Raw genomic sequence first — 57,671 nt, forward strand, 5'->3', positions numbered from 1 at the left:
CCTCCGAACTGGCCGAGCGCGGTGTCGCCGGCAAGTGGGAGAAGGAAGAGGGCAAGATGCCGGACGGCGCGTGCATCATCGCTGCGATTACCAGTTGCACGAATACCAGTAACCCCCGCAATATGGTGGCCGCAGGCCTGATCGCCCGTAACGCAAACAAACTGGGCCTGACTCGCAAGCCCTGGGTAAAGACCTCCCTGGCGCCGGGCTCCAAGACGGTAAAAATGTATCTGGAAGAAGCCAGCCTGATGTCCGAGCTGGAAGAACTCGGCTTCGGCGTAGTGGCTTTCGCCTGCACCACCTGTAATGGCATGAGTGGCGCACTGGACCCGAAGATCCAGAAGGAAATTGTTGATCGGGACCTGTATTCCACCGCCGTGCTCTCGGGCAACCGAAACTTTGACGGCCGCATTCACCCCTACGCCAAGCAGGCTTTCCTGGCATCACCGCCGCTTGTGGTGGCGTATGCGATTGCAGGCACCATCCGCTTCGACATCGAGAAAGATGCCCTGGGTCACGACAAGGATGGCAACCCTATCACCCTGAAGGACATCTGGCCGGATGATGCGGAAATTGATGCCATCGTGAAGTCCAGCGTGAAGCCGGAGCAATTCCGCAGCACATACATTCCGATGTTCGACATCACCCGGGATGCGCATGCCAACACCAACCCGAACTACGACTGGCGCCCCCAGAGTACTTACATTCGCCGCCCGCCGTACTGGGAAGGTGGCATGGTCGGTGAGAAAACCCTCAAGGGAATGCGCCCGCTGGCGGTGTTGCCGGACAACATCACCACCGACCACCTGTCGCCGTCCAACGCGATCCTGATGGACAGCGCAGCCGGTGAATACCTGCATAAAATGGGTGTGCCGGAGGAGGACTTCAACTCCTACGCCACCCATCGGGGCGATCACCTGACGGCACAGCGTGCTACCTTCGCCAACCCGAAACTGTTCAATGAAATGGTGCGGGACGAGAGCGGCAAAGTGAAACAGGGCTCGTTGGCGAGAGTCGAGCCGGAAGGCAAGGTGACCCGTATGTGGGAAGCCATCGAAACATACATGGAGCGGAAGCAGCCACTGATCATCATCGCTGGCGCCGACTATGGTCAGGGTTCCTCCCGTGACTGGGCAGCCAAGGGTGTGGCCCTGGCGGGTGTGGAAGCCATTGTTGCCGAAGGCTTTGAGCGGATTCACCGCACCAACCTCGTCGGCATGGGCGTTATGCCTCTGCAGTTCGAGGAAGGCACCACGCGGCAAACCCTGGGTATTGATGGTACCGAAACCTACGACGTGGAAGGCACCGCTGGTCCTCGTGCAGAACTCACGCTGGTTATCCACCGCAAGAACGGCAGCACCGAACGTGTTCCTGTCATCTGCCGTCTGGATACAGCGGAAGAGGTGTCTATTTATAGCGCCGGTGGTGTGCTTCAGCGCTTTGCCGAGGACTTCCTGCAATCGGAGGGCGCCGCATGACCCAGGCGCCCCAGATCAAAGTCCCCGCCACCTACATGCGTGGTGGCACCAGCAAGGGCGTGTTCTTTCGGTTGAAGGATCTGCCGGAAGCGGCACAAGTCCCGGGCAAAGCCCGGGATAACCTCCTGCTGCGTGTGATCGGCAGCCCGGACCCTTACCAGAAGCAGATCGACGGCATGGGCGGTGCTACCTCCAGCACCAGCAAGACCGTGATCCTGGCCGAGCCGACACAACCGAACCACGACGTGGACTACCTCTTTGGCCAGGTATCCATCGACAAGCCCTTTGTAGACTGGAGCGGGAATTGCGGCAACCTGACCGCCGCCGTCGGCGCATTTGCCATCAATGGCGGTTTTGTTGCTAAAGAGCGCATTCCGGAGAATGGCATTGCCACGGTTCGCATCTGGCAGGCCAATATCCGGAAAACCATCGTAGCCCGCATTCCCATCACCAATGGAGAGGTGCAGGAAACCGGTGATTTCGAACTGGACGGCGTGACCTTCCCGGCTGCCGAAGTGCAGGTGGAATTCATGGACCCCGCCGATGGCGAAGGCGCCATGTTCCCCACCGGCAACCTGGTGGACGACCTGGAAGTACCCGGTGTCGGCACCCTCAAGGCCACCATGATCAATGCCGGCATTCCCACCATTTTCCTGAATGCAGACGACATTGGCTACAAGGGCTCGGAGCTGCAGGATGACATCAACGGCAATCCCGAAGCCCTCGCGATGTTCGAAAATATCCGCGCCCACGGTGCCGTCAAAATGGGACTGATTCAGTCCGTGGAAGAGGCCGCCAACCGCCAGCACACGCCCAAGGTGGCGTTTGTGGCAAAACCGTCTGACTATGTGTCTTCCAGTGGCAAAGCCATTGGGGCAGGAGATGTGGATGTGCTGGTACGAGCCCTTTCCATGGGTAAGCTCCATCACGCAATGATGGGGACTGCCGCCGTTGCGATTGCCACCGCAGCTGCCGTACCGGGAACCCTGGTTAACTTAGCCGCTGGCGGCGGTGACAGAACCTCCGTGACCTTCGGTCACCCATCCGGCACTTTGCAGGTTGGTGCAGAAGCCAGCCAGGTCAACGGCCAGTGGGCAGCCACCAAAGCCATCATGAGCCGCAGTGCGCGAGTGCTTATGGAAGGCTGGGTAAGGGTGCCCTTGATCTAATTGTGACGTTGGTTGCGACAGGTTTCACGGTTCCGGAATTAAGCGCTTGTAAGCTCTTTGGATAAAAGAGATAAACGCTTAAATTTCAAAGGAATGTGAAAAATGTCGCAACCATTCGGTCCGTCTGGCCTTCCTCTTATTGTTTGTTCAATCCTCTTTGCATTGGTTGGATGCGGTGACGGTGGCACCTCCTCGTCATCGAGTTCCTCGCAAGCCGGGCAAGACAACTCTGACCCCGGAGTGACGGCGAAATCCCTGCCCGAACTGGATGGCTATATTGAGTACGACTACTCGTTGCGAGGCACGAACGAAAACCCACGGGTTTATCGTCGTAATCTTAAGTCCCACTCGCTGGCTTATGTGCAGGCAGGGGGTAAGGTGGGTGGGCAGGTGTTTGCAGGGGGTGTCTTCACCAACGATTTTTTCGCTCCAGCTGCCGTAACTGCAAGCTCAACCAGTGTGTCGATTCACAGCCGCGTTGACGGAACAAGTGTCAAACTGTCGAACATTGGTGATGGGCAGGAACCTTGTTCCGTTCAGGGTTTCGTCAACAGCGATCTGTCTACTGGACTTGTCAATCTGACAATGTCCGGTGGCAATCTGACATGCGATCTGACGGTCGATTCCGACGACACGCATTACTGGTGGACGTTGGGTGCCAACACCTTTGAAGTCTGGGAAGCGGATGGTCTGTCTTCCTATACAGATGTATTCTTTAATGGCGAAGGCGATATCGATTTTGTGGTCGCCAATAACTATGCCGAAAAGACGATCATCCTGTACGGGGAATCGGGCGCTGAACTGCAAAGCGTGACGGGAAGCACCTGGGTACCGAGAATCTATCCCATGGCGGAGCCTGGTCTCACACGAGATGAGACGTTTGTGGGTGTGCTCAGTGACGGCGAGTTTTTGATTACATCAGTTGCAATGCTGTTGGACTCCGGTCTGGCAGGTGCGCAACCTGTGTTATCCGGGCTTTCCGAGGCTGCCAGATTGGCGTCACTCTCGTTGATTGAGGACGATAAATACACGATCATTGCGGACAATGGCTTGTTGTATAAGGTCGATGAAATTAATCGGTCTGCCTCATTTCTTGCTGATTTCTCAGATAAAATTGCGGATGGTTGGGCGCTCACCGATGTTGTTGTTATTAGCGACAAGGCCATCGTCTTAATGACGTCTTTTCAGGGTGCTGATCGCGCAGATCCTGTCAGTGAAGTCTATAACGTTGATCTTGGCTCGGGAGAGGTCGACTTGCTTCTAGCGGCGGAATCCACGTTTGTTGCCTCTCGAACAGAATCACTGCTTTTCATCAATTTCCTTGATTCCTCAGGGCGTAACAGAACCCTGATTGTAGGTCGGCCCGGTGGCCCGGTCGTGCCGAACGCGGAAACTTACTATGCAACGTCAGTGAACCTGGCTCGTGGCGGAGACCAATTGAAGGTATTGGCGATGACGTCTTCCGTAGAGAGAGGGGCGCTAAGCCCGGCGGGATTACTCAACCCGAACATATGGGTAGTCAACGAACATACCGGGAACGCAACAAGCAAGGTAATGACGCTACCTTACAACTGTTACTCTATGGATGCCTTTTATGCGATCAATAACCATCTCAGTGTCGTGTCTTTCTGTGAGGACGGGTTCGCGATAGAAGAGCTGGAGCTAGAGCGAGGGACGTTGAGTTTCGTGACATCCGATGCACGGGTCATAAACTGAGGGGCAATTGTTGAGAGCTAGAGGCCAACGTTCCGGCTCCGCAAAACACCTTTTTGGTTCGCGGAGCCGGAGAGTGCTACTTACGCCTTGCGACTACGGCGACGCAGTCCAAAGCCCAGGGCGCCAAGGCCCAGTAGCGCCAGGGTGCCGGGCTCCGGAACCGGGTTGGTCGGAGTGATCGGGCTACCGGCGTCGAAATCGTTGTTGTCAGTATCGCTCAGGAAGCTGAACATGCCTGAGAACAGGCTGCCTCCGAAATCGATAGCCATGGTTGTGAACAGGTCGTCGTAAAATACACCGTCGACGGAGAGTTTGTCGGAATATTCAACGTTCACGGTTGTGCCGTCCGCCAGGTCGCCAGCGTTGGACAGCTGGAATGGTTTGCCCTGGAAAGAGTCTGGTGAACGAAAGTCACCACCGAGGATGTCAAAGATTGTATTCCCGGGGCGTCCATTCAGAACAATACTGGTTACGTCCTGCACCGTATTGAAGGTGAATGGAGAGCTGAACGTGTTGCCGTTCACCGATAGACTCCAGCCACTGCCAACGGCTTCACCGTATGCGGAGGAGCCCACAGTACCATCGAAAGTGACCGTTTCGCAGGCTGCACTGGCGAAACAGGTCGTTACCTCCATCCCATCCATCAGTGAACCGTCGGTTGTATATTCAGACAGCATTTTGGTGTCGTAGAGATCGCCATCAGAGTTGACGACGTTTACGATCGGAGCTGCGTAGGCGTTCCCAGCCATTGCAGCGGCCAGTCCCAGGCCCATGACTACTTTGCGGTTAAATCCTTGCATACTTCATTCTCCTTGCGTTTTCTAAGATGTCCATATTCACCCTGTATATCCTGCAGAGTGGTCTCCGGGCTGCGGTTAAAGCAAGAAAAGAACCAGTTAAGATGTTATCTCTTTAAAACAGTCGGTTGTCATTTTTCACGCGGTCTGATTATCGGGGCGAATTCGAAAAGTGTATAAAAAGTCAACGTTTAAGAGCTGGAAGGCTGTATACCGGCTGGTGCGATGTACTAACCTGTTTGGCACGACCGCTTCCCGTTCCCGATGCATAATCGGGAGCCACAACCAATGGGGAATTCGCCATGAGTGCCAATGCTGATCAAAATATCCGCCCTGACTATGACGACGTGTTGCAGGCAATCGCGGACTATACCCTTGGCTACCGGATAAAAAGTAAGGAAGCCTGGAATACCGCGCGCAATTGCTTGATGGACACCATCGGCTGCGGACTTCTGGCCCTGCGTTTCCCTGAATGCACCAAGCATCTGGGGCCGCTGGTCGATGGCACCGTTGTACCCCATGGGGCTCGCGTTCCGGGCACACCTTACAAGCTCGATCCGGTAAAGGCTGCCTGGGATATTGGCTGTATCGTGCGCTGGCTGGACTACAACGATACCTGGTTGGCGGCGGAGTGGGGGCATCCCTCGGATAATCTGGGGGGCATACTGGCTGTGGCGGATCACCTTTCCCAGAAGCGAGTGGCGGAGGGCAAGGCGCCCCTGACCGTGAGGGATGTCCTGGAAGCGATGATCATGGCCCATGAAATCCAAGGGGTGCTTGCGCTCGAAAACTCGTTTAACCGAGTGGGACTGGATCACGTTGTGCTCGTCAAGGTGGCCTCGACCGCTGTTACCGCAAAACTGATGGGTGCGAGTCGCGATCAAATGCTGTCGGCCTTGTCCCATGCATGGGTGGATGGCCAGGCGCTGCGAACCTACAGGCACGCGCCAAACGCCGGTTCCCGCAAATCCTGGGCAGCTGGTGATGCAACTTCCCGCGCCGTGCGGTTGGCAGATATCGCGATGCGCGGAGAGATGGGGATCCCAAGTGTGCTCACGGCGCCTCAATGGGGTTTCTACGATATCCTGTTCAGCAAGACCAACAAAGACCAGACGCTTAAGCCGGAAGACAAGCGCCAGTTTACTTTACCCCAGGCATTTGGCGCCTACGTGATGGAAAACATTCTGTTCAAAATATCCTTCCCAGCCGAGTTTCATGCCCAAACCGCGGCGGAAGCGGCAGTGATACTCCACCCAGAGGTAAAAGACCGCCTGGATGAAATTGAGCGAATTGTCATCACCACCCATGAATCTGCCATCCGTATCATCTCGAAACAGGGCAAGCTGGCAAACGCGGCCGACCGGGATCACTGCCTTCAATACATGGCTGCTGTGCCGTTAATTTTCGGGGGGCTAACCGCGGAGCATTACGAAGACAGCTTCCATGAGGCCAACCCCCTGATCGACCAAATCCGGGACAAGATGGAGGTGGTGGAAGACGAACGATACACCCGGGAGTACCTGGAGGCAGATAAGCGCTCAATCGCTAATGCGATTCAGGTGTTTTTCACCGACGGTACCAGCACAGACAATGTTGCGGTTGAATATCCCATCGGCCATCGTCGTCGCCGAAAGGAGGGTATTCCCCTGCTTGAGGATAAATTCCGCCATAACCTGGCGACCCGATTTCCCGGCCAACGCTGCGAAAAGATCTTTCAGCTGTGCAAAGACCAAACGGAATTGGAAGCTACTCCGGTGCACGAGTTTGTTGGCATGTTTGTCATCTGAACGGCCTGAAGCGCCGTGCTTAAAGGTGCGAAGCAGGGCTGTCGGAAAACTTTACATAGAAGCGGTGTGGTCATTCCTAACTAGCTGAAAAAACGCCGTTTAAGGCCGTGGCACGCGTTATGCAGCGTTCACTCCATATCAAGACGATTCTGTCAGCTTATATGGAGTACTGATATGAACACACTAAAAACCGTCGGCGCCATAGGGGTTCTCCTCGGCGCTTGTACCTGGGCCGGTGCCGCGCCCATCCTCAACATCAGTAGCCAGGGAGCTGCAGCAGCTGCCGCCGCAGAACTGGACTTTCTAAGCACCGCTCATTCCGGCTATCTCACCGAAACGTTCGACGACAATACCTTTTACACCGTTGGAAGCCAGGCCGGCACCATCACTTCGTCGGTCGGTGTTGGCGACTTTACCAGCGCGGTCCCCGGGTCAGGTGGGTTGTGCGATAGCGGTCCCTACAACTGCAACGACGGCCTTGCCGTATTAAACGCGAGCGCCAGTCCTTTCAGCGGTCGCTATGCCATATCCGGGAACAATTGGCTCGACAGTATGGATGCCCGCCAGATGGTGATTTCTCCGGCGGCCGGTTTCAATTCCATGGGTTTTTACATAACAGACCCCAACGATGCTGGTGGACGCTTCTCGATTGGCGGAGTCGATTTCAGCTTCAACGACATATTTGGGTCCGCTCTTGGCAACGGCAGGGTTTATTACGTCAGCCTCTATGACGCGGCGGGATTGGGGGATGTCAGTATTTTTTCCAACAACCCCGATGATGGGTACGGCATCGACAATGTAACCGTCGCCAACGTCACAGAGCCGGGTACGCTGGCTTTGTTAGCGCTGGGACTGCTGGGAATCGGACTTTCGCTTTCGCGGAAGTCTAAGCGGAATCGCTGAAGGGCAGTGGTGGTGTGTCAGAAAACTTTACGCACTCCCAGAATCGATAGTTCAACTTCATGTTTATTAAAGAAAAAAATAGCTGGCACGACATGTGCTTTGAGATGGTTGGTTGATTAGAATCATAAGATGTAAACAAGGAGCAGTAAAATGAAAATGACTTCAAAGCTGATTGCAGCGGCGATGCTTGCGGGAACGTTTTCGGTAGCTCAGGCCGCTCCGATGGACGTTTTCGACCTGAAAACAGACAGCGGCGCAGACGTATTCACCGACACCCTCGGCGAAGGCGCTTTCTACGACAACGGTGCTTCTTTCGCAAAATTGAACGATGTTGATGGTACCCAGGATTCAGCCGGCGCTTTCCTGCTGTTCGAATTTGCAGGCTTTGCGAACATCAACAACTTCGGCATCTATAACCTGAACGACACCAACGAAACACTGCAGGTGTTTTCAGGGTCTGAAGGCTCTGGTGGTCGCCAGGTAGAGTTTGATCTGGACGCTGGAACAGCTTCCACACACTACGGAACGGCCAACATTGGTTCTACGTTTGGCTTCTACCTCCAGCGCGGCAACACCACGTTCTATTCAGATGCCAGCCTGAATGGCGGCGTTGACATGACGCGGATCTTTGACGTGACTGGCAGCCAGAACAGCAGCTTCTTTGGCAGCTCATTGATTGTGGCCTTCGAAGACCTGATTGACGGTGATTTCGATTACAACGATCTCATCGTTGGTATTTCAGACGTGCAAGCGGTACCCGAGCCGGGAACGCTCGCTCTGTTTGGTCTTGGCCTGCTGGGCCTGGGCATGACTCGCCGTCGCAAGTCAGCCTGATTCAGCGAAGCAATGGAACACCCTGCCTTGATTTAGAGGGCGGGGTGTTTTGCGTTTCTGGCGACGGATTGCCGCTAGTCGTCTACGTCGCTGATTGCAGTATCATTAAAATGCAGTAAACTCTGTTCATTGTCAGATCTGCAGCATGGGATGCGCAGGTGCGTTTACAGTGAACAGCAAAAGGAGTTGGCGTGGCCCACGTCAGATTGTTCAGGCACTACATTCATGTCCCCTTCGTTATCCTGGGCCTTATCGACTTCGTCGTACTGGTCGTAAGCTTTTCGCTTGCCGCATTTTTTCGCCACTTCGGCGAAGTGTCCTTCTTTATCGACAGCTATATATTCCTGCTGCCTTCCGCTGTTGTTTTTAGTCTCGTCAACTTGGTGGTCATGATTGCACTCGGCGTTCATCAGTCCCGTCTGGAAGAGGGCATGTCCGGGATGATGTTGAGGACCATTTTCTCGCTCATAATCGGCGTTCCGGCGGTGAGTGTTCTGTTTATTATCGGTAACGACTGGCTCTGGTATCTCGGCTTTACGGATCTGCTCACTTCGGCCTCGGTCTTCGGATTTTTCCTGTTGGGAATCTGTCGCTGGGTCTTCTTTGCAATGGCAGGGAAAGATGCGTTCAAGCGAAAAGTTCTGGTGCTTGGTGCGGGTTTCAGGGCTCGGCAGCTTCTTGAGGATCTTACAACGCCCTTCAATCGCAAGGGCTTTATACTGACGGGGTTTGTGCCGATTCCGGACGAGCCAACGCAAGTGAGCGAGGAACACCTTCTACAGCTCCCGACCACACTTCAGCAGTACATGCTCAATCACCCGGTCAAGGAAATCGTGGTTGCCGTCGACGATCGTCGAAAAGGGCTGCCGATGGAAGACCTTCTGGAATGCAAAATGCTGGGTGTTCGTATTGTGGATGGGGCCAGTTTCTATGAGAGAGAGTCACGGAAAGTCGCGCTGGAGATGGTAACCCACGGCTGGCTGGTGTTCTCGGACGGCTTCAAGGTGTCGTCCGTTTACGGCTTCGGCAAGCGGTTTCTGGATATCCTTGCAGCAGGGGTGTTGTTGTTGGCAGGCCTGCCACTGATGATTCTCACGGCGATTGCCATCAAGATTGAAGACGGTATAAAGGCTCCCGTGTTTTACAGCCAGGAGCGAGTGGGCCTAAACGGTAGTGTATTCCGGGTTCACAAGTTCCGGTCAATGATTACCGATGCGGAAAAGAACGGCGCGGTGTGGGCCAGCCAGAACGATGCACGTGTCACCAAAGTGGGGGAAATCATCCGCAAGATACGCGTTGATGAACTGCCACAGATCTTCAATGTACTAAACGGCACCATGGCTTTTGTGGGTCCTCGCCCCGAACGGCCCGTCTTTGTTGAGCAGTTATCAGAGAAAATTCCGTTCTACAGCGAGCGCCACAGGGTAAAGCCAGGTTTGACCGGTTGGGCCCAACTTTGTTTTGCCTATGCGGACAATGAAGAAGATACCCGGGAAAAGCTTCGTTACGATCTTTATTACATCAAGAATCAAAGTTTATTACTGGATTTGTTGATTATAATTCAGACAGTAGAAGTGGTATTGTTTAAGAAAGGATCAAGGTAGTTTCGGGACCCGTTTTTCCGAGACATGGAAACAGGCAAGGAATTGTAGAGAGGACGAACAATGTCATCCAAGTATTCACTCCTGGGATTGGTTTTCTCCCTGACTGCAGTCATTCTTGTGTCGGGCTGCGCCGGCCCGAACACCTCCTCACCCGAGCAGATAAAACGTGCCCTGGCCGTTGATACGGTTAACAGCGTTGATGAATATATTCTTGGCGCCACGGACGTGGTACGGGTTTCCGTATGGCGCAACGAAGACCTGAGCATATCGGTGCCTATCCGTCCCGATGGCAAGATCTCAGTGCCGCTGGTGGGCGATGTGCAGGCATCCGGCCGAACACCCGATGCTCTTGCAAATGATATCGAAACGAAGCTTTCCGCCTATATTCGGGAGCCACAGGTCAGCATCGTTGTTACCAGTATGGGGAGCCATGAATACTCAGATCGAGTGCGCGTGACGGGCGCGGTTCAGCAACCAACGTCGGTTCCTCATCGGGCGGGCATGACCGTGCTTGATATGGTGCTCACTTCAGGTGGTGTTACGCCGTTTGCGTCCCCGAATAATTCTGTGCTTTACCGGGCAGTGGAGGGTGAGGTGGTCGCCATTCCAATCAAACTGGACGAAATCCTCTCTCGCGGTGACATATCGACAAACTACAAATTACGGCCGGGAGATATCCTGACCATACCTGAGAGAAGCCTTTAACCCGGTACCGGGTAAGATGGTTGTTCCCGGTTGGGCTTTTTGAATAACGGACTATTGCTATGGCACTTCCTTTAAACCAATTACCGAAAGAGATCGTTCGGGAAGTACGGTCTCGTAAATGGCTGGCACTGCTTCTGTTTGCAGTCGTCAGCTTTTCGGTGTTGGCTGCCGGTTTCGTCTGGCCTTATAAGTATCAGTCTGAAGTTGTTATTTTTGTCGACGACAGAAATATCATCCAGCCGCTCATGGAAGGCAGGGCCGTTGCCACTGAAGTAAGCGAGAAAGTGTCTGCGGCCAGGGAACTGCTGGGAACACGGAGTGTGCTGGAAGGTATCGCCACAGACACGGAGATTTTTGGAGACAGCGCCGCCAACCTGCCACCCGAACAGCTTGAGGAACGTATCAACGGATTGAAGTACAGCCTGTCCGTGGCACAGCGAGGCGACAATTATTTCAGTATCGGTTATTCATCCTCTTCCGCCCTGAAGACCTTCCGGGTGGCACAGAAACTCGGCCAGGCATTTATTGAAGAAAACGCCAGACGCAAGCGCGAAGAAAGCCGCTCGGCCTACGATTTCATCGACAAGCAGGTAAAAAGTTACGAGCAGCAGATTGGCCAGGTGGAAGAGCGCCTCAAACAGTTCCTGTCCGAAAACGTAGATGGCACAGAATCGGACGCCAACGCCCGTCTGTCGAACCTGCAAAGTCGCCTGGAACTGGCCCAGCTGGAAAAAGAAGAGCTTGAAACCCGGGCACAGTCGTTCGAACGTGAGCTCAGTGGTGTCAGTCGAACGCTTCGGCAAGGTCGTACCGTTGATGCCTATCAGGAGCGAATCAATTCCATGGAGGAGCAGTTGGATTCGCTGCGGCTGCGCTATCACGACACCTATCCGGATATCGTTATTTTGCGGGAGCAGCTTGAAGAGCTGCGTAAACAGAGAGCCAGGGCGCTTGAAGATCAAGAGCTGTCCGGTGGAGGTGGCGGCAACGAGAGTGTGCCCAACCCGGTTTATCAGGAAGTCCGTTCCAAGCTGGTTACAACGAGCACCGACCTTGAAACCGTAGAGACCCGAATCAGCTCGATCCAGAGACTGATTGCTGAACAAAAGAAACGGATGGAGCGCATTCAGGAAAACAAGGCGCAGTATTCGGAACTGACCCGCGATATGGAAGTGAACAAGGAAATCTATAACGACCTGTTACAGCGCCGGGAAAAAGCCCGTGTTTCGATGCATCTGGATATTGAAGGCCAGGGTCTCAGTTACAAGATTACCGAAGCAGCCCAATATCCGACGAGCCCTACGGGGCCCAAGTTTTCAATGTTTGCCTTGGCAGGACTTCTGCTCGGCGCAGTTGCACCCTTCGGTGCCATTGCCGGACTGCTTCAGGTGGACCCCCGCATACGCTCTCGCGAACAACTGGAAGACGTTCTTGATATTCCAGTGCTGGAGCACTTGCCAGAAGTGCGGACGCCTTTTGAAAAGCGGCGGGATCGTAAGGTCACCGTGGCCGTGAGTGTTATGGCGGTACTGGTTGCCGCCGCTTACGTCGCGGTAGCACTGGCTTCTGTGTTTGGAGTGATCTAATGGCCGATTCCAGAGCAGACCAGGGAAAAGAGACACAAAACGAAGGAAGCGTTCTTTCCGATTTTGAGAAATGGAAATCTGAAAAAATGAACAGGGAGACTGAGAATAGCAGCGGTGCCGCGCCGGCAGGTAATAGTCCGGAGGTTGTCGCCCGTGGCGAAGATCGCTTCTCCGAATGGGACGACTCGCGGATGCTGGTGCCCAGTTCACTGGAGCTCGGTGCAGGCAGTGTCGACAAATACGTTATCAGCAAGCAGATTGTACGGATGCAGGAGCCACGCCGCCTGACACCGGATGATCTCGAAGAGCGACGGATTGTTTATCCAGAGTCCCGAAATCGGAAACTGGTCAACCATTTCCGAAACCTGCGCACGAAACTGCTGGAGAAATCCGGTGGCAATAACTTCACGCTGGTGGTCAGTGGCGCACGGGCCGGGGCAGGGTCGTCGTTTGTAGCACTTAACCTTGCAGCCGCGTTCGCATTCGACGAAGCAAAAACGGCGTTGATCATCGACTGTAACCTGAGGGAGCCTGCGCTTCATTCCACGCTGGACATCGTTCCCGAGTCAGGGTTAACGGATTTTCTTGACGACCCCGACTACGATATAGCGCGCATTCTGTATCCGACCGGAATTCCCAGGCTCCGTTTGATTCCAGCGGGTAGTCGTCGTGAAACACCCAGTGAGTTCTTTACATCCTTCCGGATGAAACAGTTCCTCCAGGCGGTGCGCCGTCGCTACCCCGACCGCTTTATCGTATTGGATACTGCGCCCATCACCGAGTCACCAGACGCGCGCATCCTGACAGAGCTTTGCGATTACGCCATGCTCGTTATTCCTCATGCCGGCATGACTGCCGAAGGCATCGAGCAGGCCGCAGGCTCCTTCAATTCCGAAAAGTTTGTCGGAGCGGTGATCAATGGCTAACCCAATCGGGCCATGGACGCGCTCGTCATTATCGGTTCCTGGCATACTGTTGAGTTGCGTGGTAGCCAGCCAACTGGCCGTTGCAGAGCCCCTGAGCCTCTCCGGGGGCCTGACAAACCGATTCAGCGACAATACTACCCGGGATGCCGACAACGAAATCAGTGATACGGAAACCCGAGTCAGCCTCCGGTTGTCGCATCAAAGCGACCCAGGCCAATGCCAGTCAGATACGTTTGCAGACATCGGTTATGGCATCTGGCATGACAAGACCTATGATCCTGAGACCTACACAACGCTTGATTTTCTGGGCAGTTGTGAGCTTTTTCAAGGATTCAGCTGGGAGGTAGCCGATAACCTGCGGGATGTCGAACAGGACTCCCGTGGCACGGAAACGCCGGACAATACCACTAGAAAGAATGTATTCCGCACGGGCCCGACCTACGTTTTACCGCTGGGCAAGGTCGATCAGCTTCGTTTTTCCGCGCACTATGAACAGGCGGAGTTCGGCGAACCGGAGGAAGCCGACAGTGATCGGTACATCGCTTCGGTGGCCTGGAATCATCTGTTCAGCCAGTCGTTATCTGGTGGTATCAGTGTCACCACCAATCGGGCGGAGTTCGATACCGGCGCGGAGATAGACACCGATGTCATCAGCTTGGATTTCTCGCAAACCTGGCCAACGACTCGTTTGTCGGGAAGCCTCGGTGTGAGCGAAATCGAGAGCAGTTTCGGTGGTAATAGCCAGTCGAGTGATGGTGTTGTTGGGAATGTATCGCTGGAGCGGGATATCAATCCAGTCACCATTTTTTATCTGGATGGCAGTCGCGAGCTGACGGACCAGACCTCGGATTTTGACATCCGATTCGGGGATTTCGTATTCGACCTGCGGGAAATCAGTGAAGTCGAAGTCACCGCTGTTGATACCGGAATCAGAAGACAGTTCAGTGATGGAGCACAGCTCAACGTCAACGCCTTTGCCAATCGTGCAGACTATATTCGAACGAATGAAACCGAAGACCGCCTGGGGCTGGCCATCGGTTATCGCCGGCCCGTCCTTCCGTTGTTAACGTTGCAGTCCAACATTCGATACCAATACGAAACCTTCGAAGAAGACAACGTCGATGAGGAGACAGCCAGCCTGGACGTCGGGCTGACTTATGAAGTAACGCGGGATTTGAGCGTTACAGGCAGGGTTGGCCACACCTCCAGAAGCAGCGATTTTAGTCCTAGTGAATATGAAGAAAACTGGGTGCTGGTGGGTCTGGATTACCGCTTCTTATGATCGGTTGTAAACTTGGTATCGTTATCAAAACCGGAGTATCTCGGACGTGAAACAGAACGCCCTGACAATTGATGTCGAAGACTATTTTCAGGTAGCGGCACTCGCCGAGGCCGTCAATCGTGACGACTGGCCAACCATGGAATACCGGGTTGAAGCGAACACGGAACGGTTGTTGGAACTGTTTTCCGAGCGTGATGTGAAAGCCACGTTTTTCACGTTGGGTTGGGTGGCCGAACGCTCTCCGAGTCTGGTGAAAGAGATCCAGAAGGCGGGGCACGAAATCGCCAGCCACGGCTATAGCCATCAACTGGTGTATACACAGACACCGGACGTGTTCCGGGAAGAAACTCGTAAGTCCAAGCGTATTCTTGAGGACATCACCGGCGAACCGATCACCGGCTATAGGGCCGCGAGCTATTCAATTACAGCGCAGTCCCGCTGGGCTCTGGATATCCTCTGTGACGAGGGATTCACCTGGGATTCGTCGATATTCCCGGTTCACCATGACCGCTACGGAATGCCGGGAACACCGCATGAGCCCTATCTGCTGCAGGCGCCCAACGGAAAAACCCTAACGGAGTTTCCACTGTCGACTTGCCCGATTGGCAAGTACAGACTGCCCATCGCAGGGGGTGGGTATTTCCGGTTGTTCCCGTATTGGCTCAGCCATTGGGGATTGGGCAAGATTAATCGGGCAGGGCAGCCATTTATATTCTATTTGCACCCCTGGGAAATCGATACCGGCCAGCCAAGGCTGAACGTGAAGGCATTTTCCCGTTTCCGACACTACAACAATCTGGATAAGTGCATGCACCGGCTTGAACGGCTGCTCAGCGATTTCCATTTTGGTTCCGTGTCGGACGTGCTTTCCGGTATGGACATTCCCACCAGGGCGGTCGCTGTCTAAGCGTTGTTTGAGGATTTTAAGGATAGCGCAATGGGAATGGAGACACCTATCCCCAGCCTGGAGGCCTCAAAGGCGCGGTTGGATGACTTGAAGGGCACCAAAGGCCGACTGAGTCGCCTTGTAGGCGAGGCACGCAAAGACGGAAACAGCGCGGATGAGCTGATCGCCGAGCTTCAGCAGGTATCCGGTGAGATAAAGCGTCTTCAGAAGCAGGTCAAAAAGCAGCTCAACGGAGCCCAGACCCAGGAAAAATGGGCCCCACAGCCCATCACCATTCCCCCCGCCATTGGAAATACCACGACGGCGCAAGCCGTTGTCGTGGAGCCCTGCCCAGATTCCGATCTGCATCATGCGGACGCCTACGTTGCCCGGCATCCGGCCGCGTCAGTTTGGCATAGGCCTGGCGTCTCATCGTTCATCCGCAGAACTTACGGCCACGACACCCGTTATCTCTGCGCCTACGATTACGCTGGCGGTATCGTCGGTGTGCTTCCCCTGGTGCAACTCAACAGCCGCCTGTTCGGGAACTTCCTGGTTTCAATGCCGTATTTTAATTATGGCGGGGTTTTGGCTGACCATCCCGACATTGCCAAGAAGCTCATCGGAGAAGGAGAGAAGGCGCGACAGCAACTGGGGGCAGGCCACCTGGAAATGCGGTTTTGCCAGGATAATGAACTGGGATTGCCCCAACGCAAGGACAAAGTCACCTTCTGGTTGCCATTGCCGCCTAAACCCGAAGACCTTTGGGACAGCTTCCAGCCCAAACTGCGAGCTCAAATTCGCCGAGGCGAGCGGGAGATGGACGGGTTCACTATCGGCGGTTCCGAATTGCTGGACGAGTTTTACCGGGTGTTCGCCATCAACATGCGTGATCTTGGGACGCCGGTCTATGGCAAAGACTTTTTTCGAAACCTCCTGGACTCTCTGGACGGACAGGCGTGGCTGGTGATTGCCCGCATTGAGGGACGCGCGGTTGGCTGCGCCTTCCTGACCGGCTACAAGGGCCGCATGGAGATTCCCTGGGCGTCTACACTGCGCAGGTACAATCACACCAGCATCAACATGATCATGTACTGGAAAGCTCTCGAGTTTGCGATTCAGCAGGGTTATGACGTGTTCGACTTCGGCCGTTGCAGCCACGATGCCGGCACCTATCGTTTCAAGCAACAGTGGGGTGCCCAACCTCTGACATTGCATTGGGACTACTTGTTGCCGGAAGGCGAAGCCCTTCCCGCCCTGAATCCGAACAACCCGAAGTTCAGGCTTTTGATCGCCGTGTGGCAGCGGCTACCAGTTTGGGTAACCAGGCTACTTGGCCCCCATATCGTCAAGGCCCTGCCGTAATGAGCCTGTTCCAGACGAAGGCGTGGCAAAGCGCCTGGTGGGACACCTGGGGGCACCAGAAAAGTTTCCGCCTGGTCCGGCCCTGGGACGGACAAGTGTCCGGGCTGTATGAGTCCCGGTATCGGTTGAAAGGGCTACTGCCAATACGCTCACTCCAGTTTGTGGGCACCAGCTCCCGTGAACTAAGAACGCCACGAACGGAACACAACCGCTTTTTTTCAGGCATAGACGGGCAGTCATTGATCCGTGGTTTGGAGCGACAACTGGAAGCGAGTCCCTGGAGTGAGGCGGTATTCAACGACTTGCGTACTGGCTCCGAAGAGCTCTCTGCCCTGGTCACCCTCGCGGCTACCCATCACTGGGCTTTCCGGATCATTGCCGCTGACGACGGATACGCAGTCACAACGTCCGGCGACTTCAATGACTACCTGGAGGCCCTTGGTGCCAATAGTCGCCTCAGGCTCTACAATCGCCGGGCCCTCTTTGAGTCGCTAGGGGAGGTGCGGCAAGAAAACCTATGGCCAACCCGCCCAGAGGATTTTTTCCAGGCGTTGAACCGTTTTCATCGGGCCAGGTGGAGAAAAGACTGTGTAACTGACAAAAGTCTGGGTTTTCATCGGGCTTTCCTCTCCCGAATAGAAGATGAGGGCGGTCGGCCTTATCTATCGGCATTACTGTGTGACGATACGGTGGTGTCTGTTCTTTACAATGTCTGGTATCGGGGTGTCGTTTATAACATCCAGGCAGGGTTTGAGGAGAACTTCCATAAAAAGCTATCCCTTGGCACTCTTCACCTGGGGTATGCCATTGATGAGGCGTTCCAGCAACCAGATACTCATCGGTTTGATTTTCTGGCGGGCAAAGGCAAGAAAGAGGATTATAAAGCGAGTCTGGCAACAGACACCTATCAGTTTGTATCCGTAATGCTTGTGAAAAGCGCATTATTCCGGGTCCTCTATTGGATGAGAGGGTTCTAAGGCCATGGCAGGGACTGTATGAAGACCATTTTGCATCTAATTGATACAACGGGCCCTGGAGGCGCCGAAACCGTTTTCATTAATCTTCTTAAAGAGCTGCAGCACACTGAGTTTCGTAATGTGGTGGTGCTGCGGGGTGAAGGTTGGGTGGCAGACCAGGTTCGCAGTATTGGTATTACACCCCGTTTCATTGACTCCAAGGGCAGCTTCAACCTTGGCTATATCAAGGCATTGAGGCAGTTGGTGAACCATGACGACGTGGACCTGATTCACGCTCACCTGCTGGGTTCGAACGTATACGGCGCTTTGCTGGCCCTGATTTGCCGCAAGCCCATGATCGCGACTTTTCATGGTGCGGTCGATGTGGCGGCCGGAGAACGGTTTCTGAGAGCGAAATTTTCCATCATCGGTTGGGGGGCGTCTGCAATCGTCTGTGTCTCCAAGCGGTTACAGGAAGAGCTGGCGGCACGCAGTTCCTTACCGGCCCGCAAGATTAATCTGATATACAACGGTGTCGACCCGAATCTGTTTTGTGAGGCGCCTGCCTCGGGCCTGAAAGAGGAGCTGGGTTTACCACCGGCGGCTACCGTTGTGGTCTCTATCGGTAATATTCGGCCCGCGAAAGGTTATGAACACCTGGTGAATGCGGCCATCAAGATGGCCAGACTGGATCCCGGCGTTCACTTTGTTGTTGTGGGGCACCAGAGGGCCTCCCTGTTTAAGCAGCTAGAGACCCAGATAGCCCGGGCTGAAGAGCCTCCCAACATTCACTGGCTTGGCTTCAGGGCAGACGTCGCAGACATCCTGCGACAGGCAGACATATTTCTATTACCCTCGGTGTCAGAGGGATTCTCAATCTCCACCGTTGAAGCTATGATGGCTGGAGTGCCTATTATCGCGACACGCAGTGGCGGTCCTGAGGAAATCCTTTCCGATGGCGAAACCGGGCTGCTGATACCCACCAAAGACCCGGACGCAATCGTCAGTGCCGTCGAGCGTTTGAAAGATCCGGCATTGAGCAACAAAGTTATTGAAAAGGCTCGACAAAACGCACTGGAGCGTTTCAGCCTTGGCAGTATGTTGCAGGCGTACCACGGGCTGTATGAAAGGTTTATTCGGCGCTGAGGCGCCCAGCCGATGGACCGGAGTCGTATGGATTTAACGCAGGAGGCGCAGCCGTGAAATCAGTTGTTCTGAAGTTCGTAAACCTTGTTGGCGAGACGGGCCTGTATCGCCTGCTATGCCCAGGCCGCATCCCAGTTTTTATGCTGCACCGGGTCACTGACGGGAACGACAATGTGCCTGGCGATATGACTGCTGACAAGCTTCGCAGCTACCTTCGATACCTGTCCAGTCGCAAGTACAACGTATTGTCCATGGAGCAACTCTGGCAGGTTCTTGAGAAAGGTGGGCCAATCCCCTCGAAAACGGTCATGTTTACCATTGATGATGGCTTCTTTGACCACCATGACGTGGCCGCGAAGGTATTTGATGAGTTTGGCTTTCCGCTGAATTTCTTTGTGATCACCGGTTTGCTGGATAAGCACCTGTGGCCATGGGACGACCAGATAGCCTATGCATTGAATAGGACCGAGCTGCGACAGGTCAGCCTCCAGCTTCCATCGGGGGGAGAATACTCCATCGATCTTTCGGTGAAGAACATCAGGCAGACTGCCCGTGAGATACGGAACGCGCTGAAAAAAGACAAGCAGGCACATATTTACCGCTGGTTGAAGGAGGAGCTCTACCACAAATTGAAGGTTGAGTTCCCTTGCAATATTCCCCCGGAATACCAGCCGATGTCCTGGGACGATGCAAGATCGCTGCGTGAAAGGGGGCACGGGGTGTATCCGCACACCTGTTCACACCGCATTCTTTCGGCGCTGGTATCTGACGAAAAGCATCAGGAAATCAACGAAGCCCGTAAAAGGGTTGAGCAGGAACTGCAATATACGCCGGAAGTATTCGCCTACCCGACTGGGCGCCGCTCAGATTATGATCTGGCTGATATCGACGAACTGAAACGGGCAGGGTTCAAGATGGCGTTCAACACGGTTCCGAATTACGTCAGCCAAGGTTGTAGTCACTTTGAGCTCCCGCGATTTTCAGTCCCTGGGGCTGTCGCCGATTTTATTCAAATCGTAAACCGTTTTGAGGCCATGAAAGAAAAGCTGCCTAATCAGCCAATGGTTTCACGTAGCTTTCTGCCAACCCGCTGAGCGATGTCCCGAATAGATGAGCGAGCATATCGAAAGGCGGGCAGCGGGTCTTTCCAGTAGAGCAAGGCTCCAATACGCCGCCGGCGGAGTACCACCAGGTAGCGGAAGAGTATCGAAAACACATTCTCCCTGTTTTCAAGCCGTGCAATCAGGTCGCCGAAAAAGTTCCAGTAAACCCAATTGTTTTTCTGGAGAGGCAATGCAATCTTCTGTCCGTAGGCTGCGTGAGTACACGCCAGGATATTGTTGACACCGCAACGGGTATCAAACCAGTTGCACATGCCGAGGCGGGGATTGGTTTCAATATAGTAGTAGCTGTCTGAGTTTGGGTCCTTCTTGAACTCGATCATCGCAGGGCCTGTGTAGTTCAGGGCCTTACCAATTTTTTCACACTCTTGCCGTAGTTTCTCATTGTCCTGGCTGATCGCCATCGATGTCACGCCGTAGTGTGAAGGCATCGTTCCAAGTCGTTTGAACACGAAGCAGGCACTGAGCTGCTGCTGGTGATCGAATGTCACATTGCAGACCCACAGGTTATCGTCTCCCCCCCGAATCACTTCCTGACCGATGAATCGGTCAAGATGATCCTTGAAGCGCTGCCGGAACTCATCCAGTTCAGCGATAGAGTTGAGGATAACGTTCTTTGCACCCAGCAAACTGTATTCTCGGAACGTCCGTGGCTTGATAATGATGGGAAAGGAATCGAGTGCGTCATCCGACAGCTGGTAATAAGTCTTCGGCAGGGTAATACCACCGTTTTCCATGTACTGGCATTCCAGCTTCTTGTCATTGAGTACTTCTGTGGTTTCAGTGCTCGGAACAACAAGGTGCTGTTTGGCGTAACCTTCACATTTCAGTTGCCCGAGTAACTCCGCGGCCAAATCCGAGCATGCCAGTAAAACACCCGGCCCACCCTCATTGGCATGGAGCTGGTCCAGAAGCGGCCGAACATCCTCAACGGTAGGATTGGACGGCAACAGGAAGCGATATTGGCTGAACCGGCTATAGGTACACAGGTCCGAATGATTGGTGACAAGTGTGTAGGTCTTCAGCCCTGCATGGGCGGCTGAGCGCACAGCTCCAAGGCCGTTGAGCCCGTTGGCAAGGATAATAACGTAGGGTTGATTGCCGGGCATCGTTAGTTCTTCAGTGCGCGTAGGTAATGTTTAAGCTCAAACCAGAACGGACGAAGATCGTTCCACCGGTTGACTTCATGGCGGGTTCGCAGGCCTGGCGTTACAAAGTTGAAGACTTCCCGCAATTTCCTACTCAGTGAATAACGGCTCAAAGGTGCTTTTAATACGAGATAAAGCCTGTCCAGATCACCCAGCAACCAGCGTACGCGGCGATACTTCCAAGTCGTCTCGGGAACGGATTGGCCGGTACTGACTAGATACAGCCACCACGGGAAGTCGATACCAGAGTCGATTGCCAGTTGTAGAGACCCCCAAAACCTGGGGTTTACCTCCATCAGATACCCGGTTCCGTCTTCTGCCACCCGGAACTCCACCATGGCCACGCCGTGCCAGTTGGCGGAACGAAGTAGTGTTTCTGCAGATTCCCGGAGTGGCTCATTAATCGGAGTGGACTCGCATAGCACACTGACACCACCACCGGGCGGCTTTTCCCTGAGTCGTCGATGGGCGAAGTAGCACACGGGGTTTCCATGGTCGAATAATGCGAAGACGCCTTGGCCGGTGCCGTTAATAAAGGACTGGATAGAGAAAGGAAAACGGAAGAACGTATTGGAGGTTATAGCAGCACGCGCCTCTTCCAAAGAATTGGCGATGATAACCTGAGTAGACTCAATGCTGTCGCCATCCAATACCTTTGATTTGAAGGGCTTCAGAACAACTGGAAAGCGTTCGACACCGTTAAGCGCTTTCAAACCCTCTTCGGCATCCTGGCAAAAGACAGTGCCAGGAATAGGAACATCCTTCTCAAGGGCCAAATGAAACAGCTCGTTCTTGTTTGCCAGTTGCTCAACTGCTTCTGTGGACGGGAAGGGGAGTACAATATGATCCGGCAGTTCGTCGCGGTATCGAAGCAGGACATAAGTCGTTGCCTCTGTGATTGGCAACAAAAAGGAAATGCCGAGAGATTCGATTTGCTGCAAAATATCATCAAAGAAAAGACGAGGCGAATGGAACGGATCTGAATAGGCAACACGCTGGCGGCAGTAACGGGAACAGCCAGCCAGCGATTCCGGTGCCGATTCGCCCACGGCAACCCAGAGCCCTTTTGCCCCCAAGGATCGCACAGCGGCCAGGGAGGCACGCTGATTTCCGTCTAGTACGAGTATTCTGGGTTCCATGGGTATAAACGTCCCTTGTTTGTACCAATAGTGAAAGTTGGAGCCCGATTATCCGGTATGTGGCTCACAAATTCTATTGCTGCGGGCTATGTATGCTGCCAAAAAGTATCAATGTTTCCCGATAGTAACGTAACTTGTGGCATGATACCCAGAGCTAGGAAACACTGGGTTTTTCTGGACCAGAACAGGGAGAATACTCGTTGAACCGGTTGGTCTATGGGCGGTTTGGCTCAAGAAAAGGACTTTTACGATTCTGTTATCACTGGGCTCTTGCGAGGCTGGGTGTGTACCGTGCTTTCTCGCGGGTAGATCCGGTAAATTGCCAGAGGTTGGTATTTGTCTGCAGTGGTAACATTTGCCGTAGCCCTCTCGCAGAGGCGTACGCTCGGAGTCTAGGCCGTGAGGCCGCTTCTTGTGGCTTGAATTGTGGCGATGGCTTTCCTGCCGATCCGCGAGCCAGAGAATTTGCAGCAAACCAGGGTCTTTCGCTAGACGATCACAAGACAGTAAATGTAAAAGACTTCAGGTTCCGTAACGACGACCTTATCGTGGTTATGGAACCAGCTCAGATTACTGAGTTCCAGCAGAAAATTGGGGAAGACTACACTCTTGCCCTTGCAGGGACCTACTGCGGAAAGCCCGTCCCCTATATCCATGATCCTTTCAACTGCAGTGATGAGTTCTTCAGTTATTGCGAGGAGAGCGTGATGGAGTCTGTCAGGGGGATGTGTGCTTAAAAAGCGCAAAGAAGTAACGGATGAAGACTTTTATGGCCTTAAAATAGGTGCTATGTGGCGCTATTTTAAAGGGGAAAGCTTTGCGTTTTGGATGGTTTGTGCATATCTTTTTCTTGAATATGTACGCCCTCAATCGATTTATCCAGTTATCGATTTTCTTCCTTGGACACAGCTGGTAGTGATCGGAGCTATACTAGGGTGTTTTACCGACAAAACGGTACGCTGGGTGTCATCCCCGATAAACCATTTGCTCATAATATTTTTCTTTATTATTTTGTTGTCGAGTTATCTTGCTTATTTTCCAGGAATTTCTTTTTCTAACCTCGACAAGTATTATTTATGGGTTATTATCTACTTCATAATTATAAATGTGGTCAACACACCTCGACGATTTTTTGTCTTCATATGTATTTTTCTTCTGGCATCATTCAAGCTATCTTTGTCTCTTTCCATTATCTGGGCAGGGCGCGGATTTTCTTTCACCGATTGGGGATTGATGGGCCCAAAAGGCTTTTTCCAAAACTCCGGTGAACTCGCTATCCAGATGCTTGTTTTCTGGCCCATAGCTTGGGCTTTTGCCCATGCGTTAAAACCCTACATATCAAGAAAACTGTATCTGGTACTTCTGTTAATGCCAGTAACGGCTATTATGGTTATTCTCGGCGCAAGTTCGCGAGGTGCGCAGCTCGCATTGGTCTGCCAGTTACTTGTAGCGAACTACAGATTCGTTTTTCGGCCTCGGATTCTGGTTTCGATTCTGATCTCGATGGTTCTGATTTGGAACTTTTTGCCGGAAGAACAAAAACAGCGATTTGAGACAATGGGTGAGGACGGCACCTCCAGGCAACGGTTGCTCTACTGGGAAAACGGTATCGAGATGATTCAGGATAATCCAGTTCTGGGCGTCGGATATTTCAACTTTGCATCTTATTTCGAAAGGTATTATCTAGGCGATGTACTGCTCGGAAGAGCAGAGCTTCCCCACAACATATTTATTCAAATAGGTACCGACACAGGGCTACTGGGTCTCTCTGTTTTCTTAGGTTTATTGTTTGTTGCCTATCGACTGGGTAGACAGTTCCGAACTGAACATTGCAATAAGAATGAGAGGATAATAGGGCGATGCGCCAATATTTCATTACTTGGATTCATCGTTGCCGGACAGTTTGTCACTGTGGCCTATTACCCATTCTTGTGGGTTCACTTGGCTTTGGTTGTAGCGTTGTCGAATAGTTTTAATATTAATCGAAAATTCCAGTTAAAGGTAGTAAAGAAAGGCCATTAGTTAATAAATTTATTTGATGGGGTTTAAATAAATTGAATCATTATAGTAACTCGTGTAATGTTGGAATGTCGTTTGTTATTCCTTGCTACAATGGTGAAGATTTTATTGGTATTGTCATAGATTCAATAAAAGAAAGCCTTAAGGAGTCTTGCGATACCTATGAAATTATTCTGGTCGATAATGGTTCTATTGACGAAAGCGCAAAAATTGCGAAAAGATGCGGCGCTCTAGTTTATGAAAGCAACTCCAAGACTGTATCTGGCGTCAGAAATGACGGCGTAAAGGTTGCCCGTGGAAAGCTGCTTATTTTTATTGATGCAGATGTTGAGCTGGATCGGTCTTGGTATGAAGTACTTTCATGCAAGTTAAAATCAACACCGCACTCCAAATTAATCACAGGATCTCATTGTGTCGTGCCAGAAGATATAAGACAACCATTTTTTAGCTGGTACAAGTCAATTGAAAATGATGATCGCAATACTCATCTTGGGTCGGGGCATCTGATTATATCTCGTAGTCTTTTCGAAGAAATTGGAGGATTTGATGATTCGCTAAAATCTGGTGAAGATTATGACTTGTGTAAGCGGGCCCTCCAGGCGGGTGCATCGGTGCAGGCCGATAGCGAGCTAATAGCCAGACATTTAGGGTATCCCAATACAGTTTTCGGGTTTATTGTCCGGGAATGTTGGCATGGTGCCTCGGACTTCTCAAGTGTCTATTACTTTGTTCGATCCAAGGTTGCTATGCTGGCAGTAATTTTTACGCTATTACAAACTGGAATCCTGATTGGAGTAGTGGCTGGCTCTGTGACTATTGTCCAGAATTTTGCAACACTTACATTAGTGATCTTGGCAATATTTGTATATGCAAAGTTTGGATTCCAAAATATAAAGTCTTTTTTCTGTAATATTATAGTTGCATATATTTATTTGCTAGGAAGGGCCTCTTCAGTTATATATCCGATATTAGAAGGAAAAAGAAATGAATAAGCTGTTGTCTAAGTATCTTTTTTACTATCCTGTAACGTTGGCTAAAGGAGAGCTCATTGCCTTTTATCGCAGGGGATACGAAGAACGGCAGTGGTGGTCGTCCGGAGAGCTTGAAGCATTCCAAGCTGAACACTTTGAAAATATCGTAAAATATGCGGTTGAGAATAGTAGTTATTATAAAAAATGCCTTTCTAACTACATCACTACTGATAGTAGTATTAAGGCAAGCTCAAACTTCCCTACTTTGTCAAAAGCCCAGCTTATTAACAATCTTGAGCATATTCGCGCTAACAAAACCGGTTTTTTCAGTTCGGCGAAAACCACCGGTGGATCCACGGGGGAGCCGGTCAAAATTTTCAAGAATGCATCGGCGTTGGCGCGAGAGCGCTGTGCTACCTGGAGATCTTATGAGTGGGCAGGGGTTAGCGTAGCTGATCGACAGGTTAGGTTTTGGGGTGTCCCCCATAGTCGAAGCGGAAGACTTACTGCAAGCATCATTGACTTGATTGCAAATAGGAAAAGAATATCTGCTTTTTCGATCAACGATGATAACTTGTTCAAGTATTACAATGATCTATGCAAATTCCAGCCTCAATACTTGTATGGATACGTAAGTGTCATTGAAGAGTTTGCAAAATTCATTCAATCAAAACAATTACCGCCTCCGAACAGCCTGGTATCGCTTATTACTACATCCGAAGTGCTGTCGGAATCATCTCGAGCGTTTATAGAAAATGTCTTTCAGCGCAAGGTCTTCAATGAATATGGGTGTGGTGAGGTCGGCTCGATTGCTCATGAATGTGAGCATGGAAGCATGCATGTCATGGCTGACAACTTGCACGTTGAGATCGACTCGGAGCCAGGTCAGCCTGGAGAAATTATCGTAACGGACTATTTTAACCGCGTTACACCTCTGGTGAGGTATAGGTTAGGGGATTTTGCCACTATGGGAGACGGTGCTTGTCGCTGTGGCCGAGGACTGCCGACTATTAATAAAATACATGGAAGGGCGTACGACATTATTCGGTCTCCCAGCGGCACAAGGATCCATCCAGAAGCTGTGATTTACATATTTGAAGGGATTCAGGAGAAGATGCCCGTCTTCAAACAGTTTCAGGCCATACAAACCGACATCGATGCCATATCGGTCAATATTGTGCCAAATGTATCTTGGGATGATTCGTTCGAGCTTGCTTTAAAGAACCAGCTTGTCGAGGCCATTGGAGCGGAGTTCAGATTTGAAGTGAATCTAGTTGAAAGTTTGTCGCGGGAGAAGTCAGGTAAAATGCGAGTGGTAAAGAGTTTGGTGAACTGACAGGGTCGGGTTGATGCGGCGCCCGGTTTCATTATTGGAGCGCCGCATTCATCACATAAGTCTTTATGTACCTTAAGATTAGCTTCTACCTGCCGTTTTAATTCACTTTACTTATCAGCAGGGCAAACCTATCGCTCTATTGTAAAGTTGGTCGGTGGCTTGGGTTGCGAACCAGTCGGTGACGTGTCATCCCCGTTCCCGCTTACTTCTCCACATCCGATTCGCTCAGTAGACAAGACTATGTCACTCATCCAAGTTGGCGTGTCGATTGAATTGCCTGCGCCTTGGAGTACATGTTGGAGTTCTATCAGTCTCATTTTAGCGCTCGCGTCGGTACGAGCTTTGGTGTTCGTAAGCTCGAAAGCTAGCTTGTCGTCGATCCAATAGCGATATTCTGCATTGCTCGCTCCTTGGTCATTAGCCTTGACGTAAGTCTCAATGCAGTACCATTGGTCCCGATTCAATGGGTAATTGATATCTTCGCCATTCGGTCCGAGCTTGTTGTTGAAAGAGTCTTCCTGTCGAAATTCCGTTTTGTTCCCGTCATAGTTCGAAAAAACGTAAGACTCGTTCAGATAGCTATAAGGCTCTGGAGACAGGTGTGTCAGGTTTATAAAGTTGTTTGAGAACGATACCTTAAAGTTTTGGCTAATCCCATCCCCCTTTATCTTAAGCAGCTTCTGTTGATCTGAAGGCCAGATCCAGTCTTTCGACCACTTTTGATACCAGCGCACGTAGAGCACGTCAGTCTCAGGGAACTTGATAATGGTGGTGTTCAACTGATAGCTGCGTTCGAATCCAGCTCTATACTGCGTCTTGAAAGACCAGTCAGTACCAGTGAGGGGGTTCTTTGCAGCGCTAGAAGTATCGACAATTACGTTAGTGTACGAGGTGTAGTCTTGAGTGCCATTCCCCGGATTGTATCCATTAACTAGTTCGCCACCGAGGAATGAGATGTATCCACCACCAGGATGGGCTGAGGAGGCACCGAGATACATGGGAGAGCCACCCGATACACCACTTTCGAACAACACCTTGGAGTAGCCGGGGGCGGGAATTGTAACCGTAAGAGCTGCTAGGAGAAGAGGGCGCAGGTTCATGTTCACTCCAAAGAGAAGCCGTATTTAACCTTATTTTACAACAAAACCGGTCGTTGTGATGCCGAATCGTGTGCATAATTCGTACAATTTTGTAATCCTGGCGGTTTGTGCCTGTCGGGAGGGGGCGGCAGCTCCCATTCAGAAGAGTACGTAGAGCGCTCTAGCGGACTTCAGTTGGGCTCCAGCAGAAGGCGGAATGGGGCATTCTTACTCATTTACCACCTGTGACAGCTTTCTTTACACTATTTCATGTGTGAATGTGATCTACCGACTCCATGACCTTTAGGTAGGCTGTGTCAGGATGCTTGGCCCAAAATGTGCGTTACGGTTTACTACGTTGGCTATTAGTTGTTAAATTCAATGCTGGCTACCAAAATGTCTGCTACCAAAAAGGAAGGTGGTTATGAAGTCAGGTCTGCTGTGCCCGAGGGTGTTAGGGGCTCTGTGCTTATTTCTTTCAAGCCAAGTCTATGCAATTCCAGTTACATACGACTTCAGAGTTGAAGTTTTTTCAGGGACTGAGGGAGTCAGTACGAGATCTCTTTCCACTACATTCAATGTCGATTTTCCGTTACCGACTTCTGATCAAATCACTTCCGACTCCCAAAACGCGGACCGGGATTGGGTCACCTATGAAAATTCATATTCGGTTTCGGCCATCTGGGACTCTCTGCTAGTAACGCATGGTGCAAGCTCTAACTACTTCACTAAAAGCTTAAATATGGATTCTAGCTATGCTTATGCGAGGATGAGTTTGCCAGATGTCGGATTTTTACTGCAGATTGATGACATTGAGGGCCTTTTTGATCGATATAGAGTAGAAAATTGGCAGGTTGGAGATTCTTTTCATGGGCGCATAGGGAGTGATAGTAACGTTACACCCTTACGTGCCCACCTAATATCTAGAACCGTACCAGAGCCTAGCAGTTTGGCACTTTTAAGCGTCGGGTTGATTCTGATTACGCTACCTTGTTTCTCCCGCAATCAGCGGTACCGACTCGCGAATCCAACAGTTTGCGTCCAGAGTTAGCGTTTAAGGTTATTGCAGTGGTTTCTTAATCCCCGGGCAGTATTTTAGATATTTCTCAGCTGCAACGGGTGACATGCAACCGTTGAATCTATGATGTCATTGCGGGTTAATGATCCACTCGGATTTTGCGCCTCGGGAAAATTACTCTTGGGGCGCTGAGTAATTAGTATTCCCACCGCAGAAAAATCGGTTCCTATCAGGATTCATATTTCGTTTAGCTCTCAAAATCAACGATGTCCAAATTTTATTGAGTTTTGAAGTTAACTTAATTTGCTTTTTAAGTTCTTAGATATTTTTGTCGCTAGTTTTTTGCGTTCAGGTTTGCTGCTTAAACAGTATAGGGTTGAAAAAAACGCCGCGATAAATATGACAAGCTTTAAAGCTATTGCTTCAAGCGTCAAGTCAGAGCTTATCAAAGCTTGGTCGATCATTGTAGAAATTATAAGTATTGATATAGATATCGCTAGAGGTGTTTGTTGGATTTTCAATGGATAAAATTGGTTTCCATTGTGCAGCGCGTAGACATATTGCACTAACGATCCCAAAGCAAACGCAATTGATGCGCCAACAAAACCATAGAAAGGTATTAATATGAAGTAAAAAATAGATATAGCGATGGCCGTTATTGCATTATTCTTTGTAATCTCAAAGGTTCTATCTGTTAACATGAAGCTAAAGTTGTTAAATATAGTTAGACATTGAAATATGCCGGCAATGACCAAGTAGGGTATGGCCTTGTAAGCTGTGTGAAACAGCTCGTCGGACATTATGTTGATTATGACACCTGAGAATATGCTTACCCCTACACCCGCGATTACCAACAATGCAGTAATCATTCGAAATGCCATAGAATAGTCGGGGTAAGGGTTCTTCAGTTTTGCAATTTCGAAGCGCTCAGTCTGCCAGTACTGAGAAAAAGGTAACCAGATCAGTACCGAAACAATTGATCCGAATTTGGCAGCCAGTTCAAAAAGACCAACTTCGTCGAGAGATGAAAAAATCCTGATAAAATACCGGTTGGAAGAACCGATGTATAATCCAATCAGTCCTGATATCCAGAGTGGCCAGCTGAATTTTAGGATATAAATGGCGATAGCTTTTCTGACAAGAAATCCAGTTTTATAAACTGTATAAATTAATAGCGCTAGCGCTATAATCACAGAAGAAATCAGGCTGCTTAATGCCAGCCCCATCAGTCCCCAGTCAAGAACTACTATGGTCAATATGTTTAAGCCAAGCTGTAAGCCTAGTTTAATCATGTTGAAGTTAAAGTAGGTCCATGGTTTTTTGACAATTCTTAGGTAAGTCAGCCCGTATTGTTCCAGCGCGTGGGTTACTATCAAGGCTGAGAATATAATGATGTAGATGCTATATTCTTCCTTCCCAAAAACCACTTCGGCTAACGGGCCGGAAAAACTGGCCATTAAAATACTGGCCATACCACTGAAAAACGACGTGACCAAGAGTGCAGTTGATACTACTGAGTTCTTCAGCAGTTTTGTTTCTTCCTGGTGGTAAAATTTGGGAACGGCCTGAAACATGTGTCCGCCCAACACCACCTCGAACAGACTAACAAGGAAGACAAGGAGGCCGATCACGCCGTAATCAGCCGGCGTTAAATAGTGTGTGTAGATTGGCAACATAATGAAGCCAACCAACTGCCGGGAGATGTTACCAACTGCGTATATAGTTGAGTGCTTTACCATCTGCTGCGCTTGGCTCACAGCGTGTACTCCGTTGTTCTTTCCAGCGCTTCAAAGATATTAATCAGGCCTCTTGCCTGAGCGGCTCTTGAGTAATGTTTTAGAACTCGCTCTCGGGAGGAGGCGCCCATTGCTTGCCTCAGGCCTTGGTTGTTTAATATGTTTTGTATGTCCGCCGCCGCGGCATTGTAGTCACCCACAGGAAAAGTTCTCCCTGTTGCTGGTGTTACCGCCTCGTTTAACCCAGGTAGCGCCGACACGAGCAGGGGGAGCCCTGTGGCCGCCATTTCAAGAGAGGACATGGGAAAAGAGTCCCATTCCGTTGATGCAATCATTCCCATGGCGCAACTTTTCAGGATGTCAGGGATGTCGTTCCGGTAGCCGCCAAATGTAATATGATTATTTACGTCCGGGTTTTGCAGATATTCTTCGAAGTTTTCTTTCTCGCCGGGGCGGTTGCCTAGGATAAGGAACTGGACGTTCTTGTAGTCGAGGTTCTGAGTAAGGACTTTGGCTGCCTGGAGTATCACGTGAACGCCTTTCCTGCGCTCCATATGCCCGGTAAACACAATAATTTCGCGGTCTTTGGGTATGTTCAGTTGTTCATGGGCATAGTGCTTTTTGGTATCGTCGGGGGCGTACCTGTCGGTATCAATTCCGGTCTTAACAATGGAGGTCTTCGACAGCGGTATGCCTCGCCCATCGACGGCGGTGTCTCTCATTCCTGTCGACTGAAAAACGTAATGGTCGGGGCCGTGGGGTTTCGTGAATACCTCGAGCCTTTTGAGGAATAGCTTCAATCCGGTATTTAGGGAGCTCATGGGCGCGCCCCAATAGGAAACGAAGGTGCTTATGCCTCCGTTTCTGAGCGCTTTATACATGGGCCGGGAGACAGGCTGATCGAAACCCAATAGACGAGTGATCTTGTGGTCTTTGACATAGCGCTCTACGGCGCGGAGTTGTTTCGGTGTTGACCAGCGAGTGTCCAGGTGAATGACGTTCGTCAGGTCTTTGGGCAAGGAGGGGGTCATCCCCCCATCAAGGTTTGCGTAGGCGTAATGGATCTTAGATATATCACCCGTAAAGTGTTTGGCGACCTCCAAAAACGTGTGTTCGTGGCTTGAAGCCGCGTAACCTGGATTCGATTCGCAGTGGAACAGCACCATCATCCCTGTCACGACTTGATGTCCTCTTTCGCCGATGCGACGGGTTGGGCGTATTCGGCAACATCGGCCAACAATCGATAGGGGCGCTCACTGATAGCTCGTGCGTTGCCTTGGACCTTCAAAGCTGCGGCTTCGAACGTCGCCCGTGACTCCAGGGCCTCGCTTATCAGTGGTTCAAGGTTCTGTTGTACGTCGTCAATGGATGTTACTAGCGGCTTGAGGCCTAGAGCTTCAAATGACCCACGCAGTTTTGCCTCGGTGTATTCATTGACATAGATACCGACTGCTGGCACACCCGTGGAGAGGGCGAATATCAGTTGATGGTAGCGCATGGATACCACGAACTGACTGTCTACCGTTAACGCTTTGAGGGAAGAGGCGAGAGGGATCGGGTCAACTAGGTGGAAGCGATTGGCTGGCCACAAATGCTCGATATTGTGTGCAAGCTTGATGTCGCCTTCTGTGCCCCTTGGCGCATGATGCGGGATAAAAACCGTATTAACGTTATTGGAAGACAGGGCCTTTTCTATGACGGTGGCAACGCGTAGCACGTCGTCATCGTCCATGCCGCCGAATTTTCTCATCGAGACGCAGGCGAAGGGCGCGTTCTTTGTACCGATGCCCCGCGTGTAGTCGTTGTGTCGCTTCTCCAGAAAGCAGGCGTCGTCCAGAGCGAACTCCACAGGTTTGCTGATTTGAGTGTGGGAAAAGTTGAGATCTCTTACACCAATCCACTTGGCGTGTTTCAGTACTCTATCGACATGCCTACGGTGATTTTCGTCGTAGGGGCCAATGGTCTGGCTGACCAGGTAAATGTCTTTCCTGAAAAAGTTGGCTACTCTCAGCAGGCGGAGGCGCGCTTCGAGAACGCCGGTCCACACGCTGGTCATGTTGCCGCCGCCGCAGACCACAACCTTGTCGCACCTGAGTACCTGATAAAGGTTGGTGGCCATCGCCTTCAAGTACGATAGAGGTTTTTTCCACCGCATTTCCCGGAGCACGTCGTCTGGGGTGTGATAGAACGCGAATGCCTTGATTCCATAGGTTTCCGGAACCTTGGCCGGGCTTGCGCACCCCAGTATCAGGTTCTCCTTGCCCACGAGTTGGCCCAGGCGCTCAATAGCGACTTCCGCCATGGCTTCGTCACCGACATGGTAGTCGGGGCCCAATCCGGTTATGTCCGACAGCATGAGAATTTTCGGCATGTTCCTGTCTACTCTGTTTGTATTAAGCGAATATTCGGCTTTTTGGCATACAAGGCATCACGAAAATCGTGGTGCTTATGTATTGTAAACGTCCGTGTACTTAACCGTATTGGCCTCAACACCAAAAAATTGATGAACGTGCATAAGGCCACTATCGGTTTTATGCCGACGGTCGGTGTCTTCGGTCAAAATCTGCGTTAACGCCTGGGTGTAGCCTTCGGGCGAGTGGTTCTGAACCAGCCAACCGCAACGCCCATTGTCCAATACTTCGGGAATGCCGCCAACGTGATGTGCGACAACCGGTATCTCCAGCGCCAGGGCCTCGAGAAGCGTCATTGGCAGGCCTTCATGGTCGGATGTCATCAGCAGCACATCGAGCTTCGTCATTTCGGCGGTCGCGGGGCTTACAAACCCCTTGAAATCAATTTTGTCTGCGATGTCCAGATCGGCAGTGAGCTGTCGCAGTTCTGGCTCCAGAGGGCCGCTTCCAATGATCACGCCCTGACACGCAAGGCCCTGATGATTTAACTGCGCCAGGGTTCTGATGAAGATATCCACCCGTTTAACGGGTACCAGGCGCCCGACAATGCCAATACGTGGCGTCTCACCATCTATTTCAGTAGGAGTTTTCCACTGGCGCCGGGTGTCGTCCACATCGATGAAGTTGAAGATTTTATGCACTTTTTCCGGAAACAGCTTTCCCAGCGTTTCCTCCAGTTGGGTAGATACCGCAATAATAGCCTGTTGTCGCAACCGTCCTAGAACAACGTCCAGTTTCTGGACTAGCCATTTGTGAGGGCGTGTCAGAGTAAAGGCTGTTTCCGGGTTACCATGGACGGTGCGAACGGAAATCGGCACCCGCGCCAGCTCTTTACCGATAATGCCGAGCACGTTTTCCTTGAAGCCGTGGGTGTGCACGATCCCGGTTTTGTGTTCTTTGCAATGAGACGCGATGGCGCGGGCAATGGCTATCGGACCAAGTTTTGTCTCGTCCGCCAGGGTAACGGGGATGTCCAGTTCGAGCAGTTTGTCGTGCAGGATACCGGTATTAAATACTACTGCTGTCGGAGAGACTTGATCCGTGGCCTGAAGTGCCCGACAAAGGTTGTATACCTGAACCTCGGCGCCAGCCCATAGATCGCCAGACACCACATGGGTTACAACCCGTTTGGACTTACCCTGCGTCATAGAAGACCGCGCCCGATGGTAGCCAATAAGGTCCGATTACTGTGACTGTTTCCATCGTGGAGGTTGAAGCGATGAAGGTCGTAAGGGTTGCACCCTGCAAGGTTCCAGCCGGTCTTGGTGGTGCACGCTGCCTGATAGTTATCGGAAACCAGCGCTTCGCCCTTGCCGGTTATGTCCCCATTGGGATAACAAAACACTGGTATCGCGGCTTCGCCCAGGGATTTGAGGTCCTGAAGGCAGCCCACGATTTCCTCCTTGAGCGTTTTTTCATCCTTCAGCCGGTTCAGCCGGTAATGATGCCTGGTGTGCGCGCCGTACATCACGAGTCCGTTTTTCGCCATTTCTGTCAGTTCCGAGCCGCTGAGAATGGATCTGGAGGTTTCTGCGGGGGCCATATCCGGGTGCGATGTATAAACCTGTTGAAGAGATGCAAGGATCGTGGCGTCTTCCAGTGACTTCAAGCGCGCAATGACATCGTCGGCTTCCAGAAGCGAAAGTGGGCGACTCGTGTCATGAGCTGCCCCTTCAGGCATGTGTCGGCGCAACCAGTCAAAGGAAGGATCGTTCTCCGGAATGGTCTTCGAAGTCAGCAGGCTGAGTACCTGTTCCGGCCAGAAGGTCTTGTCGGTGTCAATCATCCGGGTAACCAGGAAGATCGTAGCTGGTGCATTCTGTGCCTTGAGAGCTGGATAGGCGTATTGATAGTTATCTTGCCAGCCGTCGTCGAAGGTGAAGGCAACCGCTAGCTTAGGAAGCGGCTTGCCTTGCCTGTTACGGTCAAGCCAGTCGGAGAGGTGGACGGGCTCGGCCCCAAGTTTACGGGCAAACCTGATATGGTTTTCGAGTGCTTGCGGGCTGGTGACCATGCCCGGTTGCTCAACGGCACGCTCGGGCGAATCCGCCGGGAGAATTCGGTGGTAAGTGAGGATCAGCAACGCTGGCTTGTTCGAGAGACGCACTCGCAACCAACCATAGCAGGCCAGCACGGTAAGAGCGCCTGATTTAACAAGGGATCTGAAGAATGCCACGCCTTGGGCCTCCGTCGGCTTCGCCAATGGTTTTGGCTTGTTCGTCCATGTATAGTTTATCGCCATAGAGATTCTGCCAGTAGTGTGCAGAGATGTCATCCACAAGGGTTCACAGGGATTGGGAGCGATGCTGGTTATTCTATTCTGGTTTGCGGCAATTGGAGCACTGTTCAGCTACTTTATTTACCCACTCATCCTTCGGTTTATGCCCTGTCGTCCGGAAGCGGACCGCAAACATGCCCAGCCCGGCACTTCGCCAGCCGTTTCCCTGATTGTAACGGCCCATAACGAAGCCCACCGAATCCGGGACAAAATTGAGAACTGCCTGGCTCTGGACTACCAGGGCCTGGAAATCATTATTGCTTCGGATGCTTCCAGCGACGAAACCGACCAGATCGTCGGCGAGTACGCAAGCCGCGGCGTTAAGCTTGCCCGCGCAGAGGAACGGAAGGGGAAGGAACACGCCCAATTGCAGGCGATCAATGCCGCGACCGGCGACATCCTGATTTTTTCAGACGTTGCGACGTCGATTCCTGAAGACGCCATTGGCCGTATGGTGGCTTATTTCAACGACCCCACCGTTGGCGCAGTGTCCAGCGAGGATCGTTTTATCAGTCGGGATGGTAGCGTGGTGGGTGAGGGCGCCTACGTGCGTTACGAGATGTGGTTACGGGGCCTGGAATCCAAGCGGGCGGGTCTTGTGGGGTTGAGCGGCTCGTTTTTTGCGGCTCGTAAGGAGGTGTGCCAGGAAAACTGGGATATCTATTCCCCCAGTGATTTCAATACGGCCTTGAACAGTGCCCGCAAAGGGCTTGTGGCGGTAACTGCCCCGGATGTACTTGGCTACTATCAGGACGTGGCGGACGCCTCGAAGGAATATCAGCGTAAGGTTCGCACCATCATTCGGGGGCTGACGGCGTTGAGCCGGCATCCCGAGGTACTGAATCCGTTCAAGTTTGGCCGCTTTGCGTTCCAGGTCTTCGGCCACAAGCTGATGCGGTGGGCCGTTCCGTGGTTTCAGGTGCTACTGCTTTTAGTCTCGTTTGCCGTTGCGGGAAAGGGCGGTATATACGCACTGGCATTGCTGCTGCAATTGGCTTTTTATGGGTGTGTTCTGGCGGGGCACTTCGCGCCTGAGCTACGTAAGCATACCTTGGTGAAGATTCCCTATTTCTTTGTTCAGGTTAATCTGGCGGTTGCCCATGCAACCGTTAGCTTTCTTGGTGGCCGCAGGATGACGGTATGGACACCCTCAAAGCGTTGACGGGTGATAGAGGCCTCTCCAATGAAAGGTAAGCTGCGTCCGGTTGGGAGTCCGGTCCCGTTTCCCCGCGTTCATGAGCGCCAGGAGTTGCCTTGGGCAGCGCTCTATCATACTGAGTTCATGGGCTCCGGTACCGAAGCGCTGTCACTGGCGGTTGCGATTGCCATTCGTCGCCATTCTAAGGTTCCTGAACCCGAGGTGATTATTCCCGCCTACGGTTGCCCGGATTTGGTGTCGGCAATCGTTGCCCAGGGGGCCAGGCCAATTCTGGTGGATCTGCTTCCAAACGATCCACGCATGAACGATCTCGGGGTTCGGGAGGCAATAACACCCTCGACGGTTGCCGTGGTAGGGGTGGGCTTCCTTGGTATTCCGGAGCGCCTGGAAGAGCTCTCAGGCATCTGTCGGGAGCACAATCTGCTTCTTATTGAAGACTCAGCTCAGTGTTTTCCACCTGCGAGTGCTTTTAAACCAGATGCGGACCTTGTCGTATTGAGTTTCGGGCGAGGAAAGCCCATCAACCTGATGGGAGGGGGCGCTTTGCTGATTCGGACCGACCTCGCTGGGCATGCGGAAGAGTCCGTTGGCCAGTATCCTGTGTCGTTGTTGAAGGTGGGGATAAAATGGTTGGTCAAACGCCTGGTGTTCAACCTTCTGATGAGGCGATGGCCATACTACGTGCTGGAGCGGATGCCTTTCCTGGGCATTGGTGAGACCAGGCTTCACAGACTGGACACCATTTCCCGCCTTGATCTTCCAGAGAGCGTCCTACAGGCTGGATTGCGTGATATTCAGTTACGACCGTTGATCCATCAACGTTATGACACTGAGCTGGCAGGGCTTGAAGCCCGGGGATGGAAGTGCTTGGCCAGCGATAGGTCAGAGATTGCCCGTAACGATCAGCTGCCGCCGTTTCCTTTGCTCCGCTATCCCGTTCTGGCACCGAGCAAAGACATGCGCGATCGGGCGCTCGCGGCCCTGAATTCGGCAGGCATTGGAGCAAGCGCCTTCTATGGGTGCTCGCTACCACAGATAGACGGCGTTGCCGCGCTGGTAGAGGGGACTGAGTACCCCATGGCCAGTGATTTTGCCTCGTGTTTATTGACACTGCCGACCCATGAGGGTGTAACGCCCGCAGACGTTGCCCTCACAGGTCGCATTCTTTTCAGCGTGGCTGAATTGTAGTCATGCCCTATTCAATCGTCCGTGTTTCAATTTCCGAGTACTCGCTGGTCAGGCCATTGGAGTCAACGGCTCGGATTTTGAATTGCCATTGGCCACTTTCGAGGTCTTTGATGATGTAGCTGTTGTGGCGTTCCGACTCGATTGATACGGTGTTTTCCGTTGCTGATGATCCGGTCAGCCTTATGGCGTCTGCGATCACGTAGCCGTCGGAATCATTGTCTATTTCCACAACCGCTTGAGAGCCCCCACTGACAAACGTTCCGAGCAATTGCCAGGAGCCCCCGTTTTCCCGCTGGTCAACCGTCACGGCTTCGGTAGTTTGTGAGCCGTTCGAAGACGTATAGGTGTACCTGTATTCTGCATCGGGCGCGCGCAATGGAGTTGATACCCAATGCCCGTAAAGCTCGTACTCCGTCCCTGAGCTAAGCTCGTAAACCTGCCACTGTGCACTGACTTCGCCAGAACCGGGATTCATAATGAAATAGTTATCGCCAATAAATCCGCCATAACCTGTGGATTCACGGCCACCACCATAAGAGACGAAACCGGAGTCCGTGTTATCGATCGTCACGTCTGCTGACGAAGATACTCGTTGGTAAGAAAGTTCGTACTCGGCAATTTCGCTTTGAGACAGAGCGCTGCCATCGGCCCTCTCCGTAGGCGCTTCCCAGGTGAGTAAGACAGCGTTACTGGAAAGACCGCTGGTATCGTCGTTAGGGTCGGTGCCAGCCAGATACTCCTGGAAATTCGTCAGGCCGTCTGCGTCGGAGTCCAGTTCCGAGTCATCAACCGTAGGGTCCAGGCCGTAGGCCACTTCAAATCCATCCGGGATACTGTCGGCGTCCGTATCACTAATCGTCGGATCCGTCAGGAACACAAATTCGTCTTTGTTGGAGAGTCCATCACCATCCAGGTCCTGGCTGGCATCAGACGGGTCGTTGGGGTTAAGCCCATATTGCCGCTCCCATTCGTCGTCAATGCCATCGCCGTCGCTGTCGCCGGTATCCGGGGTATCATCGCCGTCCTGATCGTCGCCAGTTCCAAGTTCACGGAACATCACCGCGTCTGCAACTACGTAGCCGTCGGCGTCATCACTGACGGTTACCCGGCCGGTAAGGGTGGACATTCGATAAGTGCCGAGCTTCACCCATTCACCATTGTTTTGCCGTTGGTCGACAGTGACAGTCTCCGTAACGAGGTTGTCCCGATCATCAAGGTAATGAACAACGTATTTCACGTTGGAGCCCCTCAATCCCGAGGAGGTCCACTTCGCATACACGTCAAAGGTTTTGATGATGTTCAGGTTCCAGGTGGCAACACTGCTGCCATCTCCGGGGGCTGATTGAAGATAATGATCGCCTTGGTAGCCAGAAACGGATGTGGACTTGGTCCAGTTCCCCTCGGTGTAGAAACCAATGCTGTCGCTGTCGATGATATGATCGGCCGGGCCTCCGGCAGCGGGCGGTGGGAGGTCGTCAACAGGTAACTGGGATTGGGTGGCACAACCTGCAAAAATCGAGCTCGTGATAGACAGAACTAAAATCGTTTTATTTCTGGCCATGGGAGCGTCCTCTGGCGACTGGGTTTAAAGATACGGACTGCTAAGGTCAAGCGCGTGCTAAGACGCCGACAAATGTCTCTGAACGCTGATTCTTATTGTGTTGTATCTTCGTTTTATTGGGTGAGTCGTCCGAAAGAACCTACGCCCGAAAATTTTACGTTCGGACAAGTACAAGTATTGTTGGTGGTTACGGTATTTTCTAATGCGTACTTGAATCGTTTTTGAATGTTAAATCGAGGTATATGCACTTAACGTATAAGTGCACTAAAAAGCGGACACAATGCGGGGAGATTTCAAGAACGTAGAGTTGATGTATGAGGAGGAAAATCGGTCGGCATTGAAAGCCTAGAATCCAGTCGGTGGTTTGTACCCCCTGAGTCTCTTTTTCGCCTCCACCAGCAATCTCCCCAAGGCAAATTTCAGACCATCAAACGGCGACTCTCCAGGAAACCTCGGAGACACACCAAACCGCCGCAACAGTCGATTCAGCGAATGGATATAGGCGTGCCTGCGGGTGGTTTTGGTATAGAAGACAATGCCAATGGACACCGTTACGCCGTTTTCCGGGGTCACCCAGGTGTTCTCGGTGCGTGTCGAGTGGGGAGAGGTGCTGGGGAAATAGACACCTTCTCCTGGCCCAAGGTCCCACTCGTAGCGAGCGTCCATGAACTCGTCTTTCAGGGTGACATCGTGAAGGGACCTGTCGATGATGAAGCTTTCCACGGTGTGAGCAGGGATGATGTTCCGGTCGTGGGAATCCCACACGTTCATGATTTTACGCCCGTGTATCTGCAGCCAGAAGTTGTTTTCCCGGTCGATATGAAAGGGTGTCACCGACGGAGGCGCGGAAATGAAAATAAACGCCTGTGGGCTGAAGATACCCGGTTGCTCCCGGTCGACCAGGTGCTCGACGGATGAGATGGCTTCATTGACGAGCCCGGCGTACTGCGGATCGGTCTCGGCATTGTACAGAGCCACCCAGGAGCCGGGTTCCGAGATATTTGCAAACACGTCGGAAAGATCACGCCCGTCCGGGCTTTCGGCATGATGAATGAACTTGGAACTCTGCTTGGCACCGGGAACGATAAAGCGGCATTGCTTTAAGGGCAGCAGGCGATGAGCCAGTGCTTCCAACTGATCAAGCTGGAGCAGAGGGTGTTCATAGAAGTTGTGCCCCAGGAGCGAGATGCCGTTCAGAGAGAAGTCCGTTTCGTCCTCAACCCAAACCTTGAACCTGCCAGCGGGTGCCGCAGGCTGATCGCTTTTCGCTCGGTTTGCGGTTTCGGGAACCGCTATTTGTTCAGCTGTATCCATGCTCGCCTGCTCCTGCTCGGGATGGCGTTAGAAAATTATAGGTAGACCGCTGAAAGCCGTCAATTGGCCGGAATGCGGGCCATAGCCTTGCTCATGTCGCATCGTTAACGGCGAAATAAAATCCATGGTAATGCTCTACTGTTTTTTCCAGATGGTAGGGAATTTCTATCCGGCGCGGGTTTTTCCACCTGTCCACCAGTCGGTATCCTGCCTTTTCCATGTCACTCACCAGATTGGCTTGTGAGGTGATGTGATAAGGCACCTCGCAGACTTCCAGGTATTGCAGTGTCCAGAAGTCTTCTGTCGGGTGGGCGGGTAGGTTGTGGACCAGCACATGCTGGGGGAGTCGCTTGAGCTGGCTCACGGTTTCGGCAATGCTGGTGTCCATGTATTGCAGTGTTCCCGCCGTCATGAAGATATCGACGGCCTCTTCTTCACTCATGTCCTTGCTGTCGATGAATGCAAGCCGTGCTTCGTCTTTCTGGCTGGCGATCTTGCGCCCGGCGTCGACGGCCGCCGGCAACTCAGCAATCACCCATTGGAGCCCGTCGGGGTAGGGGAAGAAATTTTCAAAACTGTAGAATCCCTGGCCGATACTGCCACCCAGTTCCAGTAGCCGTTGTGAGGGCTGCATCAGCCGTGAGAGCCAGAACATTAACGGGTAATCGATATCCAGTACCCGCTTGTCCAGGATCGGCATTTCCTGTTCCAGGTGTTCGCCTTTGTTCTCGTTGATGACATCGTATTCGTTGGCCAACTGGCTGATGGCGTGTTGTTGGGCTTGGTGGAAGGATTCGTAAACGCCCCGATAGGTGATCCCCAGCCGCTTCCTGGCCATGTGAAGGTAGAGATCATGGCCATAGGGCAGCAATTCGATGCTGTTGATAATACGGTTCTTCAAGGCTTTGTTCACTGTTGTCTCCTTTACGCAACGGATTGCGCCAGTGAGTCTATTCCGATGTTTTTATAGGTAACGCCACGGAAGATGGAGTGTCTCCACCGAAGTACACCCTGTTGGTGGCGACAAACGTCTCCGAATCGCTGTATTCGTCTTTACCGGTGTTAAGGTTCCGTGCCAGGCGTGGGAAGTTGCTGCTCGAGATGTGGAACTCGAGCCGGTGCCCTTTCCGGAAGCGATAGGCTATGGGTCTCATTTCCAGTTCAACCCGGTAGATGCGACCCGGTTTAACGGAGCTGGGGTTCTCGATACCGTTCCGATAACGAAGGCGGACGACGCCATCCTGCAGGTTGAAGGCCCTGCCATCCGGGTACTGGTCGACCATCTTGACGGTAAAATCCGTATCCGGGGCGCTGGTGGAAACATAGAGAACAACGTTGGCATTGCCGACCAGCTCCATGTCCTGCTCCAGTGGCTCACTCGAATAGACCAATACATCCTGACGTGATTTCAGTGGCCTCTGGTCGAGCGGCCCGGGTTTATCTTCCGGCCGGTAGGTGCAGCAAATTGGTCCGCCCAGGGTGGGAACGGGGTCCAGTGGATCGTAGGTGAACTCGTCATATACCCCGCCACTCTGTTCGGGGTTGCCGTTCAGGTCGGGCTCTTGCGCAAGACGACTGTCGGGCATGAAATAGAAGCGTTGATTGCTGGTGGATGCGGGTGGCCATTGCTTGGAAGTATTCCATACCCCGGAGTGTATGGAGTAATACTCAAACGTTGGCGGCAGGTCCGTTGGTTTGTCTTTCAGCCAGTGATCGAACCAATCAATGTAGGTCTGTCCGAAATCCTTGCCAGCGTATTCAAACGACATCTCACCAATGGTGACTTCACCTGGCTTCAGCTTTCCCGCGCCGCAATGTACGCCCGGTGCAATCAATACTGGCTGGGACTTTGCGCGGGGGTGGCGGGCGTTTTCCGCCATGTGGTCGGCGAGTTTGAAGGTATTGTGCGCCGTTTGGTCGAACCAATCGTTGATATGCAGTGTGGCTACCGAAAACTCATCGTCCGGATGGGTGTACCCCTCGTCGTCCCACCAGGTGTCTGTCGGGGAATGGCTGATCAGGTCGTCGAAGCCGGTGTCGTAGGGAACGATCTTGTCCGCAATCCCTGAAACCGGCAGGTAATCCATATAGCTACGCATTCGCTCTTCGTAATCGTCGGGCCGTGGCGTTACCTTGAAATCCTTTGCGCCCTCAGCGGTGAACCATCCCAGCGAAGACGCCAGATTCAACACGCCGTTTTCGAACACACCGAAATAGCCAAACGTGTCCTTGACCTTGCCGGCGGCACCGCCAGCGCCGGATGCAATCATGGCAATGTGATTCGGATGGTTGGCGGCGGCGAGTATGATCTGGCTTTCACCCAGGTACGAACAGCCAAACGTGCCGATTTTGTCGGTCGACCAGGGTTGCTCGACCAACCAGTCGATGGTGTCGTAGCCGTCCTGTTTTGCAGTCCAGTAGGGGCTCTTGTAGCGACCCTCCGAATAAAACCGGCCACGGACATGTTGCACGATTACGGCGTAATTATGTTTGACGAAATGCCGGACGGTGCTGAATTCGATACCGCCATAGGTGGTGCGGATATAGATGACCGGACGGCGCTCGTCACCAAGCGGCCGGTATACATCGGTGGCGAGCCGAACACCGTCGCGCATGGGAACCATGACGTTGCGGGCCCTTTGCATGTTTTCTCGCATGGGCAGGGTGATATCGCCCAGCCAAAGCTTTACGTCATCTGCCCGGTAGCCAAGCACGGCAAGGATGGCGATCAGGATCAGAGAACTGGTGATCAGGAATACTTTCATTCCGGTTGCAGGGTCTTCAGGTGATCCAGGTGTTTATTGGCCCAGTCTGCAATGGTGCCAATCAGGCGTTGCCGATGCACTTCGATGGAGAAGATGTGCTTGGCATTGGGCCAGAAGACTTCCTCAATAATGGGTTCAAGGCCGTTGATGCCCATGGCAGAGGTGAACTGACCAAGTTTGTTGTAGTGATAGAGCGTCTGGCTGGTGAACACGGCCAATACCCGGCCGTCTTTCTCCACCAGGCTCTCGAAGCACTGGTCCATATCGTTGTCGTTGGGCTCATCCCGGAGGTCCATGGGGGAATTCAGTAGAGAGCTTTCCCCGCTGGTATTCTGTTTGAGTCTGCGAGAGACAACCTTGTGGATATTCAACCACTTGTTTGGGTTGGTCAGCTTCCGGAGCAGTTCGCGTTTCGCGAAACCAGCGTCCTGACGGGACACCGGGTCCAGCAGGATGAGCCCCTTGATGGATGGATCCTGGGCGCAGAGTTTGATGCCGTTGTCGGCGCCGGAACACAAACCGAAGATCAGCAGCGGCCTGGAACCATAGAGTTTTTCCAGGGACTTCTTCATAAATGACCAGTCGAGGGCCACGGATTCCCGATTTGTCATGGTCTCGCGGGCTGGGGAGTCGCCCTTGCCAGAGAGGTCCACCCGCAATGCAATATAACCCAGTTCCGCGAGTTGCCGGCCGAGCAGCACATTCAGTCGGTAGGGCTCCGCCCGGTGTGACAGGCCGGCATTCAGCAATACCGCGATGGGGCTGTTGAAGGTGTCTTCAGGTTCGGAGAGAACACCAATGCCATGCTGGTGTTCGCCATAGGTGAATATCCGTTCCTTGATCATACGAACACCCTATCCAGCAAAGCCTCGAGTACCGGCTTCTGGGTGATTACGCCGTCATGGTAATATGGCCAATCGTAGCTGAGGCCGGGATAGGCGCAGTTGCTTAGCCCGGAGTTCGGGCAAAATTCCGGATCGGTCGAGACGGTGAAGCACAGGCCGGGGTTATTCAAGGTACTTTCGGGAATAGCCAGTTCGCGCATGCCGGTTACCAGCTCTGGGGGAAGGTCGAAATTCCTGTACTCTATATTCTCGAAGGGAACATTGTTCTCGCGTGCCGCTGATTGGTGCCGCTGGCGCAGGATGGCGTCGATCTCATTCAGCCACTCAACGTAGCGTTCGCCGGACAGCACTGGGTCCCAGAACAGGAAGTCCTTTACGGAAGCATGGTTAATCTGTGCCGCCAGTGTTGCACCGAACCGAACGCCCAGTAACACCACATGGTTGGCTCCGGAGACCGCGATGGCTTCATCAATCGCTTTCTCTATATCGGACAACCAGCCTTCTGTCGTTGCCTCTGACAACAGTCCCTGGGATTCAGCTGTTCCGTAGTAGTCGAAGCGAAACGCATGATTACCACGTTCAGAAATGGCCACGGACAATTCCGACAAGGCGCGGTAGGTGCGCCGGTATTCGTCAAAGAGCGGTGGGCACACAACCACGACTTTTTCTGCGTTTGGGTCCATCGCAGACGAGTAACAGCCAAACAGGCGGCTGTCATCAAAGAAAAAAGGTTCTATCATTGCCCGTTACTTCCCGTCATGACTGAAACAGCTTTCTCCAGAATGGCTTCCTGGCGACCGGTGCTACTGTTCGGCTTGGCACAGAAGGCGCATCATTTATAAGTCTTTCCAGATCCGCGACAAGCCCGGCAAACGTTTCCTTCAACGATTGCACCGTCTCTGCGCCAATCGATGCCTCGTTGTAGTCAAACACGCCAATGAAACCGCCGGGCTGGATGCGCACCCAGAACTCCACGGCGTACTCGGTGTTCAGGCGGGGCAGGTCCAGTTGCCTGAGCGCGAGGTCGGCGATGGAGGTGGGCCGGTTGCGAATGTCCTGAAAGGCAAAGCTGGCCTGGACAAACTCCGGAAACAGCTTTCTTTCGGCAGGCGTATTCCTGACGATATCGGCGTAGGTCACGGCTTGGTGATCCAGTGTTTCCCTGAGTTGGCTGCCCAGGCTGGCAATGCGTTCCCTGAAGCTTGCGGATGGCGCCTGAAGTAAACAGGGGATGGTCGTTACAAAGCTGCCAATCAGGTTGATCACGTCGGCGCGTTGACGACCGGAGGTAGGCACGCCCAGCACAATGTTGTTGTCTTTGTGCGCCCGGGAGATGGTCTCGGCGAACAGACAAAACAGGACTTCGTGAAGTTTGAGCCCGAGCTCACTGCCTATTTTTTCCACCGTTGCAAGATTGGCTTCCGGGAACTCAAGAGTCTCCCGGGCACATTGGTTGGGCTTGGCCTTGTTTGCGCTTGTCAGGGCCTCGGGTTCCAGGATGTGGGTGAGTTTGGCCCTGTGGTAATCAACATCCTCAGTTGACGCACCTTTTTCAATGGACCACTCAGCATAATCCCGAAATTCGAAGGCCAGCTTGTTGGGCTTTTCCCGTTCTGTATTGCTCAGTACCAGATAAGCGTCCTCCAGTTCCTTGAGGAAGATATCGAATGACCAGCCATCGAAGATCAGTTGGTGAGGTACGAATACGTAGTGATAACGAGAACCGCCCAGTATAAACAGCGTGGAGCGGAACAGCGGTCGGTCGAGCACCTTGAAGGGTTTGAACGCCAGGTCCCGGGAGTGTTTCAACGCCACTTCCTCGGGATTGTCCTCGCCGGTCAGATCAACAACATCGAGCACGGGAGCCTGTTTCAGCGGCAGGATGCCTTGCTGGTAACGGCTGTCCACCTGGGTTATGACCGTTCGCAACGCGGTCTGGCGCTCGAACACTTTCGCAAGGCTGCGAGTGAAGATGTCGATCTTCAAATCGCCTTCGAGGAACCAGGATGCGGGCAGGTTGTTGCAGACGTTATCCGGGTAGGACAACTGGCGTACAAGCATCCGTGTCTGTTCGTGGCTCAACAAGCGCCTCTGTGCCGTGGGCAGTTCCGCCGGTGAGTCTTCGTGTTCGGTGGAGGCTGGCTTGCTGTGAGAGACTTTCTCGGCAATTTCACTGAGACTGAGCCCAACAATGTCCTCCGGCGTCAGTTTGATGCCGGTCTGGCTCTCTATCCTGCGAATGGCCTGCAGGGCGAGCAATGAGTGACCCCCCAAGCTAAAGAAGTTGTCCTCGCGCACAATCCGTGACTTGGAGTTGAGTACGTCGGACCAGACATCGGCAATCATCTCTTCGGTCTGGTTCGCCAACGCGGAGGCCTTGAGGATACTGGACTCGCGAAGCTCAGGTTTGGGCAGGCGGCGCCGGTCCATCTTACCGCTGGGGCTCAGGGGAACGGCCTCGATGGCGATGATGTACTGGGGAATCATATACGCCGGTAACACCTTCCGCAGTTCCTTGCGGATGTTTACCACATTGGGTTCGTTCCCGGATTCGGAAACCACACAGCCAACGATGCGAGCGTCGCCCGGCGACAGCTCCCAGACATACGCACAGGCGGACTTGACGTCCGGGCAGGTGACGAGGGCGGATTCGATATCACCCAGCTCAATACGATAGCCGCGCACCTTCACCTGGTCATCCATTCGGCCCAGATGCTGGAGGTTGCCGTCCGGGTCCCACTTGGCGAGGTCACCGGTGGCGTACAGTCGGCCGTGGGTTGGGTGGTCAACGTATTTTTCCGCAGTGAGCTCGGGCCGATTGTGGTAACCCGTTGCCAGCCCAAGGCCGCCGATGTACAGCTCGCCCGGGCAGGAAAGAGGCAACGGATTACATTCCCGATCAAGAATATGCACCTGGGTATTGCCGATGGGCTGACCGATGGAGATCAGTCTGTCGGTCAGGCGCAATCGGTGGCAGGTGGACCAGACGGTGGTTTCGGTGGGGCCGTACATATTCCACAGTTCGTCCAGGCATCCGAGCAGATCCCGCACCAGATCCTGGGGCAGTGGTTCACCGCCGCAGAGCCCCCTCATCCTTACGCCATCCTGCCGCCAGTCCGTATCCAGCAGTATGCGCCAGGTTGCCGGGGTGGCCTGCATGATGGAGATCTGGTGGTCGAGAATCAGTTGGCGCAGTTTCTCACCGTCCTTCACGCTGTCCTTGTCGGCAATCACGGTGGTAGCACCCTGGGTCAGGGGTAGCAAAAGCTCCAGGAAGGAGATATCGAAGGAGAAGGTGGTCACCGCGAGCAAGCGGTCCGTGGCCACGCAGCCTGGTTTCTCGGCCATGCTCTCGAGGAAGTTGATCAATGCCCGGTGAGGGACCAGCACACCCTTGGGTTTGCCGGTGGAACCGGAGGTGTAGATGATGTAGGCCGTTTGCTCCGGGGCGATATTGACCGGTGGCAGGGACGACGAAGCAGCCGCATTCTGGTTAACCGCCTCGTTGATATCGACTTTGACCAGGTCCAGGCCAGCGATCGCCGCTGGTGTTTGTGGATCGACGATAACGGCGGAGGCCTCGGAGTCTTCAATCATGTGCTGCAAGCGGGCTTCCGGAAAATCCGGGTCCAGGGGAAGGTAAATCGCCCCCAGCTTGAGGATACCGATAATCGCGGCCAGGGCAGCGTCTGAGCGCTCGACACATACCGCCACCGTATTGCTTGCGGCGATACCCTGGCTGGCAAGGATGGCGGCCACAGCATTACTGCGTTCTTCAAGCTCCTGGTAAGTCCAGCGACGGTCGCCAAACTCGCAGGCCACGGCATCCGGCGTGGTGGAGACATGGTGCTGAAGGGCTTCGATGACTGTGCCATGGGTCATGTCGCGCTGGGTGTCGTTGGCGCGCTGAACCACGTTTGGTTCCTGTTCTGCCAGGGCAATGCTGCCTACAGCCACCTCTGCATCCGTCGTGGCGGACGACAGGACCTTTTCCAGGGCTTGCAGCCAGGACACGATGGTGGCCTCGCTGAATAGCGCCGTGGAATAAGTAGCCTCGATGGTCAGGCTGTCGGACGAGGGCAGGATGTTCAGGAACATCTCGAAGTTTTCCGCGGCACGGGGCACGGTCCTGACTTTGCCTTCAATATCGCCAAACCGGATGGTTTCCAGGGGCTGGTCAATGTTGAAAATGGTGTTGATCAGCGGAACACGGGTTCGGTCAACGTTGATGGCTTCAATGAGCTTGCCGAACGTGAAGTTTGAATGCTCGGTGGCATTGAGTACTTCGGATTTGACCTGCTTGCACAGCTCAGAAAACCGGGTATCCGGTGTCAGTTGTGTGCGGATTGGCAGCAGGTGCACCATGTGGCCAACCTGTTTGAGGCGGTTCTGTGTGGCCTGGCCCGCAACGGGAAGCCCCACCACCATATCGTCGCTGGACGTCAGGCGATGCAGCAGCACGAAATACCCCGCCAACACCATATTCACCATGCTGACTTTCATGGCGGCTGCGGCTTTGGGCAGTCGCTTGGCCAGTTCCGGGTCTATCCGGTAATCCAGCCGGGTTGCTTCGAAGGTTCGAAAATGGGGCCGCGGGTAATCCAGGGGCAGATCCAGGTTCGGCGGCACCTCGGCAAAGCGATTGATCCAGTAATCGTTGTCGATGTTGCTGATCTCTTTGGAATCCACCATCTCCGCGTAATCGAAGAAGGAGATATCCGCCCCGCTGTCGACGGATTGCGCGCGCTGAGTGCCATAGGATTCGGCCAGCTCGGTCAGCATCAGCCCGATGGACCAGCCGTCACAGACAATATGATGGGCGGCCAAAACCAGTTCGTGGGTGTTGCTGTCGAGCTTCATCAGCCATGCGAACAGGAGCGGGCCTTCTTCCAGGTTCATGGGGGAGATGGCGATGTTCTTCCAAAGGTCTTTAATGGCGGCTTCCTGTTCGCTCGGGGTACCGTCACTGATGTCTTCCACCTCCAGTCTGAACGTAGAGGTGTCATGCAGGCAGATTTCCGTGCCGTTCCTGGAAAACGTCGCTCTCAGGATGTCGTGTTTGGCAATCAGGCCATCGAAGCATTGGCGGAGCAAATCGATGTCGAGGTTGCCTGACAGTTTGACGGATACGGCCTCATTAAACGCCGTATTGGCAACGTCACTGATCTGGGCAGAGGCGATGATCTCCCTTTGTGGTCCTGTTGCGGGGGCAACCCGCAACAGTTCACCACCGGCGAACGGATTGAAGCTGGCGGAACTCATGGCCGACCCACCTCCACGTATGCACCTTTGTTGTCCGGGTCTTCAATGAAGTAGGCGGGCTCGCCGTTCTCATTCTTACCCAGTCTGGCGCCCGCGGGAATACTGCCATTGCCGCTGAGATATTTCTTGGCTGCCACCTGGTCGCCTTCGAGCAGGCCGTTGACGATGAGGTTTGCCAGCGCAGACTTGAACGCCTGCAGTATTTTTTTCACATCCTCGGCGGAGTGCTGGGTTGTGAGGAAGTTCGGTCGGTACTGCTGGATGTGGATGCCGTCGAGCGTCATCGACAGAAACAGGAGGTGCCCCCAGTGAGATGTCGGGGGAACGGAAATGTAGAACAGTGAGGCAAACTCCTCGAAGCTGACATTGGACTTCAACTGTTCGATAAAGGATTTGGCTTCCCTGGCCATGGCAGTGGTTTTCTCTTCCAGCGCCGGGTAAATCGAATCGCCATCTTCCTTGATCTTCGTGAGTACTGCCTTGGCAACCGCAAGAGCCAGCGGATGCCGGACAAATGTACCGGCGAAGAAGGTCACACCCTGTTCCGGAATGGAGTCGTCACCAAATTCCCAGTAGCCGCCATCCATCGCGTCCAGATATTTGGCCTTGCCTGCGATAATGCCAATAGGGTAGCCGCCCCCGACAACCTTGCCGTAGGTCATCATGTCGGCATCGATGTTAAAGCGTTTGCGAATACCGCCAGGGCCCACGCGGAAGCCGGTTACAACTTCGTCCAGGATCATCGCCACGCCATTTTCTTCGGTAATCTTGCGGATCTCGCTGATGTATTCCTGGCTATGGAATTGGGGTTTCCTGCTTTGTACCGGTTCCACCAATACGGCGGCCAGTTCATCACCCAGTTTGCGGATTTCGTCCAGGCTGCTCTGTTCACCCCAGGGCAGAAGAATCATGTTCGAGGTCGCTTCCCTGGGTACCCCAGGCGCGGCGGGCAGGGCCTTGTGGTCCTTGCCGACGCGCATGACCACTTCATCGTGTATACCGTGGTAGGAGCCTTCAAAGGCAACCACCTTGGTGCGGCCGGTGACGGTGCGGGCGACTCGGAGGGCGCCGACGTTCGCCTCGGAGCCGGTACAGGCAAAGGTGCACCGTTCATTGCCAGTCAGTTCACAGAAGAGTTCGGCCACTTCGCCCGCGAGCGGGGATTGCGGGCCGGTTTCCACGCCTCGGTCGATCTGGGCCTTGGCGGCGTTCGAGATGAAGTCCGGTGAGTGGCCAAACAGGATGGGGCCGAAACCGTTGGAGGTATCAATAAGTTCGTTGCCATCGATATCCCAGAGTTTCGATCCTTTCGACTCCACCGTGACAATCGGGAAAATGACTTCTTTCCAGCCCGGGTTGAAGCCGGAAACACTCCTAGGATCGGCCAGGTGTTTCCTGTGCTTCTGGGTATAGCTCTTGGACCCTGCGTATTTTTCCTGGTATTTCGTCATCAACCGGTCGATCCACTCCCGCTGAGCCGAGGTGATTTCGGTATTGGTTTTCTCCCGGGTGATACGGGTGCCGGGTGTGTGGGCCGGTTTGCTGGGCGCGTCGTCGGAGCTCTCGTTGGCGCTTGTCCGTTCCTTATTCGTAGCAGCTGCTGGGGATGGCGAGGAAACGGCTGCCTGTTGCGTTTGCGGAACGCCCTGTGCCGGTGAAACACCCTGTCTTCCAAGGGCCTGGAGTTGCATCTGCATAATCTGCAATTGAGCGTTCACGATATCCTGGATATTGCCACTTGAGGCTGACATCACGGCACTAAAATCGACACCGGTGGGCATGGATGCCTGGCTAGCACTGGCTGGCTGACCAGTTGCCTCCTGTGTCGGTGGTGCAGCCTGGGTGACAACTTCGGGTTCAACCTGGGAAGCAATAAACTCCGAAATCAACTCAAGGGACGTGTATTCCTCCACGAGATGCCTGAACGTGATCCCGAGTTTGAACTGCCGCTCCAGCGCGGTCGCGACCTGGGTGAGCAGCAACGAATCCAGACCGACCTCACTGAAGTGTGAGGCTGGGTCCGCGTCGCCCAGTTCATACCCTGACACGTCTTCAATAATGGCCATGACATCGGCCTGGATCTTTTCGGAATGCTGTTTTGAGTCCATTTTAACGTCCTGTGTAACCGGGATTGCCGGATTAGCCAGATGATTGAGTTGCGAAGCTGCCGCCGTTGAAGGGGCGATGCTGTTGGTCATGTTTGCGGCGCTGTTGTTGACCGGGCCAAGCCAGAATGAGTCTTCCGCAAATGCGTAGCCTGGTAGCCGTTCTTTGCCAACCGCCAGGCCTTCAAAGTATTGTTCCCAGTCCAGGCTGTGCCCATCGACCCACAACTGCCCGATGCAGCGATAGATGTCATTTTCCGCCTTCTCGTCGGTGCCTTTGTTGGTGAGAGCAGGGTAGGCCCGGATCCCTTCAAGTTCCCTGTGGCTACTCGCCAGATTGACCAACGTATTACCGGGCCCGACCTCCACAAGACTGATGCGTTCGCCGTCGTTTTCATGGCTGAGACTGAGAGCTTGCAAGGCACTGGAAAACAGCACCGGGTTTCTGAGCTGTTGCGACCAGTACCGGGCCGACATCGCCTCCTCATCCGTCAGCAATGCGCCAGTCATGGTTGAATAGATGGGAATCGAGGGCGCCTGCCTCTGGATCGTGGACACGAACGCTTCGAACTCGGGAACGATGGGGTCCATCATCGACGAGTGGAATGCATGGCTGGTCTGCAGGATGGTACTGGCGATCTTCCGCTCGGACAGTTCGGCGGAGATGGCTTTGATCGCCTCTTGCTCGCCGGAGAGCACCATAAGGCCGGGCGCATTCACCGCCGCCACTTCGGCCCGTTGGCCAACCAGATCTTCGATGTCGTCCGGGTTTGACCGCACAATGAGCATTTTTCCGGGCGGCATGCTTTGCATGAGGGCGCCCCGGGTGGCAACGAGCGCCACGGCATCCTCAAAACTGAAGATGCCGGCGAGGGCAGCGGCGGCGAATTCGCCAATGCTGTGCCCGATCAGAAACGAGGGGCTTACACCGCGTTCCTTCAGGTAGTTCGCCAGTCCGAATTCGAGCAGGAACAGGGCCGGTTGCACGAACGATGTCTGGTTTACCAGGCTTTCATCGGCGTTCTGGTCGCCCTTGGCATACAGAATACCGCGAACATCCACACCACTGGTCTTCAGTACAATCTCGCAACCGCGATCGAAGGTCTCCCGGTAGGACGAGGCGTTCTCATACAGCCATTTGCCCATATCCCTGGCCTGGGTGCCCTGGCCCGAGAACATGAAGCCGATACCCTGATTCGGATTTGTACTGGACTGCCCTCTGGCAAAGGACGCACCTTGGCTGAGATTCGCCAACGCGGAAGGCAGGTCCCGGCCGAAAACGATTGCCCTGTGATCAAAATGCTTGCGACCGTGGATGGAGGTATGGGACACGTTTGGCAGCGAGATGTCCTCCCTGCTACTGAAATAGTCGCCATACCGGGCAATCTGTCGTTCCAGTGACGGCTTGCTCTTGGCCGATAGCAGTATCGGGAAGTGGAGCTCGGGATTGGTCTCTTGTGTCCGCTCCGGCGACTTGCTGGGAATGTATTCCTCCAGGATCACGTGGGCATTGGTACCGCCAACACCCAGGGAGGTAACCGCCGCTCTGCGGGGAGAGGGCAGTTTCCAGGCTTCTACCGCTGTATTGACATAAAAATGGGATTTTTCCAGCTCCAACTTGGGGTTTGCGGTCTGGAAGAAAAGCGTGGGTGGTATCTTGTTATCACGGACGGCCAGGGTGGATTTAATCAGGCTGGCCAGGCCGGCGGCGTGGATGGCGTGCCCGATGTTGGATTTGACCGAACCAATCGCACAGGTTTTGTCACGGGCATCGTCCGAAGAATAACAGCGCCTCAGTGACAGCACCTCAATGGGGTCGCCGAGGGGCGTCGCTGTGCCGTGGGTTTCAATGAAGCCGACGGAGGAAGGTTCGATGTCGGCCCGCGCGAGGGCATCCTTATAGACGGCCACCTGGCCGGCGACGCTGGGGGCAGTGAAGCTGGCTTTCTGCTCGCCGTCGTTATTCACCGCGTAGCCTTTGATGACGGCGTAGATGGTGTCGCCATCCCGCTCTGCCAGATCACGGCGTTTCAGGATGATGGCGCCGGCGCCGTCGTTGAATGTAGTGCCGGTGGCGTCCTGGTCAAAGGGTCTGCAATGGCCGTCTTTTGAGAGCATGCTGCCTTCTTGGTAGGCGTATCCACGCTTGACCGGCGTGGAGATGGAAACGCCGGCGGCAATGGCCTGTTCGCACTGGCCGTTGTCGATGGCCTCACAGGCCTGCGCCACTGCGACGAGGCCGGTAGAGCACGCTGTAAAGACGTTGATGCTGGGGCCTTTCAGGTTGAGCTTGTAGGAGATGCGGGTACTCAGCAGGTCCGGTTCATTGGCCAGGCCACAGTTGAGCACGCCATAGCTGTCGATCACTTCCTTGTTCGGGAGAACATACTGCTGGTAATAGCGGGCCCAGTTCATACCGGCGAAGACACCGGTACGGTAGTGGGTGTCACCCGGAGGAATGTTCGCATCTTCAAGGGCATGCCAGCTTAGTTCGAGCAGGATGCGCTGTTGGGGGTCCATCACCCGGGCTTCGATCGGTGAGATGCCAAAGAACTTGGCATCAAAACGATCATAGCCGTCAACAATACCCTTGGCTTTAACATAGGCCGGGTTGGAGCGTTCTTCCGCGTTGACGTCGGGGCTCAGCTCGTCATCGGTAAAGAAACTGACGGTTTCCTTGCCCGCAAGTAGATTCTGCCAGTATTCATCCAGATTGTTGGCGCCCGGGAAGCGGCATGCCATTCCGATGATGGCGAACTCATTGATATTCCTGCCGCCCCGCCGGTCAGAGGCCTCGGTTTCGCCGGCACCGGAACGCGTGGCGAAGAACGACGCCTGCTGCTGGATGGTTGGGTACTCGAATACAAACGTGGCGCTGAGCTCAATGTCAAAGGTGCGTTCCAGCAGAGTTGCCAGTTTCAGGGCTTCCAGGGAGGTGCCACCGGCGTCCATGAAGTTGTCGGTATCATCGACGGGGCGGTTCAGTATGGCGCTCCAGCTTTCCCGGATGCGATCCCTGGTTAATCGGGAGGTCTGTGGGGCACCTTTCTTGGCCGTAGCGTATGGGTCCGGCAGGCGTGCCTCATCCAGTTTGCCGTTTTTATTCTTCGGCAATTCAGCCACCTGGATAATAAAGTGAGGAATCATATAGGCCGGGAAAACCTCGCCCAGTGCCTGTCGGAGGGAATGAGTGCCGACGTCTGATTCCGCCACCAGATAGGCGGCAAGGCGTTTTTGCCCCTGCGGTCCGATACGGACAACGACCCGGGCCTCGGTGACATAATCAAGGCTGTTTAACTGATACTCGATCTCGCCCGGCTCGATGCGATGCCCGTCAATTTTGACCTGCTTATCGATCCTGCCGAGATAATCGTAGCTACCGTCTTCATTAAGTTGTGCCAGGTCGCCGGTCCTGTAAGCGGTTCGAACCTGGCCATCGTCGGTTGTCACCTGAACGAACTTCTCCGCAGTCAGTTCCGGTCTGTTCAGATAACCCAGTGCAAGGCCATCGCCAAAGGCGACAAGCTCACCGCTCTGATTCGGACCTTCGACCAGGTTCAGTTCGTCATCCACAAGAGCGCATTGGGTACCAGGGATAGGAAACCCGATGGGAATGCGTTTGATGTCGTCCTGCAGTTTCCTGGGTATCGGGAACACAGTGGTAAACGTCGTGTTCTCAGTAGGGCCATACCCGTTGAACAGGGCGGTTCCGGGCAGGTATTCAAGCGCTTTTTTCACGTGTGGTACGGAAAGCGCTTCGCCCCCTGTCAGTAGCTGTTTAATAGGCTTGAGGTAGTCCGGGTATTCCGCGATGAATGTGTTAAACAGGGAGGCGGTAAGCCATAAGGTGCTGACACCACGCTCCAGGATAACGTCCCTGATGCGATGGGGTGTGAGTACGTCGGTCTCCGGATGCAGTACACAGGTTCCACCATTGAGCAACGGCCCCCAGAGTTCCAGCGTGGAAGCATCAAAACTCAGCGCTGATAACTGCAGGAACGTCTGGTCCGATGAAAACGATATGAAATCAGTATTGGTGACCAGTCGAAGTATTGCGCGGTCGGGAATTACCACCCCTTTGGGCTCTCCCGTCGAGCCTGAGGTAAACATGACGTACGCTGGCCGCTCACCATTTTCAGAAATAACCGGTATTTTCACATCACTTTGTAAGGAATCGGCTGTATTTACCCATGAAATATCAAGATGTTTAAGTAAATGACTTCCGGGAGCATCTATTCCAAACTTTGCAGAAACAGATTTGGCGATGAAATGTTGACGTTCTTTTGGGTAATTGGCGTCAATAAATACATAGTGAGCACCACAAAGAAGTATGCCCAGTAAGTTGGCGCATAAGTCCGGATGTCTTTCGGACGGAAGTATAACCGGGAAGCCTTCTTTTACGCCTGATTTTGCCAGGCAGCTGGCAATTGCCTGGGCTTTGTCGAATAATTCGGTATAGGTGAGTTCGTTCCAGGTGTGATTGTCTTGCCAGGTAACGGCAGTGTGGCCGGGGTAGTTCTGAGCAACTTCAATGAATCGGAAAATGACGGTTTGCTGGCAACTGCTGGCGGTCATGACAAAACATCCTGTTTGACAATCGTACCTATAAGATCCAATGAAGTGTTGCTGCAGCTTTTCAAAAACCTTTGAACATAAAGGTGAAAGGTTTTCGGCCTTCGCTATCCTCCATCATTAAAAAAAATATAACAGTCTTTCTTTTCGATTGAAATGGAATTTGAATCAGCTTTCAGTTTCTTTATCACGGTGTAAATAAATGAGTATGGACACCCTGTTTCCAAGCACCTTTAAAAAACGTTGGTTACGGCCCATAAAGCAGTGGGTTTACCGCCTTTTTGAAGTAAAGTCCGGCATTTTGCTCTCTCAGTCGGTTGTTGACGTGTCGGTGTCAGAAGCAACAAGGGATAACGCGCCACCGCACATAACCGAAGCCAGAGGGATGGAATCCGGGCTTCCGGTGTCCAGCGAAGAGTTTCAGCGCCGCACCCGCCAGGGTAACCGCCTCTATCAGATGCACCTTGATAACCAATTGGTGTCCTGGGGCTGGGTTGCCGGGGCAGGATCCCGTATTGGCGTTTTGCACGATCTTTATCTGACCGTTCCCGAGGGGGCTCTCTATATCTGGGATTGCGTAACCATTCCCGAGTACCGTGGTAGAGGATGCTTTCCGAGGTTACTTGAGGGAATCCTTTGCGCAAACCGACCTACATCGACACTTGCCCTGGTAGCAGTTGATGTTCGCAACGGTGCCTCCAGGCGAGCTCTGGTCAAAGCGGGCTTTCGTCCGGGATTTACGTACATCAGCGTCCGAACCCTGGGCCTGGGCCTGTTCAGTATTGCCTTCAAGGGCAGAAATGTGGGCAGGGCGCAGCCCTGGTTTGATGCGATAGGGCAATGATTCGCCCAAGCTTGATTCAGGTCAGAAAACTCTGTTCGTAATGCATATGGTAGTGCTTGCAGCTTTTCTGCCCATGGAATATGGTAATTTTGTAATCAGGGAATCCAGAAAAGCAGGGGCCACCTTAACAAGTGCGATTCAAACGGGTCGCTGTGGGTTGTTGAAACAGGAAGTTGCGATGAGCTTATTTGACCTTTCCGGGCCGGAATCCATAAAAACCATCCCCTTTCCCTCTGAACAGGACGGATTGCTTCCCTATATCCGTCGCCGTCAGCCTTTGTTACTGAGTGGCATCAAGGAGTCTTTGCCGTTCATCCAGGACTGGAACTACGATTTTTTTAGAGAATCGCTTAAATCGATTCGGATACAGAGACAGTCGGAAGACGGAATCTACCATTATCTCGGCTTTGAACGCATTCCCATGGCGGAGTTTGACGAGGTAATGCGGACCACCGGAAATGGCTATGCGCTTGAACCGCTGAAGGGGCGCGGTGTGTCCGAGGACCTGCCAAACGATGTTTCGGTCACGTTACCGGCATTTGTACCTCAATCCCGTTTCCGGGTATCCAACCTTTACATCGGGCCCGGTAAAAACAAATCGTTGTTGCACTACGATGAGACCCACAGCCTGTTAATGATGCTCGAGGGGCGCAAACGATT

41 protein-coding genes (2 of these 41 running past the window's edge) are annotated in these 57,671 nt (G+C 53.2%); 24 read left to right on the top strand and 17 right to left on the bottom strand.

Annotated elements, in window-relative coordinates; translation table 11 throughout:
* From acnD to MDG893_RS04340, 3 genes are all read left to right on the top strand, one after another.
* Positions 1-1,478, top strand: partial view of a Fe/S-dependent 2-methylisocitrate dehydratase AcnD gene (gene acnD, locus MDG893_RS04330; protein WP_007152506.1) — the 3' portion only. The gene continues 1,120 nt to the left of window position 1, outside the view; the window shows 1,478 of its 2,598 coding nt (coding positions 1,121-2,598); its start codon lies off the left edge, out of view; its stop codon occupies positions 1,476-1,478.
* Complete coding sequence (gene prpF / locus MDG893_RS04335) at positions 1,475-2,647, top strand: 2-methylaconitate cis-trans isomerase PrpF (protein WP_007152507.1); 1,173 nt, start codon at positions 1,475-1,477, stop codon at positions 2,645-2,647. Before acnD ends, prpF begins: the two co-directional genes overlap by 4 nt.
* A 102-nt stretch (positions 2,648-2,749) precedes the next feature.
* Positions 2,750-4,363 carry a hypothetical protein gene (locus MDG893_RS04340; RefSeq protein WP_040474283.1) on the top strand — a complete coding sequence of 538 codons (1,614 nt, stop codon included), beginning with the start codon at positions 2,750-2,752 and terminating at the stop codon, positions 4,361-4,363.
* An 80-nt stretch (positions 4,364-4,443) separates the two neighbouring features.
* On the opposite strand, the gene MDG893_RS04345 is transcribed toward MDG893_RS04340, so the two are convergent.
* Positions 4,444-5,163 carry a PEP-CTERM sorting domain-containing protein gene (locus MDG893_RS04345; protein ID WP_007152509.1) on the bottom strand — a complete coding sequence of 240 codons (720 nt, stop codon included), beginning with the start codon at positions 5,161-5,163 and terminating at the stop codon, positions 4,444-4,446.
* Between the two features lie 299 nt (positions 5,164-5,462).
* Between MDG893_RS04345 and prpD the strand changes: the two genes are divergently transcribed.
* From prpD to MDG893_RS04410, 13 genes are all read left to right on the top strand, one after another.
* Positions 5,463-6,947, top strand: coding sequence for a 2-methylcitrate dehydratase (gene prpD / locus MDG893_RS04350; RefSeq protein WP_007152510.1), 1,485 nt, complete (start codon positions 5,463-5,465; stop codon positions 6,945-6,947).
* A gap of 174 nt (positions 6,948-7,121) precedes the next feature.
* Positions 7,122-7,850, top strand: a complete 729-nt coding sequence (locus tag MDG893_RS04355; RefSeq protein ID WP_007152511.1) for a PEP-CTERM sorting domain-containing protein — start codon at positions 7,122-7,124, stop codon at positions 7,848-7,850.
* Positions 7,851-8,000: 150 nt separating this feature from the next.
* Positions 8,001-8,684, top strand: coding sequence for a PEP-CTERM sorting domain-containing protein (locus MDG893_RS04360; RefSeq protein ID WP_007152512.1), 684 nt, complete (start codon positions 8,001-8,003; stop codon positions 8,682-8,684).
* 191 nt (positions 8,685-8,875) lie between these two features.
* The gene (locus tag MDG893_RS04365) at positions 8,876-10,288 is read left to right on the top strand and encodes a TIGR03013 family XrtA/PEP-CTERM system glycosyltransferase (RefSeq protein ID WP_007152513.1); all 1,413 of its coding nucleotides are present in this window, start codon (positions 8,876-8,878) and stop codon (positions 10,286-10,288) included.
* 60 nt (positions 10,289-10,348) lie between these two features.
* Positions 10,349-10,993: an XrtA/PEP-CTERM system exopolysaccharide export protein gene (locus MDG893_RS04370; RefSeq protein ID WP_007152514.1), complete on the top strand. Its 645-nt coding sequence runs from the start codon at positions 10,349-10,351 to the stop codon at positions 10,991-10,993.
* Between the two features lie 59 nt (positions 10,994-11,052).
* Positions 11,053-12,579, top strand: coding sequence for an XrtA system polysaccharide chain length determinant (locus MDG893_RS04375; RefSeq protein WP_007152515.1), 1,527 nt, complete (start codon positions 11,053-11,055; stop codon positions 12,577-12,579).
* 86 nt (positions 12,580-12,665) lie between these two features.
* Positions 12,666-13,505, top strand: a complete 840-nt coding sequence (locus MDG893_RS04380; RefSeq protein ID WP_244264389.1) for a P-loop NTPase family protein — start codon at positions 12,666-12,668, stop codon at positions 13,503-13,505.
* Positions 13,498-14,787 (top strand): outer membrane beta-barrel protein, encoded by a 1,290-nt coding sequence (locus MDG893_RS04385; RefSeq protein WP_157132753.1) that lies wholly within the window; start codon positions 13,498-13,500, stop codon positions 14,785-14,787. Before MDG893_RS04380 ends, MDG893_RS04385 begins: the two co-directional genes overlap by 8 nt.
* Before the next feature lie 37 nt (positions 14,788-14,824).
* Positions 14,825-15,694 (top strand): XrtA system polysaccharide deacetylase, encoded by an 870-nt coding sequence (locus tag MDG893_RS04390; RefSeq protein WP_040474284.1) that lies wholly within the window; start codon positions 14,825-14,827, stop codon positions 15,692-15,694.
* A 30-nt stretch (positions 15,695-15,724) separates the two neighbouring features.
* A complete protein-coding gene (locus MDG893_RS04395) occupies positions 15,725-17,038 on the top strand; it encodes a FemAB family XrtA/PEP-CTERM system-associated protein (RefSeq protein WP_007152519.1) in 1,314 nt (437 codons plus the stop codon).
* Positions 17,038-18,015: a GNAT family N-acetyltransferase gene (locus MDG893_RS04400; protein WP_007152520.1), complete on the top strand. Its 978-nt coding sequence runs from the start codon at positions 17,038-17,040 to the stop codon at positions 18,013-18,015. The genes MDG893_RS04395 and MDG893_RS04400 overlap by 1 nt, the downstream gene beginning before the upstream one ends.
* An 18-nt stretch (positions 18,016-18,033) precedes the next feature.
* On the top strand, positions 18,034-19,140 hold the full coding sequence (locus tag MDG893_RS04405; RefSeq protein ID WP_007152521.1) for a glycosyltransferase family 4 protein: 1,107 nt from the start codon (positions 18,034-18,036) through the stop codon (positions 19,138-19,140).
* 53 nt (positions 19,141-19,193) lie between these two features.
* Complete coding sequence (locus MDG893_RS04410) at positions 19,194-20,234, top strand: polysaccharide deacetylase family protein (protein ID WP_007152522.1); 1,041 nt, start codon at positions 19,194-19,196, stop codon at positions 20,232-20,234.
* On the opposite strand, the gene MDG893_RS04415 is transcribed toward MDG893_RS04410, so the two are convergent.
* Positions 20,195-21,370 (bottom strand): ATP-binding protein, encoded by a 1,176-nt coding sequence (locus MDG893_RS04415; RefSeq protein WP_007152523.1) that lies wholly within the window; start codon positions 21,368-21,370, stop codon positions 20,195-20,197. The genes MDG893_RS04410 and MDG893_RS04415 overlap by 40 nt on opposite strands.
* A gap of 2 nt (positions 21,371-21,372) precedes the next feature.
* Positions 21,373-22,548, bottom strand: a complete 1,176-nt coding sequence (locus MDG893_RS04420; protein ID WP_007152524.1) for a carboxylate--amine ligase — start codon at positions 22,546-22,548, stop codon at positions 21,373-21,375.
* A gap of 284 nt (positions 22,549-22,832) precedes the next feature.
* Here MDG893_RS04420 and MDG893_RS21385 point away from each other — a divergent pair, with 284 nt between their 5' ends.
* The 4 genes from MDG893_RS21385 (at position 22,833) to MDG893_RS04440 (ending at position 26,874) form a co-directional block, all read left to right on the top strand.
* Positions 22,833-23,285: an arsenate reductase/protein-tyrosine-phosphatase family protein gene (locus MDG893_RS21385; RefSeq protein ID WP_425268451.1), complete on the top strand. Its 453-nt coding sequence runs from the start codon at positions 22,833-22,835 to the stop codon at positions 23,283-23,285.
* Complete coding sequence (locus tag MDG893_RS04430; RefSeq protein ID WP_007152526.1) at positions 23,278-24,570, top strand: O-antigen ligase family protein; 1,293 nt, start codon at positions 23,278-23,280, stop codon at positions 24,568-24,570. Before MDG893_RS21385 ends, MDG893_RS04430 begins: the two co-directional genes overlap by 8 nt.
* A gap of 65 nt (positions 24,571-24,635) precedes the next feature.
* Positions 24,636-25,559: a glycosyltransferase family 2 protein gene (locus MDG893_RS04435; protein ID WP_040474285.1), complete on the top strand. Its 924-nt coding sequence runs from the start codon at positions 24,636-24,638 to the stop codon at positions 25,557-25,559.
* Positions 25,552-26,874 carry a phenylacetate--CoA ligase family protein gene (locus tag MDG893_RS04440; RefSeq protein ID WP_007152527.1) on the top strand — a complete coding sequence of 441 codons (1,323 nt, stop codon included), beginning with the start codon at positions 25,552-25,554 and terminating at the stop codon, positions 26,872-26,874. The genes MDG893_RS04435 and MDG893_RS04440 overlap by 8 nt, the downstream gene beginning before the upstream one ends.
* A gap of 128 nt (positions 26,875-27,002) precedes the next feature.
* Here the strand turns inward: MDG893_RS04440 and MDG893_RS04445 are convergent, their stop codons facing one another.
* From MDG893_RS04445 to MDG893_RS04470, 6 genes are all read right to left on the bottom strand, one after another.
* Positions 27,003-27,974 (bottom strand): hypothetical protein, encoded by a 972-nt coding sequence (locus MDG893_RS04445; RefSeq protein ID WP_040474286.1) that lies wholly within the window; start codon positions 27,972-27,974, stop codon positions 27,003-27,005.
* 1,290 nt (positions 27,975-29,264) lie between these two features.
* Positions 29,265-30,728 (bottom strand): lipopolysaccharide biosynthesis protein, encoded by a 1,464-nt coding sequence (locus MDG893_RS04450; RefSeq protein ID WP_007152529.1) that lies wholly within the window; start codon positions 30,726-30,728, stop codon positions 29,265-29,267.
* Positions 30,725-31,876 (bottom strand): glycosyltransferase family 4 protein, encoded by a 1,152-nt coding sequence (locus MDG893_RS04455; RefSeq protein ID WP_040474287.1) that lies wholly within the window; start codon positions 31,874-31,876, stop codon positions 30,725-30,727. Before MDG893_RS04455 ends, MDG893_RS04450 begins: the two co-directional genes overlap by 4 nt.
* A 5-nt stretch (positions 31,877-31,881) precedes the next feature.
* On the bottom strand, positions 31,882-33,078 hold the full coding sequence (locus tag MDG893_RS04460; protein ID WP_007152531.1) for a polysaccharide pyruvyl transferase family protein: 1,197 nt from the start codon (positions 33,076-33,078) through the stop codon (positions 31,882-31,884).
* Between the two features lie 75 nt (positions 33,079-33,153).
* Positions 33,154-34,266, bottom strand: a complete 1,113-nt coding sequence (locus MDG893_RS04465; protein WP_007152532.1) for a glycosyltransferase — start codon at positions 34,264-34,266, stop codon at positions 33,154-33,156.
* Complete coding sequence (locus MDG893_RS04470) at positions 34,263-35,360, bottom strand: polysaccharide deacetylase family protein (RefSeq protein WP_157132755.1); 1,098 nt, start codon at positions 35,358-35,360, stop codon at positions 34,263-34,265. The genes MDG893_RS04465 and MDG893_RS04470 overlap by 4 nt, the downstream gene beginning before the upstream one ends.
* Before the next feature lie 61 nt (positions 35,361-35,421).
* On the opposite strand from MDG893_RS04470, the gene MDG893_RS04475 reads away from it, so the two are divergent.
* Both MDG893_RS04475 and MDG893_RS04480 read left to right on the top strand, forming a co-directional pair.
* Positions 35,422-36,558, top strand: coding sequence for a glycosyltransferase family 2 protein (locus tag MDG893_RS04475; RefSeq protein WP_007152534.1), 1,137 nt, complete (start codon positions 35,422-35,424; stop codon positions 36,556-36,558).
* Between the two features lie 21 nt (positions 36,559-36,579).
* Positions 36,580-37,743, top strand: a complete 1,164-nt coding sequence (locus MDG893_RS04480; protein WP_007152535.1) for a DegT/DnrJ/EryC1/StrS family aminotransferase — start codon at positions 36,580-36,582, stop codon at positions 37,741-37,743.
* Positions 37,744-37,750: 7 nt separating this feature from the next.
* Here MDG893_RS04480 and MDG893_RS20445 read toward each other — a convergent pair whose 3' ends face one another.
* From MDG893_RS20445 to MDG893_RS04520, 8 genes are all read right to left on the bottom strand, one after another.
* Positions 37,751-39,304 (bottom strand): golvesin C-terminal-like domain-containing protein, encoded by a 1,554-nt coding sequence (locus tag MDG893_RS20445; protein ID WP_007152536.1) that lies wholly within the window; start codon positions 39,302-39,304, stop codon positions 37,751-37,753.
* A gap of 345 nt (positions 39,305-39,649) precedes the next feature.
* The gene (locus MDG893_RS04490; RefSeq protein ID WP_007152537.1) at positions 39,650-40,618 is read right to left on the bottom strand and encodes a JmjC domain-containing protein; all 969 of its coding nucleotides are present in this window, start codon (positions 40,616-40,618) and stop codon (positions 39,650-39,652) included.
* Between the two features lie 91 nt (positions 40,619-40,709).
* Positions 40,710-41,531 carry a TIGR04325 family methyltransferase gene (locus MDG893_RS04495; RefSeq protein WP_007152538.1) on the bottom strand — a complete coding sequence of 274 codons (822 nt, stop codon included), beginning with the start codon at positions 41,529-41,531 and terminating at the stop codon, positions 40,710-40,712.
* A 37-nt stretch (positions 41,532-41,568) separates the two neighbouring features.
* Positions 41,569-43,383 (bottom strand): CocE/NonD family hydrolase, encoded by a 1,815-nt coding sequence (locus MDG893_RS04500; RefSeq protein WP_007152539.1) that lies wholly within the window; start codon positions 43,381-43,383, stop codon positions 41,569-41,571.
* Positions 43,380-44,228, bottom strand: a complete 849-nt coding sequence (locus MDG893_RS04505) for a serine aminopeptidase domain-containing protein (protein WP_007152540.1) — start codon at positions 44,226-44,228, stop codon at positions 43,380-43,382. The genes MDG893_RS04500 and MDG893_RS04505 overlap by 4 nt, the downstream gene beginning before the upstream one ends.
* A complete protein-coding gene (locus MDG893_RS04510) occupies positions 44,225-44,968 on the bottom strand; it encodes an alpha/beta hydrolase family protein (protein WP_007152541.1) in 744 nt (247 codons plus the stop codon). Before MDG893_RS04510 ends, MDG893_RS04505 begins: the two co-directional genes overlap by 4 nt.
* Positions 44,969-44,984: 16 nt before the next feature.
* Positions 44,985-49,490, bottom strand: coding sequence for a non-ribosomal peptide synthetase (locus MDG893_RS04515; protein ID WP_007152542.1), 4,506 nt, complete (start codon positions 49,488-49,490; stop codon positions 44,985-44,987).
* Positions 49,487-56,170: a type I polyketide synthase gene (locus MDG893_RS04520; RefSeq protein ID WP_007152543.1), complete on the bottom strand. Its 6,684-nt coding sequence runs from the start codon at positions 56,168-56,170 to the stop codon at positions 49,487-49,489. Before MDG893_RS04520 ends, MDG893_RS04515 begins: the two co-directional genes overlap by 4 nt.
* Before the next feature lie 199 nt (positions 56,171-56,369).
* On the opposite strand from MDG893_RS04520, the gene MDG893_RS04525 reads away from it, so the two are divergent.
* Together MDG893_RS04525 and MDG893_RS20450 are read left to right on the top strand one after the other, a co-directional pair.
* Positions 56,370-57,011 (top strand): GNAT family N-acetyltransferase, encoded by a 642-nt coding sequence (locus MDG893_RS04525; protein ID WP_007152544.1) that lies wholly within the window; start codon positions 56,370-56,372, stop codon positions 57,009-57,011.
* Positions 57,012-57,189: 178 nt separating this feature from the next.
* Positions 57,190-57,671: the 5' portion of a cupin-like domain-containing protein gene (locus MDG893_RS20450; RefSeq protein ID WP_050776460.1), read on the top strand. 376 nt of this gene lie beyond the right edge of the window; 482 of the gene's 858 nt are visible here — the first part of the coding sequence; it begins with the start codon at positions 57,190-57,192; the stop codon falls past the right edge of the window.

It is taken from the genome of Marinobacter algicola DG893 (assembly GCF_000170835.1).
Classification (GTDB): domain Bacteria; phylum Pseudomonadota; class Gammaproteobacteria; order Pseudomonadales; family Oleiphilaceae; genus Marinobacter; species Marinobacter algicola.

Coding starts and splice junctions, on each gene's coding strand:
- MDG893_RS04370 (WP_007152514.1), top strand. CDS start 10,349: ATGTCATCCAAGTATTCACTCCTGGGATTGGTTTTCTCCCTGACTGCA.
- MDG893_RS04440 (WP_007152527.1), top strand. CDS start 25,552: ATGAATAAGCTGTTGTCTAAGTATCTTTTTTACTATCCTGTAACGTTG.
- MDG893_RS04395 (WP_007152519.1), top strand. CDS start 15,725: ATGGGAATGGAGACACCTATCCCCAGCCTGGAGGCCTCAAAGGCGCGG.
- MDG893_RS04345 (WP_007152509.1), bottom strand. CDS start 5,163: ATGCAAGGATTTAACCGCAAAGTAGTCATGGGCCTGGGACTGGCCGCT.
- MDG893_RS04375 (WP_007152515.1), top strand. CDS start 11,053: ATGGCACTTCCTTTAAACCAATTACCGAAAGAGATCGTTCGGGAAGTA.
- MDG893_RS04460 (WP_007152531.1), bottom strand. CDS start 33,078: ATGCCGAAAATTCTCATGCTGTCGGACATAACCGGATTGGGCCCCGAC.
- prpD (WP_007152510.1), top strand. CDS start 5,463: ATGAGTGCCAATGCTGATCAAAATATCCGCCCTGACTATGACGACGTG.
- MDG893_RS04360 (WP_007152512.1), top strand. CDS start 8,001: ATGAAAATGACTTCAAAGCTGATTGCAGCGGCGATGCTTGCGGGAACG.
- MDG893_RS04455 (WP_040474287.1), bottom strand. CDS start 31,876: ATGATGGTGCTGTTCCACTGCGAATCGAATCCAGGTTACGCGGCTTCA.
- MDG893_RS04520 (WP_007152543.1), bottom strand. CDS start 56,170: ATGACCGCCAGCAGTTGCCAGCAAACCGTCATTTTCCGATTCATTGAA.
- MDG893_RS04515 (WP_007152542.1), bottom strand. CDS start 49,490: ATGAGTTCCGCCAGCTTCAATCCGTTCGCCGGTGGTGAACTGTTGCGG.
- MDG893_RS04480 (WP_007152535.1), top strand. CDS start 36,580: ATGAAAGGTAAGCTGCGTCCGGTTGGGAGTCCGGTCCCGTTTCCCCGC.
- MDG893_RS04420 (WP_007152524.1), bottom strand. CDS start 22,548: ATGGAACCCAGAATACTCGTACTAGACGGAAATCAGCGTGCCTCCCTG.
- MDG893_RS04490 (WP_007152537.1), bottom strand. CDS start 40,618: ATGGATACAGCTGAACAAATAGCGGTTCCCGAAACCGCAAACCGAGCG.
- MDG893_RS04435 (WP_040474285.1), top strand. CDS start 24,636: ATGTCGTTTGTTATTCCTTGCTACAATGGTGAAGATTTTATTGGTATT.
- MDG893_RS04525 (WP_007152544.1), top strand. CDS start 56,370: ATGAGTATGGACACCCTGTTTCCAAGCACCTTTAAAAAACGTTGGTTA.
- MDG893_RS04470 (WP_157132755.1), bottom strand. CDS start 35,360: ATGGCGATAAACTATACATGGACGAACAAGCCAAAACCATTGGCGAAG.
- MDG893_RS04445 (WP_040474286.1), bottom strand. CDS start 27,974: ATGAACCTGCGCCCTCTTCTCCTAGCAGCTCTTACGGTTACAATTCCC.
- MDG893_RS04500 (WP_007152539.1), bottom strand. CDS start 43,383: ATGAAAGTATTCCTGATCACCAGTTCTCTGATCCTGATCGCCATCCTT.
- MDG893_RS04400 (WP_007152520.1), top strand. CDS start 17,038: ATGAGCCTGTTCCAGACGAAGGCGTGGCAAAGCGCCTGGTGGGACACC.
- MDG893_RS04505 (WP_007152540.1), bottom strand. CDS start 44,228: ATGATCAAGGAACGGATATTCACCTATGGCGAACACCAGCATGGCATT.
- MDG893_RS04510 (WP_007152541.1), bottom strand. CDS start 44,968: ATGATAGAACCTTTTTTCTTTGATGACAGCCGCCTGTTTGGCTGTTAC.
- MDG893_RS20445 (WP_007152536.1), bottom strand. CDS start 39,304: ATGGCCAGAAATAAAACGATTTTAGTTCTGTCTATCACGAGCTCGATT.
- MDG893_RS04465 (WP_007152532.1), bottom strand. CDS start 34,266: ATGACGCAGGGTAAGTCCAAACGGGTTGTAACCCATGTGGTGTCTGGC.
- MDG893_RS04475 (WP_007152534.1), top strand. CDS start 35,422: ATGCTGGTTATTCTATTCTGGTTTGCGGCAATTGGAGCACTGTTCAGC.
- MDG893_RS04405 (WP_007152521.1), top strand. CDS start 18,034: ATGAAGACCATTTTGCATCTAATTGATACAACGGGCCCTGGAGGCGCC.
- MDG893_RS04415 (WP_007152523.1), bottom strand. CDS start 21,370: ATGCCCGGCAATCAACCCTACGTTATTATCCTTGCCAACGGGCTCAAC.
- MDG893_RS04340 (WP_040474283.1), top strand. CDS start 2,750: ATGTCGCAACCATTCGGTCCGTCTGGCCTTCCTCTTATTGTTTGTTCA.
- MDG893_RS04385 (WP_157132753.1), top strand. CDS start 13,498: ATGGCTAACCCAATCGGGCCATGGACGCGCTCGTCATTATCGGTTCCT.
- MDG893_RS04355 (WP_007152511.1), top strand. CDS start 7,122: ATGAACACACTAAAAACCGTCGGCGCCATAGGGGTTCTCCTCGGCGCT.
- MDG893_RS04380 (WP_244264389.1), top strand. CDS start 12,666: ATGAACAGGGAGACTGAGAATAGCAGCGGTGCCGCGCCGGCAGGTAAT.
- prpF (WP_007152507.1), top strand. CDS start 1,475: ATGACCCAGGCGCCCCAGATCAAAGTCCCCGCCACCTACATGCGTGGT.